Consider the following 53379-nt stretch of genomic DNA (forward strand, 5'->3'; position numbering starts at 1 on the left):
GAACATCGACAATTGCGAGCGTAGCGAAGCAATCCAGGATCTTTCCGCCGAGGCAGTCTGGATTGCTTCGTCGCAAGGGCTCCTCGCAATGACGGAGGTTGTGGTTGGCAGCTTGCGACGTAGCTACTGCACGTCCATCTGCAAACCTTCCTTCTGGATGATGCCGGCGAACTTCTTGGTCTCGGCATCGACGAAGTCGGAAAACTGCTGCGGCGTGCCGTAGTCGGCGCGGGCGCCCATCGAGGCGATGTTCTTCTTGATGTCGTCGCGTTCGAGCAGCGCCTTGACCTGGAGATTGAGCGCCTCGACCACGGGCGGCGGTGCGCTCTTCGGCAGGAAGACGCCGAACCAGGACGAGACGTCGAAATTCGCAAGCTCCGGCGCGCTCTCGCGCATGGTCGGCAGGTTCGGCGCGGACGAGCTGCGCTCGGTCGTGGTGACGCAGAGGCCGTTGAGCGTGCCGCTCTGCACCTGCGGCAGGCTCGGAAACAGATTGTCGAACAGGATCTGGATGTCGCCGGCGAGCGCGGCCTGCAGCGCCGGGCCTGCACCGCGGAACGGAATATGCGTCATCTTCAACCCGGTGAGCTGGAGGAACCAGGCGCCGGTGAGGTGAGGGCTCTGGCCGACGCCGGAAGAGGCGTAGCTGAGCTTGTCCGGGTTGGCCTTGAGGAAGGCGACCAACTCCGGGATCGACTTGATGCCCGTGCTCGGATGCGCCGAGACGATGTTCGGGATCCGGATCATGTTGGAGACCGGCTGGAGCTGATCCGCCTTGTAGCTGAGGTTCTTGAAGATGCTGTAGGCGATCGCGTTCGGCCCGGGATTGCCGATCAGGATGGTGTGGCCGTCGCCCTTGGCGCGGATCGCTTCCGACGTGCCGATCGTGCCGCCGCCGCCCGAGCGGTTTTCGACGACCGCGGACTGGCCCCAGGCCGTCTGCAGATGCGCTGCGAGCAGGCGCCCCATGACGTCGGTCGAGCCGCCGGCCGCCGCGGGAACGATGAGACGCACGTTCTCGGTGGGTTTCCAGTCCGCGAGACTCGATCGGGGCAGGATGGCTGCCGTCGTTAAAGTCGCGGCACCTGCCAGCACGCGGCGGCGGGAAAACAAAGTTTTGGTCACGAATCTACTCCCTGCTTCTTGTTTTGCCGGGAGCGTAGGGAACTGCGCGCGTGGGGGCAAGCCACCCGCGACGGCAGTTGCCGCGCGCAGGGCGGCACGACGCCGCAGGGTAAGATCAGTTGAAGCTGAGCAGCTTGAACAACGGCGTGAGGTAGCTGAGCTCCTGGCCCGACGTCGGCGTGGTGCGGCTGACGAAGTCGAAGATCCGGCCGTCCTGCAAGCCGTAATTCGCAAGACGCCGGACGCGGCGGTTCTTGTCGAAATAGATCGCGATTACGCGCTGGTCGACGACCTGCTGATTCATAAAGGCGACTTTGCGCTCGGCGCGCTGCGAGATGTAGTAGAAGACTTCACCGTCCAGCGTCGCGACCGTCGAGGGCGTGCCCATCACGATCAGCACCTGGTCCTGGCTGGCGCCGATCGGAATCTGCTCCAGCGCGCCCGGCGGCAGGATGTAGCCCTTCTGGAATTGCTCGCCAGTGCAGGCGGCGAGCGCCACGCTGACCAAGGCGGCGGCCGCAACGGCGCGCAAGGTGCGCCAGCGCGCGTGAAGGCCGCGCGGTCTGGCTCCGCCGAGGCTGGTCTGGCTCAAATCGGTCATTCTCGGAACTATCCCGTCCCCTTGCGTCGCGCGAGGCGCTGAAGTACCGGGCAGCCACGGCGAACGCAACACGCGTGCGCCCGCTTGCGGAACCCACAATGCTTTGGCCATTCAGTCAGTTCAGGAAACCCCGGCAAGCCCCGCGCGGCACCATTGAAGCCATCTATGGCATGATCGTGACGCAGGCGCGAGAACCCATATTTTACCGGGACTTGGCCGTGTCCGATACGGTTAACGGCCGATTCGACCTGCTTCTCCTGCATTTGTGGCTCCTGCTCCGCCGGCTGCGGACCGTGGCCAAGGGTCCCGAATTGTCGCAGGCCCTGTTCGATCGCTTCTGCGAGGACATGGACGACAATCTGCGCGAGATGGGCATCGGCGATCAGGTTGTCCCGAAGCGGATGCAGGCCTTTGGTGAGGCATTTTACGGCCGGACCAAGGCCTATGACGGGGCGCTCGAGGAGGGCGGCGAGGCGCTGGCGCTGGCCATCTGCAAGAATATCTTGAACGGGGCCCACATCGCCCAGGCGCAGCGGCTTGCGGCCTATGCCCGGGCCGTCGAAGCTGCTTTGGGCCACGCCGGCGAGGCGACGCTGCTCGATGCCTCCTTCGTGTTTCCGTCCCCGATTCGGGAGGAGATGACGCCATGACCCGGCCCAACGCCACCTCCGCCGCCGATCCCTGGCGTTCACCCGTCGTCGTCGCCCAGATCCCCGACACCGGCGTGCATCGCGAGCTCGAGGCCTCGGCCCGCGAGCGGGAAGCGATCGCGGCGGATGCGGGCCTGCGCGAGGTGCTGTCGGCTCACGCCTCCTTCGATGTCACGCCCAGGAGCGGCGGCCGCGTCCATGTCGCAGGCCGCGTTCAGGCCAGGGTCGGCCAGACCTGCGTGGTGACGCTCGACCCCATCGAGAGCGACATCGACGAGGAGATCGACCTGATGTTCGCCCCCGAGGAGGAGGCCCGGAAGCTGGCCGACCTCATCGCGGAGGGGCAGGACAGCGACGTCGCACCTGAGGTGCCGGACCCGCCGGAGGCGATCAAGGGCGGCATCATCGACCTTGGCCGCCTCGCCACCGACGCGCTCTATCTCGCCATCGATCCCTATCCCCGTAAGCCAGGCGTGGTGTTCGAGTCCGAAGTGGAAGCCCTTGGTCCCGAGGATCACCCGTTTGCGGCCCTGAAAGCGCTTCAGGACAAGCCAAAAGGCAAGTGACGGCCGGCCTTTGTGCCGGGACGACTGGCAATGTGCATGAGCCGGTTGCCGTGCCGGATCGAAAATCCGGTATATCTACTTGATTGAGCGCCATTTTCATTGCTGGTAGGAATTCCGGCGGGAGACGCCGCGGATGCAAAAGGCTGGGGTCAAGAGGTTGTGTCGGGGCGGGGAGACGCTATTGTCGCGGCCCGGTCCGGGTGCCGCGTGGCGTCTGGCCGATCGCCGCTGAGCATGGCGACTTCATTTTCGCGGGCCCCTAGCTCCAGACCGCACGAGACCAGGTTTCCGGGACGTTTATGCCTCAAAAGGTAAGAATCGCGCTTGACGCCATGGGAGGCGACGTCGGCGCCCCCGTCGTCATTCCCGGCGCCGCCATCTCGCTCGCCCGCCACCGCGACACCGAGTTTTTGCTGGTCGGGGACCGAGCCCGGATCGAGCCCGAGCTCGACAAGCATCCGAAGCTGAAGGCCGTCTCCAGGATCATCCATACCGACGTTGCCGTCAGCGGCTCGGACAAGCCGAGCCAGGCGCTGCGGCGCGGCCGCAAGACCTCCTCGATGTGGCTCGCCATCGACGCCGTGAAGAAGGGCGAGGCTGACGTCGCGGTCTCCGCCGGCAATACCGGCGCGCTGATGGCGATGGCGCGGTTCCATCTACGCACGCTTCGCGGCATCGACCGCCCGGCCATCAGTGCAATATGGCCGACCCAGCGCGGCCAGTCTGTCGTGCTCGATCTCGGCGCCACGATCGGCGGCGATGCGCGCCATCTGGTGGCGCTCGCAGTGATGGGCGCGGCCATGGTCAGCGTGGTGTTCGACAAGAAGCGCCCGACAGTCGGCCTGCTCAACATCGGCACCGAGGAGATCAAGGGGCACGAGGAGATCCGCGAGGCCGGCGAGCTCCTGCGTGGGATGAACCTGCCGGAGCTCGACTATATCGGCTTCGTCGAGGGTGACGGCATCGGCAAGGGGCTGGCCGATGTGATCGTGACCGAGGGCTACAGCGGTAACATTGCGCTCAAGGCTGCCGAGGGAACCGCGCGCCAGATGGCGGACTTACTCCGGAGCGAGATTCAGCGGAGCTGGCTGTCCAGGCTCGGTTACCTCTTTGCCCGCGATGCCTTCCAGGCGCTGCGGGACAAGATGGACCCGAACAAGTCGAACGGTGGCGTGCTGCTCGGGCTGAACGGACTTGTGGTCAAGAGCCATGGCGGAATCAACGCCGAAGGCTTTGCCTATGCGATCGATGTTGGCTATGAGATGGCTCACTACGATCTCCTGAACAAGATCAATCAGATGCTCAACCGCGACGGTGGCGCGCTCAAATCCGTGCCGACCGCGCAGGAGGCTGTTTCGTGACCAAGATTCGTTCGGTCGTGCTGGGCTGCGGCAGCTATCTGCCTGAGCAGGTCGTGACCAATGCCCAGTTGGCTGCGCGCATCGACACATCAGACGAGTGGATCGTGCAGCGGACGGGGATTCGCGAGCGGCATGTTGCCGCCGAGGGCGAGTTCACCTCGCATCTCGCGATCAAGGCGGCGCAGGCGGCACTCTCCAACGCCGGCATCGATGCCCAGTCGATCGAGCTGATCGTGCTGGCGACCTCGACGCCCGACAACACCTTCCCGGCATCCGCGGTCGCCGTGCAGCACGGGCTCGGCATCAACCACGGCGCGGCGTTCGATCTCCAGGCGGTGTGCTCCGGCTTCGTGTTTGCGCTTGCGACCGCCGACAACTTTTTGCGCACCGGCGCCTACAAGCGCGCGCTGGTGATCGGCGCCGAGACGTTTTCGCGCATCCTCGACTGGAACGACCGCGGCACCTGCGTGCTGTTCGGCGACGGCGCCGGCGCGGTCGTGCTGGAAGCACAGGAGCAGCCGGGCAATGCCGCGACCGATCGCGGCGTGGTGACCACGCATCTGCGCTCGGACGGCCGGCACAAGTCAAAGCTGTTTGTCGATGGCGGACCTTCGTCGACCCAGACCGTCGGCCACCTGCGCATGGAGGGCCGCGAGGTCTTCAAGCACGCGGTCGGCATGATCACGGACGTCATCGTGGATGCCTTCAACGCCACCGGCCTCAATGCCGAAAGCATCGACTGGTTCGTGCCGCACCAGGCCAACAAGCGAATCATCGACGCATCCGCACACAAGCTGCATATCGCGCCGCAGAAGGTGGTGCTGACGGTCGATCGGCACGGCAACACGTCGGCAGCCTCGATCCCGTTGGCGCTTTCGGTAGCCGTGAAGGACGGCCGCATCAAGCGTGGCGACCTCGTACTGCTGGAAGCGATGGGCGGCGGCTTCACCTGGGGCTCGGCCCTCGTGCGCTGGTAGTGCGCCCGCTAAAATTTTGCCCGCATTGCAAGCAATATTCGATGCCGCTGCATTGATGAGCGCTGTTGACCATCGTCGCGTAACCTCATAATTTTAGACAACAATTGTTCGCCGTCGGGTGGGGCAGGGCGATGACCGATCAAAGTAAAACCGTAACGCGTGTTGATCTCTGCGAAGCCGTCTACCAAAAGGTGGGCCTGTCGCGGACCGAGTCGTCCGCGTTCGTGGAACTGGTGCTGAAGGAAATCACCGACTGCCTCGAGCGGGGCGAGACGGTGAAACTGTCGTCGTTCGGCTCCTTCATGGTACGCAAGAAGGGCCAGCGTATCGGCCGCAATCCGAAGACCGGCACCGAGGTGCCGATCTCGCCGCGCCGGGTGATGGTGTTCAAGCCGTCGGCCATCCTCAAGCAGCGGATCAACGCCCAGCACAGGGGCAATGGCGACGGCAGCGAGCAACCGGAGGCGTAATCGCCCTCCCTAAGGAGCCGGCTTTTGGACAAGTCGCCGGACGCATTCCGCACCATCAGCGAGGTCGCGCAGGACCTCGACATTCCCCAACACGTGCTGCGCTTCTGGGAGACCCGCTTCTCCCAGATCAAGCCCATGAAGCGGAGCGGCGGCCGCCGCTATTACCGCCCTGACGACGTCGACCTGCTCAAGGGCATCCGCCGTCTCCTCTACAGCGAGGGCTACACCATCCGCGGCGTGCAGCGGATCCTGAAAGAGCACGGCATCAAGTCCGTCCAGGGACTCGCCGATTCGTCGGCCGCGGTCTCCTTCGGCGCAATCGAGGACGCGATCGGGCGCAGCCTGATGGAGGAGGGCGACGAGGTTATCGCCGCGCCCCGCGGCGGCGTCGACAGCGACGACGACGACTTCCAGGGCGAGGAGGAGGAAGGCATCGACTTCCGCTTTGCCGAGATCGACGACGAGGAGGTGCTCACCACCTTCCGCAAGGGCGGCACCGCAGCGCCGGCCGGCCCCAGCGCCGCCGACCGCGAGCGGCTGGGACGGGTGCTGGCCGATCTGGTGGCCTGCCGCGAAATGCTCGACCAGGCGCTGAAGGACGGCTGATCGTCTCTGGAGCCGAGGAGGCTGTTCCCGCCTCAAAACGGGCTGCTCCTGCGCCTTGCGCAACGGCCTGATCGCGGCTAAGGGAACGGCATTCGGAGCGTGGCGCAGCCCGGTTAGCGCACTAGTCTGGGAGACTAGGGGTCGGAGGTTCAAATCCTCTCGCTCCGACCAAAATTTCCAACCATTTCAATGTCGTTTTCGGGCGGTCGGTTGCCGGCGGACCGCCCGTGGCGGTTGGCTGGAAAAAGGGTCGAAAATAACCCCATGCACAGTAGGAGGCGCGGGGCGGGCTCGTCTCTGCGATTTTTCCGAAATTCTCCTTGACCCGTCGGGCAAATCAGTGGCATGTCGTCACGGTCGCAAGAGCCGGGCGCTCGTGAGGCGAGTTGCGCGGTAGTGCCTTCAATGAAGTGAAAAAGGCTTACGGCGAAATTTGGTGCGTCATGATCATGACCGCGTCGACCGCCACGATGACCAGCACCGCGAAGAAGATCGTCCGCATGTCGCGCACGTAAAGCCGATGATGTTCTTGCTGGATGTCATGGTCTGGCGTCATGGCTGGCTCCAACAGCATCCATTCCCGGACAGTTCCGGCAATAGGGCGACTGAATTGGAACGCGGGGCGTGGTGCTGCCGTTCCTTCCGCATGCAGAGGAGAAACGGATATGGCTGACGAACGCTTCGCTAGTCTGTTGGGTCGCGCGGCGATGGACGTGTGGGGCGATATGCCACGCGACGTTCAGGAGGCGCTGTTCGAGACGGCGATGAAGGGGCGCGACGAAGATCGGGAGCAGCTTGCACGCTTGCTGCACGACCGGCATCCGCGCACGTCTCACCCGGCAAAGCCGCCCAGGCGCTGAGGTAGGCCTTGAAACGCAACAAGGAGGTTCAGTTGCAGACCTCTACGTTCGACCCTTTGATAAACTCCAGCCGGCAGCCGGCGCGAACCGGGCGACACCCAACTGTGGCGGCGCAAAAGATTTGCCCGCTGGTCTGCGGCTTCGCCGGTTTGGATTCGGTCTGCTTGCGCTCGGCATCCCGTCTGTTGGCGTCGTCGCGGGTCGCCACCGGCTTCTTGTCCTGAATCCTCTCGCATTCATTGTCGTCATTGACGCGGAAGCCGGCGCGGCACGTGATCTTGACGCAGGCATCGCCGTCGGCCTTGAAGCCGCGATCGCAGATCAGGGGACAGACGCGGCCTTGTTTGGCCTTGATCGCATCGAACGTATCGACGCTCGCAAGCTTGGTGTCGAGCTTCATGCCGGCATATTTGTTGAACAGCGTCAGCGAGCGTTGCGACGACGCGTTCCAGTCGCCGTCGGCCGGCGTCGTCAGGCAGCCAACGCGGCGCAACTCCGATTGCACGAGCTTCGTCGTCTCCTGCGGTGAGAGGCCCGGCTGCAATGGAGTCGGGGCGAGGACGGCGATCTTCTGTTCGCCGTCAGGCTGCGCTTTTTGCTCGGCGGGTTGTTTGGCAGTCGCTTCCGCGGCCGCCTTCTCCTTCACGAGCTTGTCGGCCAATGCCTTCTCGGCGGCCTGCTTGTCGGCCTGCGCCTTTGCCGCTGCGGCCTCGGCGTCCTTACGGCGTTGCTCGGCGGCGGCTGCCTTGGCTTCTTCGGCCTGCTTGGCCTTCTCGGCGGCGAGCCGTGCATCTTCAGCCGCCTTTGCGGCCGCGGCGGCCTTCTCCTGGTCGGCCTTCCTGGCCCGGTCGGCCACAAGCCGTGCTTTCTCGTCCTCGGCCTGACGAGCCTTCTCCGCGGCGGCCGCACGTGTTTCTTCGGCGGCGATCCGGTTCAACTGACCTTTGGCAAGGCTCGCGTAGAAGCCATCGGGATATTGCTCGAGGAAGGCCGTCCAGACCTCCCGGGAGCCGATCTGGAGCGCCAGCTCATAGTCCCGGCGTATCGCGTCCTGAGGGTTAGCCTGCGGCCCAGTCGCAGTCGCGACCGGCTTCAACGGAACCAGCGGAACGTCGTCGCCACCGAGGGAGCCATAAACATAGGGCTCCTGCTTGTAGGCGGTGGCCTTGAGGACGTCGTCGCGCACGAAGCCAAAGGCCTTGCGCAGGTCGAGCCCCGGCGTTGGGAGGCGGTCAGCGAGAGCGACGGCAAACGGACTGTTCTTGCTGTCGCCGTCGGATGCGGTCGAGCCGGCTTTTGCCGCAAACGCGATCATGGTGTTCGGGCTCGTCGGCTCGACCTTTGCGAGACCGCGACCGATGGCACGAGAGGCCATCGTCCGTCGCATCGTCTTGGAAAAGGGATTGTCGCGACAGGCATCGAGGATGATGAGCCGAAGTTGCTTCGCAGGCTCCACGGCATAGAGGGCGCGATCCAGCGCGATGGTCTCGTCGAGCACGTCACCGTCCGACTCCAGGGACGCGTCGGTCGGGATCAGGTAATTCGTTCCGTCGAGTTCGATGCCGTGCCCTGCATAATAGATCACGGCGACGTCCGCATCGCGCGTTCGGTTGCCGAACTCGCGGAACGCGCGTCGCATCTCGGATGCATTGACGTCCAGTTTGATCTCGACCAGGTCGAACCCGGCCTTCTTGAACATGCCCCCGATCAAGGTCGCGTCGTTGGTCGGATTCGAGAGTTTTGCCACGGTCTTGTAGGCGGAATTGCCGATCACCAAAGCGACCCGTTTTTCGGCGTGGGCCGAACCGCCGCTTAACCACAGAGCAATCAGAAAAGGAGCGAAAAACCGAAGTGCGCCCATCAAGGCCTCAAATCACAATTCGCTGAGAGTATTGGGATATTCATCGATGGCAAAGACGCATTTTGCCCCATCGGCATAGCTAAAAGTCTCGCGGAGGTCATCCGACAGGGGGCCGGATCCTTAACGTCGAGATGAAGGGCTTCCCATCGATCGGGAACAAGTGGCAATCGGCGCCGTTTTGGCTTTGCTGGGGCTCTGCCCCAGAGTGTCTGCCACTTGCGGTCCCGGCCATCCGGCTGGGGCCGCACTTTTGGATTGGCTGGCGAGCTGGTTGCGCAAGGACCCCACCACCATCCGCGTGCTCACGCGGTCAGCACGGGCGATCAGGGCACCGCGAGGGAACAGTCTTGTCACGGCCGCGCGTCCAGGCGGCGAGGGTGAGCCGGGGCTGGCTCATGGCGTCCACGATGGAGGCCTGCGTGGTCGCGACGCGTTTGGCGAGCCTGCCGGGGTTCAGGTCCACGACCGCATCGAGCGCCAGGACGGAGATTGAGAGCAGTGCAACCGACCCGGCGACAGCCATTCTCTTCCAGTCAGCTGAGTGCATCAATTAACTTTCTCAGGTAGTTCGTCGTGCTTGTGGGGATAGGTGGGGCTTCCATGCCCGGTTCAACACCCCACGCACGCGTTCGTGAAGTGCGACGGATCAGTCGCGGGGGGCGCTGGTTACTCGGCTATGGACCGATTGTCCAGCGTCGAGTTCTCGAACAACGAACTGCCAACGCGCTACTTCAAAAACCCCACCACCATCCGCGTCGTCTCGTCGACCAGCGTTTTCATCATCTTCTCCGACGGCATCTCGGCCCGGTTCAGCACCGTGTTGTGCGCGATCGCCTCGATGGTGCTGACGCAGACGAAGGCGGCCAGATCCAGATCGATCTTGCGCAGCTCCTCGGCGTGGCTTGCGAGATAGGCGCGGACGAGAGCATGGACCTCGCGGCTGGAGGCTTCGACATCGAGCTTACCGGCGCGCGGGATCTGCTCGTCGAGCACGCGGTGCAGTTTTGGATTGATGTGGTGGGACTCGATCGCGACCGTGACCAGCCGGTGCACCGCCGCCTCGATCGGCATGTCTGCGACCTCGACAAACGCGGCACGGACGATCTTCATGATCTCGTCATTGTGACGATCGATCACGGCAGCGACCAGCGCCTCCTTGCCGGGAAAGTACTGGTAGAGCGAGCCGACGCTGACGCCCGCGACCTCGGCGATCCGGTTGGTCGAGGCCTTCTCAAAGCCTTCGCGGACCAGAATGCGAGCGGTCGCCTCGACCAAGGCGTCGACGGTCGCGCGCGATCGCGCCTGCGAAGCGTTTTTCCGCGGTTTTGTCGGCGGCTTGCGTGCCAGGGTCGGCGCTCCCGAATGCGAGTGGAAAAAGCGAGTGATCGCTCGCATTATATCGGTGCGTTGCGGCGCCTCGGCAAGTCCTCCTCGTCGCCGCGTCGATGTCGATGCCTAACGGGATCGTGATCATGAGCGTTGCAAAGATCGTCTCGTCCCTGCAGTTCTGCCCGGCCGTGCGCGCGGGGGCGCCGTCACCGCGCGATCCGGCGCCGAGCCTGCAGAGCCGCTGCTTCAACCTTCTGCTGCGGCGGATGCCTTTCAAGGCTCAGCTTGCCTCCGCCGAGGCCGTTCAGGCGCATGTGCAGAAGCTCGCCTTGCAGCCGGCGTCGTTTGAGCCGCCGAATCTCGGGCGCGGCGTCGAGGTGACGTTGACGAAGATGGGGGGATGGCCGGTCTACTACACGGCGCCGTCGTCAGGCCACGAGGGCCGCAACTACGTCATGTTCCTGCATGGCGGCGGCTATATCAACGAGATCGTGCCGGCACATTGGCGCTTCGTCGGTCGGATGACGCGGAAAGCGCGCGTCGTTTGTGTCGTGCCGATCTATCCGCTGGCGCCGCGGGTCACCGCGAGGGACACCGTGCCTGCGACGGCCGAGCTGTTGCGCATGCTGCTGGAGGACGCCGGGTCGGCGAAGGTGACCATTGTCGGCAATTCGGCCGGCGCGGGCCTGGCGCTCGCCGCCTGCCAATGGCTCAGGGATCGCGGGCATCGGCAACCGGACAGGATGGTTTTGATCTCGCCCGCAGCCGATGCTTCGGTCAGCCGTCCCGAGCAAATGGCGATCGCGGCACGCGATCCGGTCCAGGACATTCCCGGCATCGTCGAGGCGGGGCGTCTCTATGCCGGCGAGCTCGAAGTCGGCCATCCCTTCGTCAGCCCGTTGAATGGTGCTTTCCGCTCGCTCGCACCGATGCTGATCTTCGCAGGGACGCGCGATCTGCTGTACCCCGACAGTGTCGATCTGGCCGCGCGGGCGCGGGCGATCGGCGTGCCGGTCGAACTTCATCTGCGCCGCGAGCAGCCGCACAATTACGCACTGATGCCGACGCCGGAGGGGCGGGAGGCGCGGAGGATCATTTTGAAGGCAGTGGCCTGAGGGGTTGACGCTGTCGATCGCGAACGCCCTCCTGATACCATCCCAGTGGAGCGGCACGGCTTGTCCGCTCCACTGTCGACAAAAAGCAGGGGAGAGCTGATGGACGATGTGAATTTCCCGTCATCGTCCGACTTGACCGTAGCGTGCGGCTCGTAAAAGCTACAACCAGAGCATCTGCCGGCCTATTGATTTCATTCCGAGCACGGAAGCACGCGGCTTGAGACGCATTGACCGTCTCCAGCAGGCCGCTTGCACAAAAGCGCGAAAGTACCCGATCCAATGATTGACGACGTTTCTTTCAGTCATCGACTTCTACCGGGATCGCTTTGGCTGCAAACCGCGATCTTGGCTGCCCTGCTGCTCCTCGGCTCTTCGGTCGTCGAGAGTGCCGCCAAGACGCGTCGAGTAAAGGACCAGACGACGGAGACGTGGGCATGGAGCCAGATCAAGTCGGGAAATGCGGTCGATTTCAACAGTCGTTGCCGAACGCCCAATCTCGAGTCTCACTCCCGCGACGAGGCAAACGATACCCTTTGGAAGAACGAGTGCCGGACCATTCGCGCTAGCTTTCTGGTCGACCTGCTGACGCGAGCTCAATATGCGAACGGGATGAAGCCTCGCGGAGTCGAGCTGATTGGTGCGCGCATCGTCGGCGATGTCGGCCTTCAGAGCGCAAGGATAAAGCAGGCCGTCCTCGTTCGAGGCGGTCGGGTTGAAGGTGACGTGGACTTAACGGGCGCTCGCATTGAAAGTCTTTTCGGGGTGACGGAGTCGCGCATCACTGGCAGTTTTTTCGGAAGCAATCTTGAAAGTACCGCGTCGCTGGCGCTTGGAGACAACGACTTTGAAAAGTCGGTCTTGCTCGATAGCGCCAAGGTCGCCGCAAACGTCGATCTGAGCGGCGCGATCGTGGCCGAGGTGCTGAACGCAGATACAATCCAGGTTGGGTCACACTTCGTCCTGAGTGGCAGCGAGCTCAGGCGAGCCAAATTCAATTATGTAAATTTGGCGGGGGCCAGGATCAATGGCAACATCAGGTGTGAAGGCACGACCGTGACCGGCGAGTTCGATGCCAACTCTGCTCAGGTTGGCGCCAGCTTGATCATGGGTTCCCCGGATAATCTGCAAACGCAGTTTGAAACGATCAGAATCGACGGCGCGAGGATCGCCGGGCACGTGCTGCTGAGCGGCGCAACGATCAATGGAACCCTGAATGCCGAGGTGATCCAGGTCGGCGGAGATTTCCTGCTCGGAGCTACGAATACACGCGGAGCGGAATTTCGTGACGTGGTCCTCAGGTCGGGCAGGATTGCCGGCGGCTTGGTGTTTGCAGGGACGCCCACTGATGCGACGCTTTACGCCGATCATATGCAGATCGGCGCGGATATGTCGATCATCAGTCCTCCGTGGGCGCCGCCGGTGCGCTTTAAAGCGGTGAACTTGAGATCCGCAAGAATTGCAGCAGAAATCGTGTTGAACGCGATCCAGGTTGACGAAACCTTTGATGCCAGTTCGATGCAACTCGGCTCCCATCTCATCGTGGGGCCGGGGAGCGTTCTCGCGCAGTTGGAGCTCAATAGCTCGAAGATCGGAGGTAACCTCGAGTTTTCGGGTGTCACGCTGAGTGGCAGCCTAAACGCGGACGCGATCGAGGTTGGAGCTCACGTTCGCATGGTATCCAACGCGCTCAGGCAGACGACTCTAAAGCGGGCGAATCTGGCTCTGGCGAAGGTTGTCGGCGACCTTGATGCTCGTGGCACAACGTTCCAATCCCTGGACGTTTCTGGCGCCACGATCTCCGGGAACGTTATCCTGGAAAGCGCGAACTTCGAGGAAGACGTCATCGCGGACTCCGCTCAAATCGGGGCGCGTTTTTTGATGAGCTCCGACAAGAGCCGCGAGACGAGCGTGAGAAGCATATCGCTGACCAATGCTCGGGTCGCAGGATATGTTGATTTAAGCGGTGTGGGGCTCCGAGGAGACATTGACCTGACGTTGATTCAAGCCGGTTCTCACCTGGCGCTGAATTCAACGCACGTTCCAATATTGAACAGCACTTTTTTGGGAGGCGCCAAGATAGCTGGCAACCTCAACATCGCCAACTCGGCGTCGATTGGCTCATTGCTTGCGGCTTCGATGCAGGTGGGCGGAGATGTTCTGATACTGGGTTCTCAGGTCGCGGATCTGAATGTGACTGGCGCGAAAGTCGCCGGTCAGCTTGCAATGGATAACTCTACGTTGCGTGGCCGAATGGCTGCCAACACTGTTGATGTTGGCGGGTCAGTTAGCTTACGCGGGATCAAAAGCAGGCTGTCGATTGGCCTGATATCATCTCGGATTGCCAGCAATCTTGATGTGAAACGCGCCAAGCTCGCGCGGTTGGACCTTTCGGGTACGACGATAGGTGGAGACTTCCGGCTCGGGGGAAACCAGGACTCGGTGATTTGGGAGGATCCCTACTCCGACTCCGGGGACCTGGTGCTGCGGGATACAAGGGTCACAAATCTGGTGGATGCGCGCGATGCCTGGCCCAAGACCAAGCATTTGCACTTGGACGGATTTTCCTTTTCCCACTTGGGAGGCTTCGGAGCGAGCGGAAGCTCGACGAACGAGGAGAAGCGCGACTCGAAATGGTGGGACGAGTGGGCGAAACGCGATCCGAACTATAGCACCATGCCGTACGAGCAACTCGCGTTGGCAATGTCGGCCGCGGGGGATCGCGGTGCTGCCGACGACATGAGGTTTTTTAACCGACGGCGACAACACGAGACGGAAAAGAGCTGGTGGCCGTGGATCGGCTCCGGATTTGTCCAATATACGACCGGCTACGGCATTGGGGACTATACGTGGCGCGTCCTCTTCTGTGTGGCGTTCATCTCAGCGATTGGCGCAACGTATCTTCGTCTCTATGTCCCGAATGCACGGAGCCACGGTCTGACATGGTGCGTCTTTGCGACCGTCTCCCGATTGCTCCCGATCATCGAGATCAACAAGGAGTTTACGGAATTCTTTGAGGATCCCCATCGGAAGAATCTGACCCGCCGGGAGATGTTTGCGTTCTCGCTGATCGGCATTGCCGGCTGGTTGCTAGGAGCCATGCTGATTGCCGCGGTGTCAGGATTGACGCAAAAGGGTGGCTGACGGCAGCAGTCCGTTGAACGCTCGCTTATGCGGGCGAATGTGACGGAAGTGACGCACCCGTTGACGAATTTGGCAGCCGCTGACCCCTCGCGGAAAACGGACCGCTGTCACCTGGTTTCGGGCAAAGGAAAGCGGCCTTTGCGCATGCCGAAACCGGATCGCGATCGGCGAAACGAGTTGCCGGGGGTAGGGGGCTCCTTGGGCGTTGCCGCCCCCTTAGGCGTGACCCTTGACCCGTGCATGTCGCGGAATAGCCGCGGCGGCATGCCGAACCTTCGCTCGAATGCATTGTTGAGGCGGATCGGCGACAGGCCGACCTTGGCGGCAATCTGCTTTAGCGGGAGCCGCTCGTCGATGAGGATGCGCGCCTGCTCCAGCCGCAGAGCCTCGACGAAATGCGCCGGCGATCGTCCGGTCGCCGACAGGAAGCGGCGATGGAAGGTCCGCTCGGTCAGACCGGCGCGCTCGGCCAGTGTCGGCACGTCGAGCGGGGCATCGAGGTTGCCCTGCATCCAGGCGATCAAATCCGAGAACGGGCTCTTGGCCTCGATCTGCGCGTTGAGCAGCGGGCTGAATTGCGATTGATAGCCCGGCCGTCGTGCGTAGAGCACGAGGCGACGCGCGATGGCATTGGCGAGATCGGGGCCAAAATCTTCCTCCACCATGGCTAGCGCCATGTCGATGCCGGTCGTGACGCCCGCCGAGGTCCAGACCTTTCCGTCCGTGACGTAGAGCGCCTCGGGATCGACGGTGATTCCGGGATAGCGCGCCGCGAGCGACGCGCAGGCTTCCCAATGCGTGGCCACGCGGCGCCCCTCGATGAGGCCGAGCGCGGCGAGGACGAAGGTGCCCGAGCACACCGATCCGAAGCGCCGTACCTTGCTGGCGCAGAGCGGGACCCAGCGGCGAAGCGCGGGATCCGATATCGCGCGTCGCAGCGCCGGCTCCTCGGCACCTGCGATCAGGAGCGTGTCGATGCGACCGGCCGGCAGGCGCGACAGCGCACGCGTCGAGAGGGCGACGCCGCTGTCGCTCGCCGTCTCGCCGCCGGCAGGTGACAGCACGGCCACCTCATAGGCCTTGCGTGCGAGCGCGCGGCTCGCCGCGGCGAACACCGCGGCGGGCCCGGTGACGTCGAGAAGCTGAAAGCCGTCATAGGCGAGCAGCGCGATGGTGCGGGTTTTGGCCATGTGGCAGAAAATAGCAGTTCTTTGTCATTACTGACAAGGCGAGGAGCGGTTTAGGGTGTCGCCACCAGCCACCATCAATCCGGAGACCAACACCCCATGCGGCTTTCTATTGTGATCTTCGACGGACTGACCACGCTTGACGCTATCGGCGGCTATGAGGTGTTGGCGCGCCTTCCCGGCGTGGAAGCGGAGTTCGTGGCGGCCTCGCGCGGCATCGTCGCTGCCGACACAAGGCGGCTCGGGCTGGTCGCCTGGCGGGGCTTCGACGAGGTCGCGGCCACCGATATCCTCTACGTGCCCGGCGGTCCCGGCGCCTTCGCGCTGGAGAAGGACGAAGGCTTTCTGGAAAAGCTTCGTCAGCTCGACAACAGCTCGACCTGGACGGTGGGCATCTGCAACGGTGTCGGCCTGCTTGGCGCGGCCGGGATGCTGAGGGGCCGCAGCGTGACCACCAACTGGTTCTATCAGGATCGCCTTGCGGCATTCGGCGCGAGCTTCAACGGCGAGCGCTACAGCCGCGACGGCAAATACGTGACGGGCGCCGGCGTTTCCGCGAGCATCGACACTGGCCTGTTCCTGGCGTCCCTGATCGCAGGCGAACGGGTGGCGAAGGCGCTGCAACTCGGCATCGAATATTACCCCGCGCCGCCGTTTCCCGAACGCGGTCCCAACGACGTGCCGCAGGAGTTGATGGAGCGTGTGCGCAAGGCGGATGGCAGCACCGAGAGCTTGCGCCTGCAGGCGCCGTTCCACGGCATGTTCGTGCCGGCGGGTACGACATGATCCCGTCACACTCGGCCGCGGTCCTCGCCGCTACCGCGTTCGCGCTTTTCCTGAAGGGGTTCGTCTTGTCCTACATCCAGGTGGTGTCGCGCTATCGTGCGCGGAGCTTCAACCGGCCGGAAGACGCGCAGCTATTGGGTCTCAAACCCGGAGAGGAGCCCGACATCGCGGTCCGGGCCGCTGGCGCGTTGCGCAATGAAGCGGAAAACAGCCCGTTCTTCCTTGCCCTGGCCGCGGCCTACGCGTTGCTCGGCGGCGCGCCGCTGCCGCTCGCCGTCGTATCGTCGCTCTACGTGGCGGCGCGAATGCTCCAGGGTTACGCGCAGGTGAGGGCGCTGCAGCCGCAGCGAATGATCTTCTACCTGTCCGGGGTGGCTGCGACGCTCGCGCTCGCCGGGCTGATTGCCGCGCGGGTCTGAATGCGATTCGGATGCTCGCGGGCAAGGGCGCCTGCCCAGGCGGAGCACTTTGCAGGCCCGTCGGGAGGACAGGGGCGGCCTCCGGGGCGTTTCCTCGATGTTGGGTCTTGCCGCCCCCTCAGGCGTGACCCTTGATCTCGTAATGGCCCGGCACGCATTTGTAGCGGTCGATGCGCCAGTTGGTGCGGTAGATCGGGTGTTCGCCCATCCATTTCGCCACCGGCGCCTGAGCCCCGATTGCACACTGCATCATCGAGATTTCGGGTGTCATGTTGCTATCGGTCACGATCTCCTCGACACAACTGCCAGTGGCAGCGGTGCCCAGTCGGCAGAGTACGGCAACGACGGTCACAAACATTCTGTTCACCTCTTCGGCTGCTTCACACCACGAGGAGGATGCAAGGGGAATGCCACACCACGGTCGAACCCCACCCGACCAACGGCATACACGACCTGCTTCCCAGCCCCATTTGACGAATCTAAGTGTAAAAAATTCCCCCTCGGAGCGGAGCCGGACAACTACGGGCGTACTGCTACGGCCTGCCATGCCAGGTGCTGACTGCGTGCTGACTGCCATGCCGTGTCCTCAGGGCAGCCGCGCCAAGGCGCCGCTTTGACCCGGGAGCCGCAATCGTTAGGCTTCACGCCCACGGATACTCGCCGCGAGAGCGAGGCCGATCGGGGTTTTGGGAAACGCGAGGGCAAAGCCATGAAAGTGCGTCCGACCGGCGTGATACCGCCGATGACCACGCCGTTCCGCAAAGATGGCGAGATCGACTACAAGCTCGTGGCGCCCCAGGTCGACTGGATGATCGGTGCCGGTGCGCATGGCGTCGCGGCCGGCGGCTCGACGGGCGAGGGCCACACGCTCGACCACGAGGAGTATCGCGACCTCTTGGCGGCGACCGTCGAGGCCGCGAAGGGCCGCATTCCCGTGATCGCCGGCATCATCGTGGACTCCACGCGCGATGCGATCCGCCGCGGCAAGCTCGTGCGCGACATGAACGTCGCCGCACTCCAGGTGACGCCGGTGCATTATCTGTTCAAGCCGGACGAGGAGGCGATGGTCTCGCATTTCCGCGCCATGGCGGACGAGACCGGCATGCCCATCATCATCTACAACGTGGTGCCGTGGTCGTACCTGTCGCCCGCGCTGCTGACGCGCATCATGACCGAGGTGCCGCTGGTGGTCGGAGTCAAGCAGAGCGCCGGCGATCTCAAGCTGTTCGCCGACCTCATGATGATGGCGCCGGACAAGCTGATCTACAGCGCCGTCGATGCGCTGATGTATCCCTCCTACACGCTGGGCGCTCACGGCTCGATCGCGGCGATCCTCACCGCGGCTCCGCATGCCTCCGTTGCATTGTGGGATGCGGTGAAGGCGAACGATCATCCGCGCGCGCTCGACTTGCACAAGAAGCTGCTGACGTTGTGGAACGCCGTGATCGCCGACAATTTGCCGGCCTGCACGCGCTATGCCCAGACGCTTCAGGGCCTGCCAAAAACCTATCCGCGCGCGCCGATGCCGGAAGCGTCGCCTGCGCAGCAGGCCGCGATCCGCAGGGCGCTCGAAGGGCTCGGCATATCCAGCGCACAGCACTCGCAGGCGGCGGAATAGTCCGTCAGCCGAAATAACCTGACTTGTCGTGAGGCAGCGCCGATCCGCTTTCACCGCGGATACGGCGCTGCTACATTTTGCGCGTGGTCCGGCATGTCGCGTGCGGACGAACAACACGAAGAAACAGACCGACGAGGGGAGGGACACAAGTCCCATGAAAGACTTTTCTGGCAAGATCGCAGTCATCACGGGTGGCGGCACGGGCATGGGGCGGGAGCTGGCGCGCCAGCTCGTCGCCGAAGGCTGTCACGTCGCGATGTGCGACGTTTCGGAAGCCGCGATGGCCGAAACCAAACGTTTGTGCGAGATCGAGAAGCCGCAAGGGTTGCGCGTCACGACGCATGTCGCCGACGTCTCGATCGAGGATCATCTGAAGCGCTTCCGCGACGAACTCGTCGAGCAGCAGCAGACCGACAAGATCCACCTGCTGTTCAACAATGCCGGCATCGGCGGTGGCGGCAGCCTGTTCACCAACACGCGCGAACAGTGGGAGCGCACCTTCAACATCTGCTGGGGCGGCGTTTATCTCGGCGTCCGCACCTTCCTGCCGATGCTGGTGAAGGCGGACGAGGCCCACATCGTCAACACATCGAGCGTCAACGGGTTCTGGGCCTCGATCGGCATGGGCCAGGCCCACACCGCCTACAGCTCGGCAAAATTTGCGGTGAAGGGATTTTCGGAGGCGCTGATCAACGATCTCCGCCTGCACGCGCCGCACGTCAAATGCTCGGTCGTGATGCCCGGCCATATCGGCACCTCGATCGTCACCAACTCGCGCAAGGTGCAGAGCGGCGACGGCTCCGTGCGGCTCAATCCGGACGAGGTTGCGCTGACGCGCAAGCGCATGGTCGCGAACGGTGTGCCCGATGCGGAGAAGATGTCGGACGAGGATATCCAGGCCGCGTTTGCCGAGCGCGCCCGCAGCTTCCTCGAGGATGCCCCAACGACGGCCGCGCAGGCCGCAAAGATCATCCTCGACGGCGTCAAGGCCGAGCGCTGGCGCATCCTGGTCGGCGAGGACGCCAAGCGTCTCGACGAGCGCGTGCGGCAAAACCCTGAAAAGGCCTATGAGCGCGAGTTCTACGAGAGCTTTACGCAGGAGGTCGGCTGGCGGCTGGGATGAGCGGCGCTGTTGCAGGAAATAATCCTGTTGCGCGGGTGCCTAAAAAGGAAACGTCATGTCACGCGCACGACATCGTGCGCGTGTTCAAGCGATGGTGATCGTAAGCAGCCGCCGTTTGATCGTCGCCTCGCTTGGTCATCGAACCAGAATAAGTTATTCGGTCAACTGTCGATGTCAGCAATGAAGCGTCGCAGATGATACCCGCATGCCTCTCGGACGAATGGGCGTTCTGGCCCGAGAGAGAGGATCTTTCCGCCGAATTCACCAGGCTCCTGACTGCTGCCCAGGAAGGCGGCGCGACGATCGCCGAATGCCTGCTGATGGCGCGCCGGATCAGGCGCGGCGACGAACTGTCCTGGCATCGGGAGTGGAAGAGCCTCGCGGAGGCAAATCGCGAGCGCGGGGATACGGCGTTCGCGGCCGGTCATCTCGCAACGGCCCGCCGCAACTGGCTTCGCGCCATCAACTATTACAACGCGGCCGCGCTGCCGCTTGACGTATCCGACAAGGAGCGGGGCGCACTGGTCGTCGCGATGAAAGGCTGCGCGCGCAGCGTACTGCGGACCAGCAGCCCCGTTGCCGAGGTCGTGACCTTGCCCTGGCTGAGCGGTCATGCCTTGCAGGGCTATTTCGTGCCGGCGCCGATGACGGGCGGGCCCGCGCCGACCGTGATCTGCATCGGCGAGCCCGGCCATCGCAAGGAGGAGTTTCTGTTCAAGCTCGCGCCTTATGCGCGCGAGCGCGGCCTGTCGATGCTGGCGGTCGACCTCCTGGGCGATCGCGGCGACGATGTTCTCGATGAGATCGTCAGGCGGCGGGACATCGAGACATCGGTGACGACAATCATGGACTATCTGTCGGCGCGTACGGATGTCGATTTCGGCCGTGTCGCGATCCTGGCCGACGGATGGAGCTCGTCCTTCGTGGCGCGCGCGGTGGTGCAGGAGCCCAGGCTTGCAGCGGCGGTCTGCGATGGCGGCCTGTGGGACCTGCACGAGCGCAGCTTCATGGCCAACCGGATCATGCTGCACGATGCGGGGCTGGCACCGGGACCGGAGGCGAGCTTGCTCGCCCGCGACATCGGTTGTCCGGTGCTGATCACGCTCGGCGACGACGGCTGGCTGAAGCCGGATCGCGCTAGGCGCATGGTTCAGCAGGTGACGAGCCACCGGCCCGGCGTGACGCTCAAGGTGTTCACCGCGGCGGAAACCGGGGCAGCCCAGGGGCATGCCGACAATCCGAGCCTTGCCAACGAGTACATCTTTGACTGGCTGGCCTCGCAGCTCGGCGCCCAGCCCGCGAGGTACGCCTAGGTCAGAGATCCAGCGCGACGCGCTGGCAGGCTTTCTCGAGCCGGTTCTTCAGCGTGGCGAGGCGCGCGGTAAACTCGGTCAACTCCCGCTCGCCGAATTCCTCGAACACGTATTCCCGGATCGCCTTGTACTGCTCGTGGAGGCTCGCGACGTGCTTCTGCGTCTTGTCGGTGAGCGACATCCGCACCACGCGCGCGTCGGTCGGAGAGGGCTTGCGGCGGAGCAGGCCCTTCTTCTCCAGGAGCTTCGACTGCGTGGTGACGAAGGACGGGTCGACGTGAAGCAGCTTCGAGACCACGTTGACGGGGACGCCGTCGTCCTTGTCGAGGTCCGAGATCGCCATCAGGATCATCCATTGCGGGCCGCTGATGCCGAGCGTGCGGGCCCAGAGCTGGCGCAGCTCCTCCAGGTAGATGTTGATCGAGGAGATTTCCCAGGTGAAGCGCTTGATGATGTCCAGATTGCCGGTGGGTCGCGCACGCGCTCCCTCCTTCCTCGACATGGACATTGCTTCACTCCCGGTTTGACGTTCGCAAATGACGCTTTGGTGATCCATTGTTCACGCAAGTCTGCCCTGACGCAAGTGCAGAGCAAGGTAATTATGTCAGCCATTTTACAAATATGAGCCGATCAGCATTTTGATCTGCGGCGACTACGGTGTGGCCGGCGCGACACAATGTGACCGCAATCGAATAGCTGATCTAATAAACTATTTTAATTAGGAAAGTCGTGCATGCATAGTGGAACCGGCGAGAGGGAGAATCCCGATCGTCCCGTTTGCAGGTGGTTGGCATCGAGTCCCCGTATAGATGCGGGCGTCCGAAGGCGCGAAGCCCCCGAGAAGCGGTTTTGAAAGCGAAGGAGCGCACGGGCCGTGGATGGCCCGGCTCCCTTGCAAATGAGCAACTTGGAGGTTGACTATGAAATTCGTAAAGAGCCTTTTGCTCGGCTCGGCGGCGGGTCTGATCGCCGTCGGCGGAGCGCAGGCGGCCGATCTTCCCGTGAAGGCCAAGGCGGTCGAATACGTGAAGATCTGCTCGCTGTACGGTGCCGGATTCTACTACATGCCGGGTACTGACACCTGCATCAAGTTCGGCGGCTATCTGCGCGCCGACACCATTCTTGGTGGCGCCGGCGACTATAATTTCCAGCAGGGTGCGAATGCCGGGTCGAACAATCGTCTGACCAACTACTATTTCAGCCGCGCTCGCTTCGACTTCAACGTCGATACGCGCACGGCGACCGAATACGGCGTGGTGCGCACCTACGCCGATATGATCTTCTCCTGGGATACGCAGTCGGTGACCGGCAGCAACCCGTCCGCCAATCCGAACGTGCTCGGTGGTTCGGCCACGCTTGGCCTCTACCACGCGTTCATCCAGTTCGCCGGCTTCACCTTCGGCCGGACGGTTTCGATCTTCGACGCTCCCTGGCAGAGCTATCCGGCTGGCGGTCCCGACACCCTTCCGGGCGGCTCCAACCACGTCAACGGCGTGAACCAGGTTGCCTACACGGCCGACTTCGGCCAGGGCATCACCGCTTCGGTGGCGTTGCAGGATGAAACCTCGGCGAACGGCGGTCAGTCGAACCTCTGGAACGTGTCGTCGGGTACGGCCGCTGGGTTCGTGACGGGCGTGTACGGTGCCAACGATTGGGGTGCAACGCGCTCGCCCGACATCATCGGCCAGGTTCGCGTCGACCAGGCCTGGGGCCTCGCCCAGTTGTCGGTTGCCGGACATGAACTCCATTCCGCCTATTACGGTGCGACGGAAGTCACCGGTCATCCCTCCGACAAGTGGGGCTTCGCGGTCGCGGGTGCCTTGACGATCAAGAACATCCCGACGGGTGCCGGCGACGTCATCAACCTGCAGGCCGTCTACACCGACGGTGCGACGCGCTACAACTTCCAGAGCCTGTTCCCGCAGAGCTTCTTCATGTTCAGCGGCACGGGCGTGGCTGGTGCCTACCAGAGCGTTGGTATCGCCGGTCTCTCCGACGGCGTCTTCGGTGCTGCTACCGGCATCGACACCGTCAAGACCTGGGGCTTCCGCGGCGGCTACACCCACAACTGGTCGCCGAACTGGGCGAGCAGCCTGTACGGTGCTTATGCCCAGTTGAAATACGGCGATACGGGCAAGGCCCTGATCTGTGCCAACTTCGTCGCGCTGCTCGCCCCGTCGGCCGGTGCGGCTGGTTGCAACCCGAACTTCAACTTCGGGGTCATCGGCGGCAACGTGGTCTGGACTCCGGTCAAGGGCCTGGCCTTCACGGCCGACCTGAGCTGGTCGCATCTGGACCAGAAGTACTCGGGCACGATCGCGAGCCCGGGCATTGCCACCGCTGCAAAGCCGGCGGCCGTGTACGAGCTGAAGGACCAGAACTCGGTCAGCATGATGCTGCGCGCGCAGCGCAACTTCTGAGATCGACGAAACCCCGGCAGGCAACTGCCGGGGTTTTGTTTGAAGCCGGTGTCGCGGTTTGGGACATGACGCTTCGGTGCAGAAGAGCCATGCACCGCCTGCGGAACCGATTAATTTACTTACCTGAGCTACTCAGCTATATAGATCGGGCCGACGATGAAGGTCGGCGGCTCCTGGCTTCATGCTAGGCCTCCAAGACCTCCGGCAATGCCCCTGCCGGAGGTTTTTCATTTCTGAGGGGCGGAGAGGCTAGACGCCCACCACACGCGCGCGCGAGTTCGGCCGGTAAGCGAGGCGGCTGTGGCCCTGGCAATAGGGCTGACCGTCGGGCGAGGCGTTGCCGCAGAAGCAGAAATCATCGGCTCCCGGCGTCGAGATCGGCCAGCGGCAGCGGTTCTCGGTGAGATCCAGCAGCGAGCAGCGGTTGGCATCGTCGATTGGCTCATAAGAGAGCCGCGTATCCTGTTCGCCATAGATCGTCGCCAGCATTTCATATTGCAGCCGCGGCACCGCCTTGACGATGCGCGCGCCGCCGTTGCGCTGGGTATCGTTGCGCCGCTCCTCGCGCTTGGGGCCGCGGGTGAGGTTGAGGCGGGAGAGCTTTCCGATGACGGCGTTGCGGCTGACGCCGATGTCGGCGGCGATCTCGCGGCAGGAGAGGCCGGCGTCAAAATGGCTTTTCAAAAGCGCGATGCGTTCGTCGGTCCAGGTCGGGGAAATGGTCGGCGAGGTCGATGGCATGTGACGGTCCCAGGTTGCAGTGTTGTCCGGCCGCCGGGCCAAGAACCGTCCGCAAGGGCGTCAGCGCATTGTCACGTCCTGCCGTTGTCGCGAATCGACAGCAGGCCATCCTTGATCGCGAGGCGGATGCCTTCCTCGATCAAGGTTCGTGCAACGCCTGGAACGCTGGTGCCGTGGGTGCCCTGTCTCACCAGTTTTTCGAGATAGGTGATGGTCGAGAGCGCCAAGGTTACGGGAATGCGGTCAGTCTCGGCTTTTTCGGTGGCCATGACCCAAACGCTAGCCTCTTACTCGGGTACATAAAAGTAACGATTAAGACTCTATTTAGGTTTGGGGCCGGAAGTCAATTCGGCTGCGAGCGGGCCCGTGAGATGATTGGAATCGCTGAATAAAATGCGCGAGCATGTTCGCGCGCGGCAAGACCGCGCGCGTTCTGCTGACGGGCAAGCTAAGGAAAGGGCCGCTCCGGCCTTAGCCGTGCACGACCGATTTCGCGATCATGCAGTGGATGCCCTTGGAGCCGTTGACGGTCTGCGTGACCCGCAAATCGGCGGCCAGGCTGCAAAGCGTGTAGGCGTCTTCGCGCGACAGGTTTCGTTTCTCGCCCAAGAGTACGATCATGTCGCGCAGCGCCCGCACCACGCATTGGTCGAGATCGGGATCCATCGCCATGGTCATGTAGTGCGATGCCGTTTCCGCGCGGGGATAGGTGAGACGAAGATCCTTGCGCAGCGTGAAGCGGAAGCGGCCCTGCAGCGCGGTTTCGATCGCGGTGACGCAGACCTCGCCGTCGCCCTGCACGCCGTGGCCGTCGCCGCAGGAGAACAGCGCGCCCGGCACGAACACCGGCAGATAGAGCTTTGCGCCGGCACCGAGCTCCTTGTTGTCGAGATTGCCGCCCATCGCGCGCGGGATCAGCGAAGTGATGCGGCCCCAGGCCGGCGGCGGCGCGGTGCCCATCACGCCGAAGAACGGCTTGAGGGGCAGGTCGAGCCCCCAGGGCAGCCGGCCGACCATGCGCTTGAGATCCAGCGGGATGTTGAGGATGCGCATCTCGTGAAAATCGTCGGGCAGGGTGCCCGACAGCGGCTTGATCAGGTTGTAGCCCCAGTCCTGCCGCAGGGAGACGTCGAGGATGTCGACCTCGAGCACGTCGCCGGGCTCCGCGCCCTTGATCGCAATCGGGCCGGTGAGGATGTGGCCGGGCAGCATCCGCTCATTGGTCGCGTGCACCTCGAACAATTCAGGGGGAACGTGAAACCGGTTGCGATCCGGCACCACGTCCGGCCCGCCGCTGATCGTGTCGATCGTCACCTCGTCGCCGCTGTCGATCGCGAGCACCGGCGTGAGTTTGGCTTCAAAAAAGCCCCAATGGCAGGTTTTTGGGCTGGAATGCAGGTGATGATGGGCCATTTGGCGACCTCTGAATGCACGTGGAATGCACGTGAAATGCTCTTGTAATTCTCTTGGGCTCGCGGCGGAGACAGCGTATGAGGCTGTACCAAAATTTCCACGAGGCTTCCCCTGTTTTTCGTGCTCTCCAAAACCCTCGGCATCGCCTTCATGCCGATCAATCTCCTGATCGAGCTCGGCGTCCTGGGGATCCTGCTGCTCGCCACGCGCTTTGCTTCGCTCGGCCGCAAGTTGCTCGTCGTGACAATGGCGCTGATCGCGCTGTGCGGCTTTTCGCCGTTCGGCAACATTCTGATCTATCCGCTGGAACAGCGCTTTCCGGCGTGGGACGCCTCGCGCGGCGCGCCTGACGGCATCATCGTGCTGGGCGGGCCGATCGACCCTGATCTCTCGCAGGCGCGCAACACGCCTGTCGTGCGCAACGCCGCCGACCGGCTGTTCGCCACCGCCGCACTCGCGCGGCGCTATCCCAATGCGCGCGTCGTCTTCACCGGCGGCAGCGCCAACCTGGTCGCGATCGAGGCCAAGGAAGGCGACTATGCCGCGACCATCCTCGAAGAGCTCGGCGTGCCCAAGGAGCGGCTGATCATCGAGCGGCAGTCGCGCAACACCCAGGAGAACGCGACCTTCACCAAGGCGATGGTCAATCCGAAGCCGGGCGAGCGCTGGCTGCTGGTGACGTCGGCCTATCACATGCCGCGCTCGATGGGCCTGTTTCGCAAGGCGGGATTTCCGGTCGAGGCCTATCCGGTGGATTGGCGCGTCGGCGGCAACGGCGATCTCTTCACCTTCAACAAGATGTCGACCGACGGTCTTGCGCGCACCGAGACCGCCGCGCGCGAATGGCTCGGGCTCCTGGCATATCGCGTGACCGGGCGGATCGACGAGTTGCTTCCGGGCCCGGGCAAGGACTAGATAAGGGTTAGAACAGAACAACAGCCCTGATCGGGAGGACAGCATGCAACAAGCGGTCAACGAGGCGATCGACCTCGCCGCCATCGTCGCCGATCTCAACACGCTGTTGCGGCTGAAGACGAGCGTGATCGGCATGAAGCTGTTCGCGCGCGTCGAGGACATGGAGGCGATCCCGAAAATACGCCGGCCGAATGCGGTCCACACCACCGACCAGATCGTCAGCATGGCCTCACGCCTGGGGTGGACCGTCGGCATCACGGGCGACGATCTCGTCGGCGCGCAGTGCCGCGCCGTGATCGGGCTCGCGCCGCAGGACGACAAATGGCTCTCCGGCGAGAATTATGTCGGCGTCTGGCACGGCACGGCGGAGGACGCGCGCAAGCGCCAGGAGGCGCTCGACGTCGTGCCGTTCGGCCAATACAAGGCGCTCGCTGTGAGCCCGCTTGCGAGCGGCCGCCTCAATCCTCCGGACATTTGCCTCGTCTATGCGACGCCGGGGCAGATGATCATCCTGATCAACGGGCTGCAATATACCGGCTACAAGAAGTTCGAGTGGGGCGTGGTCGGCGAGACCGCGTGCGCGGATTCCTGGGGGCGGGCGCTCAAGACCGGCGAGCCCAGTCTGTCCTTGCCATGCTATGCCGAGCGGCGCTATGGCGGCGTGCCGGACGAAGAGATGCTGATGGCGTTGAAGCCCGAGCATCTCGCCAAGGCGATCGTGGGCATGAAGGCGCTGGCCAAGAATGGACTGCGCTATCCGATCCCGCCTTACGGGATCCAGAGCGATGTCCGCGCGGGCATGGGCGTGAGTTACGGAAAGAAGTAGAGGTTTTGGACCATGAGCTCCAAGAACAGCTCCAAGCAGTTCGACATCGTCGTCTATGGCGCGACCGGTTTTACCGGTCAGCTCGTCGCCGAATATCTCGCCGCGCATTACAAGGGCGACAGGGATTTGAAATGGGCGATGGCGGGGCGCAGCCTCGACAAGCTGAAATCGGTGCGCGACGCGATCGGCGCGCCCGCCGAGACGCCCTTGATCGTTGCAGATGCCTCCGATGCGGCGTCGCTGAAGGCGATGGTGGACCAGACCAGGTCTGTCATCACGACCGTTGGTCCCTATCAATGGTACGGCGAGGACCTGCTGGCGGCCTGCGTCGCCGGCGGCGTCGATTATTTCGATCTCTGCGGCGAGCCGGTGTGGATGCGGCAGATGATCGACAAGTATGAGGCGGCAGCCAAGGCGAGCGGCGCGCGCATCGTGTTCTCCTGCGGCTTCGACTCGGTGCCGTTCGAGCTCGGTGCGTTCTTCGTGCAGGAGGAAGCCAAGCGGGTGTTCGGTGCCGCGGCAGCGCGCGTCAAGGGCCGCGTGCGCGACATGCGCGGCACGCTCTCCGGCGGTACGGCTGCGAGCGCGAAGGCGACCTTCGATGCGGTGGCCAAGGACATCAGCCTGGTCGCGATCCTCAACGACGCTTTTGCGCTGACGCCCGGCTTCACCGGCCCGAAGCAGCCGCGCGGCAACAGGGCGGCCTATGAGGAAGACCTGGGCTCCTGGGCAGCGCCGTTCATGATGGCGCTGATCAATACGCGCAACGTCCACCGCTCCAACATGCTGATGGGTTTTCCCTACGGCAAGGAGTTCGTCTACGACGAGATGGTGCTGACCGGTCCGGGCGAGAAGGGCGAGGCCAACGCCAAGAAGGTGATGGCTGTCAATTCCGAGAAGACCGGCCCCAACGCGCCGAAGCCGGGCGAGGGCCCTTCGAAAGAAGAGCGCGAGAACGGCCGCTACGATCTGCTCTATGTCGCGATCGCGCCCGACGGACGGCAAGTGCGCGCCGGCGTGACCGGCGACCGCGATCCCGGCTACGGCTCGACCTCGAAGATGATCTCGGAATGCGCGATCTGCATGCTGCGCGACACGAAGGACGTGGCAGCCGGCTTCTGGACGCCGGGCGCGGCGATGCAGAACAGCCTGATCAAGCGGTTGCAGGATCATGCCGGGCTGACGTTCCGGGTCGAGAGCTAGCCGTATTCTTCGCCTCTCCCCGCGTGCGGGGAGAGGCCGGATTGCGAAGCAATCCGGGTGAGGGGGGCTCTCCGCGAGTCCAAGTGTTACCGTGGTTGCGGCAGAAGCCCCTCACCTCACCCCAACCCTCTCCCCGTAAGAACGGGGAGAGGGAGTAGAGAGGCGCGATCGCGCGGCGGGCGGAAACTAGTTCCTGACGAAGTACCAGCGCTCGCCGTAGCGGATCGCCTCTCGCGGGGGCGCGTCGTCGAACTCGAAGAACTTTGCGGGATCGCCACCTGCGGGCACATGCAGGAAGCCGGAGAAGGTGTGGCGGAAGCCGCGTGACGTCAGGAACAGCACGTAAGCGCCGTCGTCGTCCTCATCTACAACGATCTCGCCGCCGGCCGATACGTCTGCAGCATCGGGCTTGAGCGCGATCAGCCGCCCATTGTGCGCGACGTTGGGAATGAGCTCGCCGGCTTCGACCCTCGCTACGATCTGCTCGCGCACCGCACGGTGCCACCAGAAATTCGTGTTCAGCCAGATTGGCGTGAACGGCACATAAGCGAGTGCGGTAAGCGTCGCCACGCAGACGACGAAGGGCAGGGCGAATTTGGCGCCGCCCGTGCGGATGCGCGTCAGCAGAAACAGCGACCACAAACCGCAGACGGGAAACGCCACCGCGAGCAGCGGCAGCACCGTGAACTCGAGGCCCGAGGGAAAGTCCGACATCGGCATCACGAACCCGGCGAGTGCGAGCGCCAGCGCTGATGTGGCGAGGCAGGCCAGGAGCGGAATGCGGACCGATACCGTGCGCGCGGTTGCTATCATGCGGCTTGGTCGCAGGCCCCATGCCGCGCGTTCGAGCCGCCGCCTCGTGCCATTTAACGGCACATTAACCATGGCGATCCCAGAATCCCCTTTGAGGCCGCCGATCAGGACCAGAGGGGTTGCGCGATGGACTACGATTTTCTCAGCACCAAGACGCCCGCAACGCTCGACGAAATCCGCGTTCGCGTGGCGCATGCACTCGCCCGCCATCCGCTGTGCCGCAAGGTGCGCTTCGACATCGTCAGCGTCCCCCGCACCCGCAGGGGCGGCAACTGGACCGTCACCCTGCAATCGGTCGAGCCGCGCGCGGTCTGGGAAGCCTCCGAGATCGTCGCCGACATCCAGGACGCCTACGACCTCGCTGCAGCAGCCTGATTTCATTGAACTTTTAGACCGATGTCGCCGCAATCCCGCCGGATGTCGCCTCGCACGCAGGGGCGTGCCTTAATTCCCGCTCAGTTTCCGGGCACGTCTAACAGGAACGTGAAGAGCGGGCCTGCGGAGAGACGTTTGTCGAAAGCCATCACCATCGTCGTCCTGACCTGCATCCTCGTCCTCGGCGCCGCCACCACCGCCATTCTCGGCCGCGACAGCGTGCCTGAAGTGACCGCCGAAATGGTGGCCGCCCAGCCCGCACCGAAGCCGCTGGCGACCAACCGCGCCGCCAAGGCCGACCGGCTCAACATTCCGACCCTTGCTCTCGCCTCGGCCGCGATCGAGCCCATCCAGACCCAGTCCCAGCCGCTCTTCACCGACCCGCTGCGCCAGGCCTTTGCCGCCGCCACGCCGTCCGATTTCCCGATGCCGAAGGCGAGCGCATCCGAGGCGCCGGCCCAGGCTGCCGAGGCACAAGCCAGGCCGAAGCCGGTTGCAAAACCGCAGCCGCAGAAGGCCTACTCGCTGCTGTCGGACGTGCAGATCGCCGGTATCAAGGACCGTCTGAAGCTGTCCTCGTCGCAGGAATATTACTGGCCATCCGTCGAAACCGCGCTGCGCAACGTCGCGCGAAAAATCCAGGCGAACAAGCTCAGCAATCCGCAGGCGCAGGGCGTGCCGATCGATGCGGACAGCCAGGAAGTGCAGCAGTTGAAGTCGGCCGCGATGCCGCTGCTGTTTCAGTTGCGTGAGGACCAGAAGGAAGAGGTCCGCAAGCTCGCCCGCATCATCGGGCTCGAGAAGGTCGCGCAGCAGATCTGACACCGCGCTTTTGTTCCGCGCGCGGTTCGCGACGGAACTGCCGGTTTTTCCCGAACAAATATCCCGTCCAGGGAACGTCAAATTGCGCCATGCGTTGCCCGCTCCAAAGAGGGAGTGGATCAATGCGCGCCTCGACAGCCTATTTCGTTGGCGCCGGAACGATCGTCGCGGCCATTGCCATTGGTCTTGGCGGCGGCCTCATCGCCGGCAACATCATGCATCCCGTTACGCCCAAGCAGGGACCCGACACCGCCAAATATGAGCGACGCACGGAACCGGCTGGAGTCGAAGCTGCGGCGAGCGCGCCGTCCGAACGCGTGCAGTATCTGACTGGCACGCAAGCCTTCGGTGCGGTGGTTGCTCCACCCGCGCAAGCCGAGCCGCAGACCAGGACCGCGAGCACCGAGCCGCCGGCGCCTGCACAAGCGATCAACGACTCCAATAAGGACACCACCAAAGACACCAAGACGGCCAACGCCGCCGCAGCGGTACCTGCAGCTCCGGTAGCGGCAAGACCCGCCGAGCAGCAGGCTGCTCGCGAGACGTCGTCCGCGCCTGAAAATGCCAACGCCAGGGCAAGCGACGCCGATGTCAAGCGTAGCGCGGCTGATCGCCGCCGCGCCGAGCGGCGGCAGCATTGGTCGGAGCGGCGCCGTCAGGAGATGCGTGAGCCGCGCGACCGGACCGATTGGGACGACATCGCGCGCAGTGTGCGCGAGGATTCGCGAGATCGCGAATTCATCGCCACCCGCCGTTCCGGTTTCCCGCAAATCAGGCTGTTCGGATCTGATGACGACGATTAGTGCTTGAGGTGCGCGCTTCCCCTCTCCCCTTGTGGGAGAGGGTGGCTCGCCGCGATAGCGGCGAGACGGGTGAGGGGTCTCTATCCACGTGTGAATCTCCTGCAGTTTAGACCGCAGAAGCAACCCCTCATCCGGCGCCATAGCCGATGCAAAGCATCGGCGTTCTAAGTGAACGGCGGCCGGAGGCCGCCTACGCCACCTTCTCCCACAAGGGGAGAAGGAAGAAAGAAGATCAGCCGCCGTGGGACTCGATGACCTTGCGGCATGAGTCCGACAGCTTTGTCTTGTTCTCGCGCAGGCAGGCGTTCATCTGCGGCGGCCTGCCGATATGGTCCGCGCAGAATTTGCTGGCATCGCCGCGGCAGGCCATCTGCTCCTGCGGCGTAGGACCGGATTGCGCCGACGCGGGCAGGATGGTCGATGCAAGCAGCAGCGCGGCGATGACTGAGATCTTCATGATGGGCCTCGTTGAAGGTTCGTTGTCCGGCTTGAAATCAAGCGGTCGGACTTTTCGCACGCGTCTCCTTCAGGTCCATGCCATGTTCATGGCATCGCGAAAGCGCTTCTCAATCCGCGCACGCGTCGCACCCCATCTTCATGGCATGTATCTGCGCGCCGTCTTTTGGCATCTCACCTGCACGTCGGCTGCGGGAACCGTTGGTTCGCATCGCAAGCCGCACGCCAATAAGGAGCGGAGAGATGCTGAAAAAAGGACAGGCGCTGAGCGCTGGGCTGATGGTTGCGGCGCTGGTGACGTTGGCGAGCGCGCCGGCGCAGGCGGTGGTCTATTGCAAGACGGTCGGCGTGCCCAAGGGTTGCGTGGTGCGGCCGACTGCGGCCGTGGTGGTGGCGCCGGTCGCGCCGGTTGCCGCGGCGGCTGTCGTCACGCCGGGTGTCGGCGCACCCGGCGTCGGCGTTCGCGCCGGCACGCCGATGAATCGCGGCGGCCCGGTAAACCGCGTCGGCGTGCGCTGAGCGTCGTTCCTTTCGGGTGAAGGGATCGCCTGCGATCGACCCCCGTCCCTCCGCAGGACCGCACATCCCGCCCCGACCTCTCTCCGTGCGTCCCACACGCGCGGGGAGAGGATCTTTTTGTTAGCGCGACGCCGCATCCGTATCGGGAAAGCGCTGTGGCAATTGCAGCCGCACCCGCGTGCCGGTCGTCCCGGAGCCGATGTCGAGCACGGCGCCGCAGCGCGCGGCGCGGCTCTTCATGTTGCGCAAGCCGCGTGCGGCCTGGCCGGACGCGGGCGCTTCGGCATTGTCCGCGAGCGCAAAACCCTTGCCGTCGTCTTCGATGCGGATGACGCCGTGCTGGCCGTCGGCGCCATCGAGCGTCTCGATCGTCACGCTGACATGGCGGGCGGCGGCATGCTTGACCGCGTTGGTCACGGCTTCGTCGAGAATGCGTATGATCTGGATGACGTGCCAGGGCCGCAGCTCCGGGTGCAGCGGCAGGCCCTGCTGCGAGGTGATACGCCAGTCGAGCGCGATGTCGTGCGGCCGGAGTTGCGCGGCTGCGCGCTCGCGCCAGGAGCCGAGCGCCAGCATCAGATCGCCGCCGATATCGTCCATGGAATCGATGACCAGCCGCAAATCCTTCAGCGCGGCCCGCGCCGCGTCGGTGATGGTGGCGCCGGTATTGCCGCGCTCCGACAGCGCGACGATGCTGATGAGCTGGCCGCCGAGGCCGTCATGCAGGTCGCGCATCAGCCTGGTGCGCTCGTCGGCGAGTGCGGCGGCGCGTGCGCGCGCTTCCTCGCGGACGAAGCTCGCCTTCAGCCGCTCCTCGGCTTCGCGGACGCGCGCCACGAGCTGGCCGGCAAAGCTGTCGACCTGGTTCAGCGCCCGCGCAAAGCGCCAGGTGAGGCCGGCGCCGATCGCGACCAGCATCGCCGAATAGGACAGGCGGGAGACGAAGGTGCGCTCGTTCGGCATGATCTCGAACACCGAGAGCATGTCGTGGCCCCAGCAGGTCAGCACGATGGTCACGGCGCAGCCCAGCGTAAAGCTCGCCGCGTCTTGCCGCCGCACCACCGCTGTTGCCGTGATGCAGGCCATCAGCAGCAGGCACAGGCCGACGGTGGGAATGCCGAGCGCGAGAAACAGGATGCGCGGCAGCGGCGGGCCCGCGACCAGGCCGGCCACGAAGACGATCACGCCAGGCGCGAACAGCAGCAGGCCGTAACGCGGCCAGCGCCAGCCGAAGAACAGCACGGCGAACACCACGATCAGCGCGCTCTCGATCGGTGCGGATGCCAGCAGCACGGCGGCCAGCCGCGAATAGGACAGCGGCGGCACCGGCGGCGGCAGGAAGGCCTGGATCACGCCGAGCACCATGGCGACGGCCAGCACGCCATAGACCGGCTCGTGCCGCCGCATCAGCCACATGATCGCGAGGATCACGGCCAGGATCGCCTGCCAGGCGGAGAACACCACCGGCAGCGTGACGAACAGTAGCGCACGCCGCTCATAGGCGGGCCGCAGCGCCTCGTCCGGCCCGACATAGACGGTGTCGAGAAAGCCCTTCAGGGGACCCCAGACGAACAGCCGCACCGTGATCCCGTTGGTCCCCTCGCGCAGCAGCGAGGACGGGATCAGCGCGATCTGCGGCGTGTTGCGGTCGGGCCGGTTCGCGGCGTCGTCGCGCCGGCTGTCGAGAATCACGACGCCATTGACCGCGACCTCGACCGCATTGCTGAAACGCGGCAGGAACACCGACCATGCCGATTTGGCGTCGGCGCCGGTGAGCATGAAGCTGCCGCTATAGAGAGGCGGATCGTCGAGCGAATAGCGCGACGAGGTGAAGTGTGGCAACGCCACCGTTTTGGTTGCGCCGTTCTCCTGCTGCGTGAACTCGGAGACCGCGTAATCCTCGGGGTCGCTGGGCTGCAGCAGCCGCAGCACGAGCAGGCTGGCGATCACGATCAGCGCCTGGAGCAGCAGATAGGGCACGAGCCGCGACAGCCGCAGCCGCCGTCGCGTCCAGCTTGAGACGATCGGCTTCGCCGCGACTTCGCTCACAGCTTGATCAGGCCCTGCTGCACCGCCTCGAACACGGCTTCGCTGCGCGTGTGCACCTCGAGCTTGCGGTAGATGTTCTTGATGTGCCCGGGCACGGTCTGGCGCGACAGGCCGAGATGGCCTGCGATCTCGGCGTAGCTGAAGCCTTTGGCGATACCCCAGAGGATGTCGATCTCGCGCGGGGTCAGCTTTGCCGTGTTGAGCGCGGGCCCGGGGGGCGGCTCGACGGAAGTTTGGGTTCGCCGCACGATGAAGCGCGCGATCGAGGCCGAGATCGGCGAATGCCCGGCGACGAGGTCGCGCACGGTGGTGGCGATGTCGGTCGGGAAGGCGTCCTTGAGGAGATAGCCGGTGGCGCCCACGGTGATCGCGGAGATCACGCTCTCCTCGTCGCCGAGCGCCGAGATCACCATGATCTCGGTCTCAGGGAAGCGCCGCCGGGTCTCGCGGATCAACTCGATGCCGTGCCCGTCGGGCAGCCGCAGATCGGTCAGCAGCACGCGGGGAGCGGCGTCATTGAGGGCGCTGCGGGCCTCGCCAAGCGTGCCGGCGGTCCGCACCTCGTAACCCGCCTTCACCAGCGCATCCTGCAGCCGCCAGCAGGTCGGTGCATCGTCCTCGACCAGCAGGATGGTGATGGTGCCCGCCGTCTCGCCCTGATCCGTCATCGCAAAAACCCCGGCCGCGCGTCCCTCGCGGCGTGCGATGCCAAGCTTAGCCGCGCGGCTCGGGTTGCAACACCCATAATCATGGGATCATGGGGCGGGATGCTCTGTCGATACGGACGGTCTTGCGGGGTTGGCACCCTACAGGAGCCCTTCCTACTTCCCATTCCCCTTGCAGGCGCCGCCGGGGCCGATGTGATAGCCGCGCGGGCAGGCATGGGCCGCGGGGTTGGCGTAGTTCTTCAGGCATCCGCCATAGGGGCCGCGGTGCCAGCCTTTGCCGCAGCCGCCGGCCACCGCAATGACATCGCCATTCGCCGGGCTATAGGGCGCGACGGGCATCGCCTGCACCGAGCCGGCGAGCGTGCCGAGCAGGAAGGCCGTCGCAAGGATATTTCGCATCATCGCTCGCTCCAGGCTCTAATGCGTGGCCGCGAAGGCGATGCCGGCGCGCACTTCCGCGATCGCCTGGTCGATCAGGCCGAGCGCCTTCTCGCGATGGCCGCCCTTGTTGGGCGTCGCCTGGGCGAGTTCGGTGCGGGCCGATTGCAGCAGCCCGATTGATGCGTCCATGTGTGGCTGCGCACCGAGCGCGTAGCCGATGCAAAGGCAGCCGGCGAGGGCGCCGCCGAGCAGAACGCTGCGGGTCAGAGAGGTCGTCATGTCCTGGTCCTCCAGCGGGCGTTCGAGGTCTTGGCCGCCCGATTGCCGCGATGCGCCGTAAATCGCAACAAGCGCATCCGTCGTCTGAATAAAGCGGGCGGGTGCGCGCCGTCTTGGACTGTCCGGCGTCGGGCAAATCCGCGCTTGGACTGATCGGCGCTGTTTAAATCACCTTGCGGTGTTGCTAGCCTCTGTTGCCGCGCAATGTGTCCTTGCCAGAATTTCCCGGTTCATCCCGCCTCGATGCCCGTCGTCCGGAAAACGCTCTCGACCGACATGCTGCCGCCGGGTCTCTCGGAGCGGCAGCGCTTCATGCGCTTTGCGGAATTGTTCGAGCATTTTTCCAACACCGGCGAGCTCGATCCTGCCTCCGACGTCCCGTTCCAGGCCGCGATGAATTCGATCCATATCGGCACCACCATGCTCGGGCGCTGCGACGGCAGCTTTGTCACGGTGCGGCGCGAGAAGCGCCAGGTGATCGAGACCGGCGACGACCGCTATTGCCTGGCGCGAAACACCGGCGACCGTCCGTCGCGCGTCATCCATCGCGGCCGCGAATTCACCATGCGGCCGGGTGCGATGGTGCTGCTCAAGCTCGACGAGCCGTTCTTTGTGGCCGACGGCGCCAGCCACAAGCGCTTCACCAATGTGCACCTGCCGATCGCCACGCTGCGCGCGATGGTCGCCGATGTCGACCAGCTCGTCGGCCGCGAGCTCGAGCCCGGCGGCGCGCTGTCGCTCGCGATGGACTACAGCGACCTGCTCTTGCGCCATCCGACCGCAGTGGACGAGGCCGGGATGGCGATCGCGGCCCATCTGCTCGACCTCGCCGCACTCGGTCTTGGCGCCCGAAGTGATGTCGTGCTCGCTGCTAAACGTGGTGGCCTCCGCGCGGTGCGCCTGCAAGCGGTGCTAGCCATTCTCGAGCAGCGCTATCACGAGCCGGATTTTTCCGCGCATAAGCTCGCGAGTGCCGCTGGTCTCTCCGAGCGCTACGTCAACGAGCTTCTGTTCGAGGCCGGCGCCAGCTTCACCACGCGCCTGACCGAGCTGCGGCTGCGCAAGGCGGCCGACATGCTCGCCCGCGCTGACGGCCGCATCAGCGACATCGCGTTCGCCTGCGGCTTCAACGATCTTTCCTATTTCAATCGCTGTTTCCGCAGGCGGTTCGGCATGACGCCGACCGTGGCCCGGGGGAGGTGAACGCGTATGGCCGAGCATGGCAGGTTGGCGACCGGACCCCTGGAGGCCGATCGTGGAGATTAGGCGGGCATTTCCTCACCCCGAACTCCGCACCATCGTTCGCTCCTTCGAGGAAAGACGCGTGAACCTCGGGAGCGGATCCCTGTATTGGCCCGTTGCTCCGCGGCCCGACCAGATTATCGACATTTATCTTTGCGAACCATTCAGGGTTCGGGCGGGCGATGGTGACTTCAAGGCGCTGCCGGAGATCGTCGTGGTTGGACCGCAAACCCACTGCCACGCCGAAGTGTGTCTGTCGGGCGAAATTCATGTCTTCAATATTCTCTTTCAACCCGCCGGCTTCAGTCGCTTGACGGGAATGGACATGACATCGCTGGTCAACAGAGATCCGTCGGCAGCCGACATACTTGGCAGGCAGGCTCATGTCCTCAACCATTCCGTGCGCGTGGCTGGAGATTTTTTCGGGCGAGTTGCGGCGGCGGAACGCTGGTTTGACCGGATGCTGGAAGGGCGTCGTCCGGCGGGATCGTTCGACTACGCATCCTGTCATATGATGGATGTCGGTGGTCGGGTCAGGGTCGATGCCCTTGCCAGAAGATCCGACCTCAGCCCCCGCCAGTTTCAGCGCTGCTTCACGACGCGGGTCGGCATGACACCAAAGGCCTATGCTCGAACAATTCGGTTTGATCAGGCGATCCGCGCCCACAACGAAGCGCCGTCGAGGCCCTGGACCGACATTGTCCATGACGCCGGATATTTCGATCAGGCCCATTTCATCCGGGAGTGCCACACGTTGGTCGGCATTCCGCCAAGCCGCTTCGGCGAGGACTGGAGGAGCATCTTCTTTCCGGCGCGTGGCTGAAATATACAATCGCAGGCGAACGGTCTGTTGCGAGCATCCACCCCGCCAATCCGAGGTGTGATGATGCGGCACGACGACGATAGCAACTCGCCAGCGTATTTGAGCGTGCGCGAGCTGAGGGCCCTTCTCAAAGGTGGAGAATTGTCTGCGGTTGAGCTCCTCGAGAGTCTGATTTGCCGCATCGAGGAGCTGGACGGGCCGATCAACGCTGTGGTGGTGCGCGACTTCGAACGGGCTCGGACAGCCGCGCGCCTCGCGGATGATATGCGCAGACGCGGTGACGATCGTCCGCTGCTGGGAATTCCGATGACGGTGAAGGAGTCCTTCAATGTTGCCGGGCTACCGACGACTTGGGGCTTTCCCGCAGCCAGGGACTTCGTGGCCGACGATGATGCCGCCGCCGTTGAGCGCCTCAAGGGCGCCGGCGCGATCATCATCGGCAAGACGAATATTCCGGTCGCCATATCGGACTGGCAGAGCTTCAATCCGATTTACGGCACGACCAATAATCCTTGGGACCTGTCGCGATCTCCGGGTGGTTCGTCCGGTGGCTCGGCGGCGGCGCTGGCCGCTGGCTTTGTGCCGCTCGAGCTGGGGAGCGATCTGAGGGGCTCGCTAAGGGTCCCCGCCCATTACTGCGGCGTGTACGGCCACAAGCCAACTCACGGCATCATCCCGTTACGCGGTCACGTTCCTCCCGGGGCTGAAGCGTTGCCGACAACCCGCGATCTGGCTGTCGCCGGGCCGTTGGCCCGCTGTGCGGAAGACCTGGGTTCAGCCCTCGAGGTGTTGGCAGGGCCGGATGATCCGGAACGCGAGGGATTCAGTCTGAATTTGCCTGCCGCACGGCACAAAAGGCTGCGGGACTTTCGCATCCTCGTCTTGAAGACGCATCCATTGATAGCGACCTCGACAGCGACGGTCGGCGCGTTAACCCGGTTTGTCGATCAGCTCATGCATGCGGGGGTATCAGTATCGGACGATCACACGCTTGTCCCCGATTTGGAGCGAACGGCAGTTGTTTACACAAAGCTCTTCATGTCGTTGATCGCGGCTTATTGGCCAGCCGAGGTGTACGACCGGATCAAGACGACGATAGCCGCCGCCCCTGCGCATATCGATGGGGCACGGATCAGAAGGGGGCGCGCCGCTGTACTCAGCCACCGTGACTGGATTCTCGCAGATCAGGTGAGAGCGAGCTTGCGAAAGAGCTGGCACGCCGTCTTTCGGCAATTCGATGTCGTGCTCTGTCCAACCATGCCGACGCCCGCACTTGCACACGACCATCTGCCGGACCAGGAGGAGCGCCGGATTTCAATTGATGGCGTGGAGATGAGCTATGAGGATCAGGATCCCTGGCTGTCCATCGCAAGCTTGTCCGGCCTGCCATCGACCGTTGCTCCCATCGGACGGTCAAGCTCGGGGCTTCCGATCGGAGTGCAAATCATCGGTCCATATCTTGGGGATCGAACCACGATCGCTTTTGCCGATCTGATCGAACGCGAATTCGGTGGCTTCTCGCCGCCGCGACTCGGCAGCCGATCGACGGCGTAAGAAAGCGACTGCGGCAGTGAAATCGGTTGTCGTTGACATCGGGAAGGGGAGGCACAATAGTTCCTAAAGTACGAACGAGTGTTCAATAGGCGAACAAGACTAAGAATGGTTGTGCGCGCCCTGTGCTTCAAAACGGAAGAGGCGATGTGAGCGAAAGACTAGGGTTCGACCATGTGACGAAGGTCTTCGAAGGCCAGCGAGGTGAGGCGGACTTCGTCGCGTTCGACGACGTCACGCTGCAAGCCGGTCCTTCCGAGTTTCTCGCCGTCGTCGGCCCATCGGGGTGCGGGAAATCGACTTTGTTGCGAATGGCGGCCGGGCTTGTCAGCCCTACGGCGGGCAAGGTCCTGCTCGGCGATCAGCCGGTTCAGGAGCCGCCGCCCGGAGTGATCTATCTCTTCCAGCAATATGCGAAATCTCTCTTTGCCTGGCGCAACGTCATCGACAATGTCATGTTTCCGCTGGAGAGTGCGCCTCGCGCTCGCCGTGGCGAATTGCGACGACAGTGCCAGGATTATCTGCGGCAAGTCGGGCTCGCGGGTTTCGAGGAAAAGTATCCCTGGCAGTTGTCGGGCGGAATGCAGCAACGCGTTGCCATCGCGCGGGCGTTGGCAGCAAACCCGCGTGTTCTGCTTCTCGACGAGCCATTCAGCGCCGTCGATGCGCTCACGCGCATGGAGTTGCAATCCCTGCTGCTCCAGCTATGGGAGCGTCGAAGGTTCACTGCGATCCTCGTGACGCATGACGTCGAGGAGGCGATTTTCCTTGCCGATCGCGTTGCCGTGCTCAGCGCCAGGCCGACGGCGCTGAAGGAGATCATCGACGTCGACCTTCCGCGACCGCGCGACCAACTCGCAACCCGTGAACATCCGCGCTTCCTCAGCCTTCGCCATCACATCACCGCGTCCCTGCTCGGTCCGAACGAGAAGACCAACGAACATGCCGCGCTCGTCTGAGCCAGACGGAATCGGATATTGGGCCGGCGTTTCGCCGGCGATCGTTCTGTGCATCTGGGAACTTGCGGGACGACTTGGCTGGACCAACCCGATTCTACTGCCCAACCCAACACAGATCGTGGCGGCGCTGGCCGCGCTCGTGGCCTCCGGCGGCATTCTCACGCCGCTCGTGCATACGGTTGGGCTCTTTGTCGTCGGCTTCACGCTGGCCGCTGTTATCGGAACCGGTATCGGGATTGCGATGGCGACAAGCCGGAGGCTCTACGGACTCCTCGAGCCCCTGGTTGAAATGCTGCGGCCGATCCCGAAGCCCGCGCTCGTCCCGGTCCTGTTCCTGTTCCTCGGTATCGGAAAAGCGACGATGATCGCACTTGTCGTCCTCGCCGGCATGTTTCCCGTCCTGATCTCGACGTACCAGGGCGTCAGAGGACTCGATCCCGTTCTTTTGGAGACGGCGCGAACGTTCCAGATATCGCGCTCGCGTATGATCGCGTCGATCATTCTTCCGGCATCGCTTCCGATGATCCTCGCCGGGATGCGGGTCGCGCTCGGCCTTGGGCTCGTGCTCGTCATCCTCGCAGAGATGCTCGCCGCTCAGGAAGGCATTGGTTTTCGCATTCTTGACCTCGAGCGGTCATTCCAGATCCGCGACATGTTCGCGTGGATCGTCGTCCTGGTTCTGCTCGGGGCTGCGATGATGAAAGTTTTTGACGTCGCCGAACGAAACCTTGTGCCTTGGCGGGGCAGAAGCTGAAAAGGATGAAACATGCGCAGGAGCTTGTTGTCGATTGGACTGGCCATGATCTGGCTTCTCGCGGTGCCGGTGTCGCGAACGCAAGCAGCCGATCTCGAAAAGATCCGCGTCAGCATCATTCCGATCGGTGATGTGGCGCCGCTCTTTGCGGCCATTCAAAACGGCTATTTCCGCGAGCTGGGGCTGGAGATCGACACCACCCCGTCGGCCGGCGGCGCTGCCGGAATTCCGGGCCTCGTCGGCGGCAGCTTCGATATCGCCTACGGCAACGTCGTATCGGCCCTTTTGGCCGCCCAGCAAGGACTCGACGTCAAGGTCATCGCGGCGGGGACGAACGTCACCGATCCGAAGCTCGACGCCACGGGAATTTTCGTCAAGAGTGACGGCGGCATCAAGAGCGGCAAGGATCTCGAAGGCAAGAGCATCGGCGTCAACACCCGAAACAACGTGATCTGGCTCTACGCGCGCGCCTGGGTCAAGGCGACGGGTGGCGATCCCGAGCGGGTCACGTTCAAGGAGGTGCCCTTTCCGCAAATGGAAGATGCGCTCCGCCAACAGCGCGTCGACGCAGCTTTCATGGTTCCTCCCTTCTCCGCGGTCGCCGAGCAGAAGGGCGGATTGAGCAAGGTCGGGTCTCCCTATTCGGACATTCAGCCCGGCGTCGACGTCGGGCAATACATCACGACCGGAAAGGTGCTCGCGGCAAAGCCGGAGGCGGTCCGGAAATTCGTCACGGGTCTGCGCAAGGGCGTCGAATGGTACAATGCCAACCTGACGAACGAAGCCCTGTTGACCCTGATCAGCGGCTACACCAAGGCGGACGTCGCGCTGCTCAAGCTGGTCCCCGTCCCCACGGCACCGCTCCGTACAGACGTCTCGCAGGTCAGGAAGACGATGGACATGATGATCGACAGCAAGCTGCTGCCGGCGCCGCTCGATCTCGACAAGATCATCGATTCCCAGGCTCTCTGAACGGCGGTTGGAGGGGCAGTGTCGGCGGTTGACCGTCTGAACGTTTCCGATCGCGAGCGGAGCGAACCTCGTTCCTCTCGCGAATGGCTTGGCGGCCGCGCATCCGGCGTCCTCTTGATCGTCGCCCTGCTGTCGCTTTGGGAACTGTCTTCGCGGCTGGGCTGGGTCGTCAGCGCCTACTGGCCGCCCGTTTCGCAAATCCTGGCGGCGGCGTTCGCGCAATTGATGGGCGGGGAGATCCTGCTTTCGCTGGCTGCCACGATGCGAAGGGCTGCGATCGGTTACGCTGCCGCCTCGGCGGCGGGGATCGTGCTCGGGATTGTTCTGGCCAGAAGTCGGCTGCTACGCTGCGGCCTCCTCCCGCTTATCGAGATCGTCCGGCCGATGCCGACGCCGGCCATCATCCCGCCGCTGATCCTGTTTCTCGGGGTCGATGATGCGCTCAAGATATTTATCGTGGCGCTCGCGAGCTTTTTCCCCATTTTCACCACCACATACGCAGGGGTTGCGGCTGTCGACGACACGCTGATCCAAACCGCTCGGACGTTCCGAACGTCGTGGGCGCGGACACTCTACGCCGTGGTCCTGCCTGCCGTCGTGCCTGCGATTGCGGCGGGGCTGCGGACCGCCACCGGCCTTTGTATCGTGGTCGCGGTGCTGTCGGAGATGATCGCCGGCTCAAGCGGTATCGGGTATTATTTGATCGAGACGCAGTATGCGATGCGGCCTGACCTGATGTATGCCGCCGTCCTCTATCTCGCCTTGACGGGCTATGCCCTGAACAGGGTTTTCCTCGCAATTGAAATGCGGGCAATCCCCTGGATGGGGAAGTCGTGATACTTTTCGACGGCGTCTCCGTGGCGGAGATCGCCAACATTGGCTAACTGCCGTTCTCCACCCGCGGCGGCGGATAGCGCCGCGCCAGCATCGACAGCGCAAGATGCCGTTCGTCCTGCGGCAGCTCCAGATAGGCCAGCACCTGCGACCGCTTCCAGCCGTCGACGCCAAAATCCAGCGACGCCCATTTCTGTGGCTCAGGCCCGTCGAGCCCGCGCACCCACACGAAGTAGCGGGGCAGGTTGTCCGGCGTCTCGGTCGCGCGTCGTTTCGCCATGCGGGCAGCGTAACCCGCCGGCGCCCGAACGCAAAATCAGTGCGACGTGGCGACGGCGCTCAACGCCAGAGATCGCAGGTCGCCACCCGATTGATGTCGGCGAGCCGGCGATCGGCGTTGCCACTGATGTCGAGGCTGCCGACGAGAGCGAGCAGGCGGCGATGGGCGGCGTCGGCCACCGCGACCGGCAGCGGCGCCTCGTCATAGGCCTCGATGTAGCGGCCGACGAGACCAGAGAGCAGACGGCAAAGACCCCGCTGCTCGGGATCGTCAGCGCTCAGCGCATCGAGTTTTTGCTGGAAGGTTTTGTAGGTCCGCAGGCCGTGATGCTGCTGCGATAGCCAGTCGTGCAGGTCGTTCATGTCAGCTCCTTCAGTGATGAGAAGAAGCTGCCGGTTTATACAGTGGAACGATGATAGATGGTAGCGCGGGACGTGCAGAGCGTCCATGCGGAGCGGGTCTGCCTTCGCCGCTACTTCATCTCCGTTGTTGCTGCAAACCAGCTACTGAGTGCAATACGCAATGAGCGTCTTGAGCACCTCGGGTGCGCGCTCTCCAGGGATCGAATACTGCGCCCTCGGCGCATCGCTTTGATCTCTGCGCGTTCCGGGTTCTGCGACCGGCCATTCGGCGACGGTCACGGCGGATGCGCCGAGCAACGTCCAGGCCATCCCGAGTGTGGCTGACCGCTGTCGAATTTCGAACAGATCGTTCTTGTGCCACGCCAGGAACGAATTGGCAGGCGTCAATGTCACACCGATCTTGCCGGCGCTCACGCGCAGCTCATTAGCCGGCCGGTCGGACGAACTGGCGACCTGTTGCAGTGCAGACAGCGTGAAATTGCCGCGCTGGCGGCTGCCACAGGAGAGGATTAATACAATGCGCTTCGCAGCAGTTCCGCCGTTGGCCTCGATTCTGAGAACCGCGGAGGCCGCGTTGCCGACCGCCGGAATCGGCTGATAACCGAAGTGCCACCCGGCTCCGACGGGCTCACGGCGGTCGATTCCGAGATCGAACATCTCCGCGCGGGTGAGGAAATATGCGTGCTCGAATTTGGTTTGCAGAGAAAGGTCAAGCAGCGCGCGGTCAATCTTCATTTCCGCGAGATACGCCAGGATATGGCGCTGGAATCCCTTTTCGGCAGCTCTTGCGAACAGATCGCGTTGCCGCTGGCTGGTCGATTGGCCCAATGCCGAATCGTCAAAATGCGGCGCGTGCACGCCGATAAGTGCAGTCGGCGCGATCTCTCGCTTGACCGCGCCCAGAATGGCGTAGGCACATGCGGAGTTGCAGCCCACGTCTTTCGTCCACAGCGTGGCCTCGTTGTCGGGTTTCTCGCGCAGCTCTTTGCCGCAGTCGCTGAGTGATTTTGCCGGCATGCAGTTGGCAAGGACCGCACGTCCGATGCCGGCCGTCATTCTACGCTGCCGCAGCATCCTGCCGATCTCCAGGCCTTCGTTTGTCTTGCCGCCCGGCGAGGCGAAAAAGATCGGCAGGTTGCGCTTGCCTAGCTTATCGAGCACCGCGCGGAGGCGAGCCGGGGTGCCGGGCACGATGCGGCCTTCCGCAGCGATCCAACTGTCGCAGCCGGTGCCGCAAGCGTCCGGTGCGCCCTTGGCGATCATGAACTCCATCGGTGGGATCTTGTTGAGTGCGGCCAGCGCCAGCTCGGCTTCGGAGGCGGCCCATGCAGACGCCGCCGAACCTACGAGGAATACGGCGGCTGTGCGCCCAATCGAGTTGACCGCTCGTGCCAGACACACTCGGTGAAGCTCCCCCGCAAACCCACCCATTCTTGCCACGACGCCGAAACCGCGCGCAACCTGAAGTTGGGAATTTGTCGCACGACCGATACGCAAGCAGCTTCGACCGGAGTAGACAGGGGAGACTGGCCTGCCAAGCCGTAGCTCGCAAAGCGAGCGAAGGCTGGTGCCCCTGGCCGGAATCGAACCAGCACTCCTTGCGGAACTCGATTTTGAGTCGAGCGCGTCTACCAGTTCCGCCACAGGGGCCCTCGGGACGGCCCTGAGACCGGGCGTCGCGAAGCCGGCGGACTATAGCCATGGAAAGAGCGGGGTCAACCCGCGCCAAAGTGATCCGGTGCGTTCTCGACAGGGGCGTGGACCGGGGCTAGAGGCTTGTCACCGTCTCGTTCGAAGAGGTCGTCGTGACCGCCGATAGTGCCGCGATACCAGTGCTAAAACCCGCAACCGCCAGTCCCGCGCTGACCGCGTCGCTGGCGGTGAGCCTGATCGCGGCGGCGACGATCGCAGGCGCCTGGTTCTTCCAGCTCGTGCTGGAAATCCTGCCCTGTCCGCTCTGCCTGGAGCAGCGCTACGCCTACTATCTCGCGATCCCGCTCGGTGCGGTCACGGCGCTGGCCGCCAGAGGCGAGGCGCCGCGGCCGTTGCTGCTCGCCGGGCTTGCTATTCTCGCGCTGGCCACGCTCGCCAATGCCGGCCTCGGCGCCTACCACTCCGGCGTCGAATGGGGCTTTTGGAAAGGCCCGACCGATTGCTCGGGACCGGTAGTCAATCTCGGCAGTGCCAAGGATCTGTTGTCGCGGCTCGACACGACGAAAGTGGTCCGCTGCGACGAGGTGCAGTGGCGCTTCCTCGGCCTTTCGCTTGCCGGCTACAACGTGCTGATCTCGCTCCTGATGGCGGCCATCGCGGCCTGGGGATTTGCGGCGACGGCGAAGCGAGCGTAGCTGCCGTAGGGTGGGCAAAGGCGCTCTTGCGCCGTGCCCACCATCTTTCCACGCTTGTGACAGAAGTGGTGGGCACGCTTTCGCTTTGCCCACCCTACGGCAGCTCGCTACGGCAGCTCGCTAGGGCAGCTCGTGATTGGTTAGTCGTCCACGTCGTCCTGCGGGCGTCCGAACAGGTGCACGATGCCGGGGGTCGCGATGGTCACGAACACGAAGCGCGACAGATGATGCGCGCCGACGAAGATCGGATCGATGTGCAAGGTGAGCGCCAGCGCCAGCATGGCGTCCATCGCGCCCGGTGCAAAGGCGACGACCACGTCGGAAAACTTCACCTGCGTCGTCGCGACCACGATGCCGACGAAGATCGCCGAGACCAGGATCGCCACGGCGAATGAGCCGAGTGCGGCGTTGATGTGGCCGGCGAGCGTCTTCACCTTCATCCGCGCAAAGCGGCTGCCGATCAGGGCGCCGATGCCGATCAGCGCGACGCCGCGCACCCAGTTCGGCAGGCCGCCTTCGATCCAGCCGCCGCCATGCAGCACGCTGGAGGCGATCATCGCACCGAACATCCAGCTCGCCGGAAATTTGATCAGCCGCAGCACCAGCGAGAGTGCCAGCGATGCGATCACGAGGACGAATAGTTCTGATGGCGAGGCGATCGTCGTCGTCATCGACGGGGCGGCCGAGGGCGCAACGCCGGCCAGCGCCAGCACCAGCGGCAGCGCCGCGGTGAGGATGATGACGCGCATGGTCTGCACCACGGCGATGCCCGGCAGATCCGCGCCGCGCTCGACCGCCAGAATCGTGATCTGCGACAGCGCGCCGGGGCTGCCGGCGAGGAGCGCCGAGGTACGGTCCCAACCATGGACGCGCTGCAGATAATAGCTCGAGCCGAAGGTCGCGCAGAACGTGGCGGCGGCGAGTAGCGCAATGGTGAAGGGATAGGCGCTGACCTGCTGTATCAGGTGCTTTGACACCACCGAGCCGATCGAGATGCCGAGCAGAACCAGCACGGTCTGGGTCAGGATCGCCGGCATGGCGAGCTGGCGGCCGGCAATCGCCGCGATCCCGACCGCGATCATCGCCCCCGAAATCAGCCCGCCCGGCAGGTTGGCGAACAGGAACACGAGGCCGCCAATCGTGCCGATGACGAGCGTCTCGACCGCGCTGCGGATCGCGGCACGGGAGGGCAGCTCAAAGGGCAGGGAGGCGGTGATTTGCTTCACGCCGCCTTATGGCAAATCGCACCCGCGCGCACAATTGCGGCCAGCGAATGCCGCAAATGCGCAGCCCTCCCCGCAGCGCGAGGGCGGGGAATTGCAATGGGATTACTTCGCCTTGTCGGCGGGAGCAGCGGTGCCAGCCGTCGCGGTCTTGATGCATTCGGAGCGGAATTTCTTGCGCTCCTTGCCATGCAGGCCCTTGGCATCCGCCTGCTTGGAGCATTCGAGCGACTCGGCCGAGCGCTCCTTCGCCGGCTTCTTCTCGGTGGTGGCCGCCGTGGCGGTGGTCTTTGTATCAGTCTTGGCGGCCGGCGCGGCGGTCTGGGCGAATGCGGTGCCGGTGGCAAGGAGCGAAGCGAGGGCGACGGCGGCGAGGCGCGAAGTGAAGGTCATGGCGTTGAACTCTTTTTCTTCGGAATAACGAGGCGCGCGAGGCTCGGCCCGCGATGCTGAACGCCACATGAATGATCGACGCCGCGCGATCACTAAATTTTGGTACCGAAAAGCATCGCTTCCTTGTCGGGAGCCGCCGACACGCTAGGATAGTGATCTCAATTTGCTTCCCTTTGGGGGAGCCAAGGAGGAGACCAGGGATGACCATTCAAGCAAAGTTGTTGTGCGCGGTTGCGGTGTCGGGTTTTGCGGCGTTGATCGTCACGGCCCCGGCGCAGGCGCTGACCTCGCAGGAATGCAGTGCGAAGTACCAGGCGGCCAAGAAGGACGGCACGCTCGGCACCATGAAGTGGAATGACTTCCGCAAGGCCCAGTGCGGCGCGGATGCGACGGCTGCTACGCCAGCCGCCGCCCCGGCTGCGCCCGCGGCTCCCGCCGAGCCGAAGCAGGCCAAGAAGGAAGCGGCGCCGGCTGCGGCTCCCGCGCCGACGCTGCCGGCCGGCCCCGCGATCTATCCGAACGCGGTCGATCCGAAATACGCCAAGGAGACCGCCGGCAAGGCCCGCCTCCACACCTGCGTCGACCAGTACAATGCCAACAAGGCGACCAACGGCAATGGTGGCATGAAGTGGATCGAGAAGGGCGGCGGCTACTATTCGGAATGCAACAAGAAGCTCAAGGGCTCTGCTTAAGCCCTGACGTGGTCCAGTGATGCAATGGCCGGAGCAACGCTCCGGCCATTCGTTTTAGTCCAACAGCTTCTCGGCAGACTTCGCCACGAGCTGCGCGCGCTTGCGCGGGCTGCGCTCGAACAAGAGGCCTTGGCCGAAGATGAAGCAGTAGAACAGGAACGCCTGCGCATCGGCTTCCTCGGGTGCGAGCCCGGTGGCGCGATAGAGCTCGGCGACGTTCTTCAGGCGCGCCGCGTCCACGCTCGCGACCGCTGCCGCGGCATTGTCGTCCGAGCGCGCCCATTGCCGGATCGCGAGCTCGATCGCCATGCCTTCCGGGTTCATCCGTTCCGAGTAGAGTTGGATCAGCGCCTTCAGCCGGTCGCGAGCGGTTTGACCCTCGAGGCTCGTCTGCTGCGCGATCGCGGCCGTTCGTCCCTCCCGCCAGCGCTCCAGCATTGCCGCGAGCAGCGCCGCACGGTCGGCGAAACGGCGGTAGAAGCCACCCTTGGTGACGCCGAGATTCTTGGCGAGCACCTCGACCCGCACCCCCTCGACGCCTGACGCCGCGAGCTCCCTGAAGCCGGCCTCGACCCAGACATCGCCCCTGCCGTCGCTCATGAAGCCTCACCGATTCTTGATACGGTACCGTATTGCTAACGCGCCGGACGCTTGATACGCTACCGTATCAACAGTGATAAGGGCGGGAATTGCGATGCGGGAGGAGGCGACCTATCGCGGCACGGTCTATCCGTGGCAGTGCGATCACGTCGGCCACATGAACATCATGTGGTATGTCGGCAAATTCGACGAGGCGAACTGGAATCTGTTCGCGCGCCTCGGCCTGACACCAAGTTATTTGCGCACGTCCGGCCGCGGCATGGCGGCGGTGCAGCAGAACATCAGCTACAAGCGCGAGCTGCTCGCCGGTGACATTGTCGAGGTCAGAAGCGTGCTTCTCGAGGTCCGCGAAAAACTGATCCGCTTCCGGCACGACATGAGCAATGTCGAAACCAGCGAGATCGCCGCGAGCTGCGAGATCACCGCCGTCCACATGGACCGTGCCGCGCGCAAATCGGCGCCGTTTGAAGCCTTCATCAGCGAGACCGCGCTCGGGCTGCTCGCCGAACCCGCCATGGCGTAAGCGATGGCCGCGTTCGAGCCGAAGAACCCGGATTACCGCACCGCCGCGGCCACGCTGTTCGCGGCGCAGCCGGCGATGAACACGCTCGGCATTTCGCTCACAAAGCTTGCACCGGGCGAAGCGGAGCTGGCGATGAGCCATTCGCCGGCTTTCACCCAGCAGAACGGCTTTATCCATGCCGGTATCGTGACGGCGGCGCTCGACAATGCCTGCGGTGTCGCCGCCTTCACGCTGATGCCGCGCGAGGCCGACATCCTCACCGTCGAGTTCAAGACCAATCTGCTCGCACCGGCGCGCGGCAGCCGCTTCATCTTCAGGGCCGAGGTGGTCAAGCCCGGCCGCACGCTCACCTTTTGCGAGGCAAAAGCCTTCGCCGAGCGGGACGGCGCGGCGACGCTGATCGCCACCATGACGGGCACGCTGATGGCGCTGTTGCCACGGACGCCGGGCGCGGCCGCGGCATAGGCGGTCCAATCTCATCCCGCGCGCGATGACATCGCACCTTTGACCCTCTATATGAGGCGTAACAATTCGCAGGCCGGAGCCGTATCAGGCGATGATGGGACCGAAACGGGACGAGATATGACCAAATTCAGGAACGACGGCGGCCGGACGCCGACGCGACGCGGAGCCCTGACGCTGATCGGCGCGAGCGCGCTCCTTGCAGGCCTGTCCGCCCGGCCGGGGCTTGCGGCGACCAGCGACGATGACGAGGTGCTGACCGAAGCAAAAGTGCTGCGCGATCCTGATGTGCCGGTGGCCGGCAATGCCGACGGCGACATCACCATCGTCGAGTGGTCGGACTACAATTGTCCCTATTGCCGGAAGCTCGAGCCCGAGCTGCGCCAGGTCATCCAGGACGACGGCAAGGTGCGGCTGGTGATGAAGGACTGGCCGATCCTCGGTCCGGTCTCGGTGACGGCGGCGCGGATGGCGCTCGCCGCGAAATTCCAGGACAAGTACAATCAGGCGCATGACGCCATGATCGGCGTCAGCTCGCGACTGACCGAGGCGCGCATCAACGAGCTTTTGGCAGGCGCGGGCGTCGACATGGACCGCCTCAAGCGCGACCTCCCGGCGCGCGCCAAGGACATCGACGCGATCCTCAAGCGCAACAACGATCAGGCCGAGGCCTTTGGCTTCCGCGGCACGCCCTCGTTCATCGTCGGAAAATTCCGCGTCCCGGGCGTGCTCTCGATGGCGGATTTCGAGCATGCGATCGCCGACGCGCGCAAGGCGAAGGCGACCAAGAGCAACTGAGCTCGACGAGACATGACAGAGGCGCCGTCGCTCATCACGACGGCGCCTCTTTCATTTGCGACAGCGACTTACTTCGACGAAATCCTCACCCAGTCCTTGTGCGCGCGATCACGCAGCGCATCGAAATCGGCCTTGGCGACGTCCCAGTTGACGATGGTGCGATTGCTGGTCGCGACCTGGCCATTGGCGACCGACGAGGTCTGCATGGAATCGTAGATATAGACGCCGACGCCAAGCAGCAGGGCGCCAAGGATCATTCCAAGAAACATTCTCATAGCAAGCCTCCGGTGACCGGCAACAACGCCGGCCCTCAGCGATGGTTCCCACGGCACTGCGGCGAGTATGAGGTGAACCCGTTCATCCGCCATTCAACCATTGCAGCAACTCCGCATTGATCTCGCGCGGATAGCAATGGCGCGCTGCCGATGTCGGCAAATTCAAGTCAAGGCAGCCGGCAATCGTGGCTAAAGCGGTGCACATCGGCTATAATCATGGGGATGACCAACGATGCTTCCAAGAACCTGATCGACAGCCTCGGTCGCAAATATCTGTGGTGGCGTCCGGTGGACGGCCAGGCGTTTCCCGACGATCGCATTATTGCGCAGGTCATGAACCTCGGCACATATGACGACATTCTCGCGCTCGAGACGGCATTCGGCCAGGCACGCCTCGCTGCCATCATGGTTCATGCGGGGCCAGGTTGGTTCAACGACCGCTCCTGGGAATTTTGGCGTGGGCGACTGACGTTTGCGATTGGAGCAGCGATTCCCGCCAGAGCGCCGCGAAGGGCGTTTGATGCAGCAACGTCTTGAACCGAATTTTGCCGTTTTGCCGGCGGCACAGCGCGAACTCTGGCCGTTGCTTGCCCCGTCGCCCGGATTCAACTTCGTCCTCTACGGCGGAACGGCGGTTGCGCTTCAGCTCGGCCATCGCGAATCGCTCGACTTCGACTTCTTTCGCTCCGGTCCGCTGGACAAGGATGAAATCCGTGCGCAATTCGGTTTCGTGAGCGGAGCAGCCATCCTTCAGGATGCTCCAAACACATTGGTTGTTCTTGCGCAGATGCCGTCCGGGTCGGTGAAGGTTTCTTTCTTCGGAAGCATCAGGTTTGGCCGCATCAACAACCCGCTGCAAAGTGCTGACGGGACGTTGTTAGTGGCCTCGCTTGAGGATCTCCTGGCGACGAAGTTGAAAGCAACGCTCGATCGGGCGGAGGCCAAAGACTACCGGGACATTGCCGAGATGATTTCCGCCGGGGTGTCGCTGCCGCGTGCGCTCTCCGCATTCTCCCAGATGTTCGCAGGTGAGCCGGCGCAAGTGTTGCGAGCGATCGGTTTTTTCGAGGACGGCGATCTGAGCAGTCTGAATGACGTCGATCGGAAGACCTTGCGGGATGCCAGAGATCGCGTCGGCCAGTTACCCGAGGTGCTCATCAAGAAAGGGCTCCGATAACGACGATCAGGTCCCGTTCAACCATTGCAGCAACTCCGGATTGATCTCGCGCGGATAGCAATGGCTGAGATCGTCGATCTCGCGGTAGCTGACTTTGGCGCCGGCGGCGGACAGCGCGCTCTGCGTCTGGCGTGCGACCTGCACCGGAAACATCCAGTCGAGCTTGCCGTGGGTGATGAAGACCGGCAGGCCCTGCAGCCGCGAGGCGTCTGCCATTTCAGCCATCAGCGGATGAAAGGTCGCCGAGACAGGTGCGAGATGCGTGAAGGGCGAGGCGGCATCGAGCCCGCTGACATAGCAGAAGGTGCCGCCGTCGCTCATGCCTGACATCAGCATCCTCGCGGGATCCACGTTGTAGCGGCTGCGGACGTTTTCGAGGATTCGTGTCAGATTGGGCGTATCGGTGTCGTCGCCCATCAGCGCCCAGGTCGGCCCTGTCGCGGTGGGTGCGACCAGGATCGTGCCAAAACTGCGGGCGTCGCGCAGCCAGCTCCACAGAAAGCCGCGGCCATTGCCGCTGCCGCCATGCAGCGCCATCACCAGCGGCCAGGCGCGATCGTCGCTGTAGTACTCCGGCACGTAAAGCGAAAACCCGCCGCGGCTGCCGGGCTCGTTGGCATCGTGGAAAATGCCGGCCTGCTCGCCGGCTGTCTCCGCAAGCCGTGTCAGCAATGCTTCGTCGTCGCGTGTCGCGGCATTGAGGAAGAAGCTGCTGATCGGCGGGAATTTTTGCGCGAGCGGATAGAGCGCCTCCTGCGCGCGGGGGACATGGCGCAACGCGCGGAACACCGCGACGAGGTCGCCCTGGCCGCGCTGGACCGTGCGCAGCCCGGCGAAGGCCGCGAGCGTCTCGTCGCAGGCCCGATCGATCCGGCCGCGCATCTCCGCAAAGGCCGGCGGCCATTCGCCGAGGCGCGAACGCGCCGCTTGCAGCGCGTCGTCAGGCGCTTCGATCGCCTGCATGACGGAGTCGAACGCCGGCGGATGCAAATTGCGCGCGACGAAGCCGAGCCCTTCCAGCGCGTTGAGCAAAGGCGGCAGGATGGCCACGATGTCGTCAACCACGGCCTCGCTCATGACGGCTCCTCCGCGGTTCGGCCGTGACCGGCGCTCTGGCGATTCAATGCAGTTTCGGCTGCTTCAGCAGCTTGAAGCGGTCGGTCGACGTCACTGTCACGTCGAAGGTGACACCTTCATGATGGACGGTGAGCGGCACATCGACGCCGGCGTCGCCGAGCGACCACATCCTGCGATAAAAGTCCGTCTGGCTCGTCACCTTCTCGCCGTCGACGGCCAGGATCACGTCGCCGGTCTTGAGCT

The 53379-nt window shown here is 63.9% G+C and carries 62 protein-coding genes and 2 tRNA genes (1 of these 64 only partly in view); 37 read left to right on the top strand and 27 right to left on the bottom strand.

Annotated features, from left to right (window positions below):
* Positions 1-123 precede the first annotated feature (123 nt).
* Entirely contained in the window at positions 124-1125 is a 1002-nt protein-coding gene (locus C2U70_RS21720; RefSeq protein ID WP_140980459.1) for a Bug family tripartite tricarboxylate transporter substrate binding protein, read from the bottom strand.
* A gap of 115 nt (positions 1126-1240) precedes the next feature.
* The gene (locus C2U70_RS21725) at positions 1241-1726 is read right to left on the bottom strand and encodes an outer membrane protein assembly factor BamE (RefSeq protein WP_186294400.1); all 486 of its coding nucleotides are present in this window, start codon (positions 1724-1726) and stop codon (positions 1241-1243) included.
* A 98-nt stretch (positions 1727-1824) separates the two neighbouring features.
* Here C2U70_RS21725 and C2U70_RS21730 point away from each other — a divergent pair, with 98 nt between their 5' ends.
* The 7 genes from C2U70_RS21730 (at position 1825) to C2U70_RS21760 (ending at position 6527) form a co-directional block, all read left to right on the top strand.
* Positions 1825-2376, top strand: coding sequence for a ubiquinol-cytochrome C chaperone family protein (locus C2U70_RS21730; protein WP_140980461.1), 552 nt, complete (start codon positions 1825-1827; stop codon positions 2374-2376).
* Positions 2373-2942: a YceD family protein gene (locus tag C2U70_RS21735; RefSeq protein ID WP_140980462.1), complete on the top strand. Its 570-nt coding sequence runs from the start codon at positions 2373-2375 to the stop codon at positions 2940-2942. Before C2U70_RS21730 ends, C2U70_RS21735 begins: the two co-directional genes overlap by 4 nt.
* Positions 2943-3241: 299 nt before the next feature.
* Positions 3242-4303 carry a phosphate acyltransferase PlsX gene (plsX, locus tag C2U70_RS21740; RefSeq protein WP_140980463.1) on the top strand — a complete coding sequence of 354 codons (1062 nt, stop codon included), beginning with the start codon at positions 3242-3244 and terminating at the stop codon, positions 4301-4303.
* Positions 4300-5280 carry a beta-ketoacyl-ACP synthase III gene (locus C2U70_RS21745; protein ID WP_140980464.1) on the top strand — a complete coding sequence of 327 codons (981 nt, stop codon included), beginning with the start codon at positions 4300-4302 and terminating at the stop codon, positions 5278-5280. The genes plsX and C2U70_RS21745 overlap by 4 nt, the downstream gene beginning before the upstream one ends.
* A gap of 131 nt (positions 5281-5411) precedes the next feature.
* A complete protein-coding gene (locus C2U70_RS21750; RefSeq protein ID WP_140980465.1) occupies positions 5412-5750 on the top strand; it encodes an integration host factor subunit alpha in 339 nt (112 codons plus the stop codon).
* Between the two features lie 24 nt (positions 5751-5774).
* Complete coding sequence (locus tag C2U70_RS21755; RefSeq protein ID WP_140980466.1) at positions 5775-6356, top strand: MerR family transcriptional regulator; 582 nt, start codon at positions 5775-5777, stop codon at positions 6354-6356.
* A 93-nt stretch (positions 6357-6449) separates the two neighbouring features.
* Positions 6450-6527, top strand: a tRNA-Pro gene (locus tag C2U70_RS21760).
* 250 nt (positions 6528-6777) lie between these two features.
* On the opposite strand, the gene C2U70_RS33740 is transcribed toward C2U70_RS21760, so the two are convergent.
* A complete protein-coding gene (locus tag C2U70_RS33740; protein WP_283810398.1) occupies positions 6778-6912 on the bottom strand; it encodes a hypothetical protein in 135 nt (44 codons plus the stop codon).
* A gap of 109 nt (positions 6913-7021) precedes the next feature.
* Here C2U70_RS33740 and C2U70_RS21765 point away from each other — a divergent pair, with 109 nt between their 5' ends.
* Complete coding sequence (locus C2U70_RS21765; protein ID WP_140980467.1) at positions 7022-7216, top strand: hypothetical protein; 195 nt, start codon at positions 7022-7024, stop codon at positions 7214-7216.
* Positions 7217-7244: 28 nt separating this feature from the next.
* On the opposite strand, the gene C2U70_RS21770 is transcribed toward C2U70_RS21765, so the two are convergent.
* Together C2U70_RS21770 and C2U70_RS21775 are read right to left on the bottom strand one after the other, a co-directional pair.
* Positions 7245-9077, bottom strand: coding sequence for a caspase family protein (locus C2U70_RS21770; RefSeq protein ID WP_140980468.1), 1833 nt, complete (start codon positions 9075-9077; stop codon positions 7245-7247).
* Between the two features lie 726 nt (positions 9078-9803).
* A complete protein-coding gene (locus C2U70_RS21775) occupies positions 9804-10472 on the bottom strand; it encodes a TetR/AcrR family transcriptional regulator (RefSeq protein WP_140980469.1) in 669 nt (222 codons plus the stop codon).
* A 77-nt stretch (positions 10473-10549) separates the two neighbouring features.
* Between C2U70_RS21775 and C2U70_RS21780 the strand changes: the two genes are divergently transcribed.
* Together C2U70_RS21780 and C2U70_RS21785 are read left to right on the top strand one after the other, a co-directional pair.
* Positions 10550-11521, top strand: a complete 972-nt coding sequence (locus C2U70_RS21780) for an alpha/beta fold hydrolase (protein WP_186294401.1) — start codon at positions 10550-10552, stop codon at positions 11519-11521.
* Between the two features lie 279 nt (positions 11522-11800).
* On the top strand, positions 11801-14662 hold the full coding sequence (locus C2U70_RS21785; RefSeq protein WP_140980471.1) for a hypothetical protein: 2862 nt from the start codon (positions 11801-11803) through the stop codon (positions 14660-14662).
* A gap of 107 nt (positions 14663-14769) precedes the next feature.
* On the opposite strand, the gene C2U70_RS21790 is transcribed toward C2U70_RS21785, so the two are convergent.
* Positions 14770-15852 carry a GlxA family transcriptional regulator gene (locus C2U70_RS21790; protein ID WP_140980472.1) on the bottom strand — a complete coding sequence of 361 codons (1083 nt, stop codon included), beginning with the start codon at positions 15850-15852 and terminating at the stop codon, positions 14770-14772.
* A 96-nt stretch (positions 15853-15948) separates the two neighbouring features.
* On the opposite strand from C2U70_RS21790, the gene C2U70_RS21795 reads away from it, so the two are divergent.
* Complete coding sequence (locus C2U70_RS21795) at positions 15949-16635, top strand: DJ-1/PfpI family protein (RefSeq protein WP_140980473.1); 687 nt, start codon at positions 15949-15951, stop codon at positions 16633-16635.
* A complete protein-coding gene (locus C2U70_RS21800; protein WP_140980474.1) occupies positions 16632-17054 on the top strand; it encodes an MAPEG family protein in 423 nt (140 codons plus the stop codon). The genes C2U70_RS21795 and C2U70_RS21800 overlap by 4 nt, the downstream gene beginning before the upstream one ends.
* A gap of 118 nt (positions 17055-17172) precedes the next feature.
* On the opposite strand, the gene C2U70_RS21805 is transcribed toward C2U70_RS21800, so the two are convergent.
* Positions 17173-17340, bottom strand: coding sequence for a hypothetical protein (locus C2U70_RS21805; protein WP_246666819.1), 168 nt, complete (start codon positions 17338-17340; stop codon positions 17173-17175).
* Between the two features lie 423 nt (positions 17341-17763).
* Here C2U70_RS21805 and C2U70_RS21810 point away from each other — a divergent pair, with 423 nt between their 5' ends.
* The 3 genes from C2U70_RS21810 (at position 17764) to C2U70_RS21820 (ending at position 21108) form a co-directional block, all read left to right on the top strand.
* A complete protein-coding gene (locus C2U70_RS21810) occupies positions 17764-18672 on the top strand; it encodes a dihydrodipicolinate synthase family protein (RefSeq protein WP_140980476.1) in 909 nt (302 codons plus the stop codon).
* 154 nt (positions 18673-18826) lie between these two features.
* Entirely contained in the window at positions 18827-19795 is a 969-nt protein-coding gene (locus C2U70_RS21815; RefSeq protein WP_140980477.1) for an SDR family NAD(P)-dependent oxidoreductase, read from the top strand.
* Between the two features lie 194 nt (positions 19796-19989).
* Positions 19990-21108 carry an alpha/beta hydrolase family protein gene (locus tag C2U70_RS21820; RefSeq protein ID WP_140980478.1) on the top strand — a complete coding sequence of 373 codons (1119 nt, stop codon included), beginning with the start codon at positions 19990-19992 and terminating at the stop codon, positions 21106-21108.
* Position 21109: 1 nt separating this feature from the next.
* Here the strand turns inward: C2U70_RS21820 and C2U70_RS21825 are convergent, their stop codons facing one another.
* A complete protein-coding gene (locus C2U70_RS21825; protein WP_140980479.1) occupies positions 21110-21616 on the bottom strand; it encodes a MarR family winged helix-turn-helix transcriptional regulator in 507 nt (168 codons plus the stop codon).
* A 412-nt stretch (positions 21617-22028) separates the two neighbouring features.
* Between C2U70_RS21825 and C2U70_RS21830 the strand changes: the two genes are divergently transcribed.
* The gene (locus tag C2U70_RS21830) at positions 22029-23528 is read left to right on the top strand and encodes a porin (protein WP_140980480.1); all 1500 of its coding nucleotides are present in this window, start codon (positions 22029-22031) and stop codon (positions 23526-23528) included.
* Between the two features lie 249 nt (positions 23529-23777).
* Here the strand turns inward: C2U70_RS21830 and C2U70_RS21835 are convergent, their stop codons facing one another.
* From C2U70_RS21835 to C2U70_RS21845, 3 genes are all read right to left on the bottom strand, one after another.
* Positions 23778-24269 carry a GcrA family cell cycle regulator gene (locus C2U70_RS21835; protein ID WP_140980481.1) on the bottom strand — a complete coding sequence of 164 codons (492 nt, stop codon included), beginning with the start codon at positions 24267-24269 and terminating at the stop codon, positions 23778-23780.
* Positions 24270-24340: 71 nt separating this feature from the next.
* The gene (locus tag C2U70_RS21840) at positions 24341-24538 is read right to left on the bottom strand and encodes a hypothetical protein (RefSeq protein WP_007603456.1); all 198 of its coding nucleotides are present in this window, start codon (positions 24536-24538) and stop codon (positions 24341-24343) included.
* Positions 24539-24740: 202 nt separating this feature from the next.
* Positions 24741-25682 (bottom strand): acetamidase/formamidase family protein, encoded by a 942-nt coding sequence (locus C2U70_RS21845; RefSeq protein ID WP_140980482.1) that lies wholly within the window; start codon positions 25680-25682, stop codon positions 24741-24743.
* A 111-nt stretch (positions 25683-25793) separates the two neighbouring features.
* Between C2U70_RS21845 and C2U70_RS21850 the strand changes: the two genes are divergently transcribed.
* From C2U70_RS21850 to C2U70_RS21860, 3 genes are read left to right on the top strand one after another with little or no spacing between them, the layout of a single operon-like run.
* Positions 25794-26597 carry a YdcF family protein gene (locus tag C2U70_RS21850; RefSeq protein ID WP_246666822.1) on the top strand — a complete coding sequence of 268 codons (804 nt, stop codon included), beginning with the start codon at positions 25794-25796 and terminating at the stop codon, positions 26595-26597.
* 43 nt (positions 26598-26640) lie between these two features.
* On the top strand, positions 26641-27423 hold the full coding sequence (locus C2U70_RS21855) for a DUF169 domain-containing protein (protein WP_140980483.1): 783 nt from the start codon (positions 26641-26643) through the stop codon (positions 27421-27423).
* 12 nt (positions 27424-27435) lie between these two features.
* Complete coding sequence (locus C2U70_RS21860) at positions 27436-28626, top strand: saccharopine dehydrogenase family protein (protein WP_140980484.1); 1191 nt, start codon at positions 27436-27438, stop codon at positions 28624-28626.
* A 186-nt stretch (positions 28627-28812) separates the two neighbouring features.
* Here C2U70_RS21860 and C2U70_RS21865 read toward each other — a convergent pair whose 3' ends face one another.
* Positions 28813-29439 (bottom strand): hypothetical protein, encoded by a 627-nt coding sequence (locus C2U70_RS21865; RefSeq protein WP_140980485.1) that lies wholly within the window; start codon positions 29437-29439, stop codon positions 28813-28815.
* Positions 29440-29565: 126 nt separating this feature from the next.
* On the opposite strand from C2U70_RS21865, the gene C2U70_RS21870 reads away from it, so the two are divergent.
* The 3 genes from C2U70_RS21870 to C2U70_RS21880 all read left to right on the top strand — a co-directional run bounded on the left by C2U70_RS21870 (position 29566) and on the right by C2U70_RS21880 (position 31439).
* Complete coding sequence (locus tag C2U70_RS21870) at positions 29566-29814, top strand: hypothetical protein (protein WP_140980486.1); 249 nt, start codon at positions 29566-29568, stop codon at positions 29812-29814.
* 135 nt (positions 29815-29949) lie between these two features.
* Positions 29950-30636 (top strand): hypothetical protein, encoded by a 687-nt coding sequence (locus C2U70_RS21875; protein WP_186294402.1) that lies wholly within the window; start codon positions 29950-29952, stop codon positions 30634-30636.
* A gap of 122 nt (positions 30637-30758) precedes the next feature.
* Positions 30759-31439, top strand: coding sequence for a hypothetical protein (locus C2U70_RS21880; RefSeq protein ID WP_140980487.1), 681 nt, complete (start codon positions 30759-30761; stop codon positions 31437-31439).
* A 232-nt stretch (positions 31440-31671) separates the two neighbouring features.
* Here the strand turns inward: C2U70_RS21880 and C2U70_RS21885 are convergent, their stop codons facing one another.
* A complete protein-coding gene (locus tag C2U70_RS21885) occupies positions 31672-31896 on the bottom strand; it encodes a cysteine rich repeat-containing protein (RefSeq protein ID WP_140980488.1) in 225 nt (74 codons plus the stop codon).
* Positions 31897-32138: 242 nt separating this feature from the next.
* On the opposite strand from C2U70_RS21885, the gene C2U70_RS21890 reads away from it, so the two are divergent.
* Complete coding sequence (locus C2U70_RS21890) at positions 32139-32414, top strand: hypothetical protein (RefSeq protein ID WP_140980489.1); 276 nt, start codon at positions 32139-32141, stop codon at positions 32412-32414.
* A 120-nt stretch (positions 32415-32534) separates the two neighbouring features.
* Here C2U70_RS21890 and C2U70_RS21895 read toward each other — a convergent pair whose 3' ends face one another.
* From C2U70_RS21895 to C2U70_RS21910, 4 genes are all read right to left on the bottom strand, one after another.
* The gene (locus C2U70_RS21895; RefSeq protein WP_140980490.1) at positions 32535-34463 is read right to left on the bottom strand and encodes a sensor histidine kinase; all 1929 of its coding nucleotides are present in this window, start codon (positions 34461-34463) and stop codon (positions 32535-32537) included.
* Entirely contained in the window at positions 34460-35131 is a 672-nt protein-coding gene (locus tag C2U70_RS21900) for a response regulator transcription factor (RefSeq protein WP_140980491.1), read from the bottom strand. Before C2U70_RS21900 ends, C2U70_RS21895 begins: the two co-directional genes overlap by 4 nt.
* A 153-nt stretch (positions 35132-35284) precedes the next feature.
* Positions 35285-35533: a GCG_CRPN prefix-to-repeats domain-containing protein gene (locus tag C2U70_RS21905; RefSeq protein WP_140980492.1), complete on the bottom strand. Its 249-nt coding sequence runs from the start codon at positions 35531-35533 to the stop codon at positions 35285-35287.
* A gap of 15 nt (positions 35534-35548) precedes the next feature.
* Positions 35549-35791: a hypothetical protein gene (locus C2U70_RS21910; protein ID WP_140980493.1), complete on the bottom strand. Its 243-nt coding sequence runs from the start codon at positions 35789-35791 to the stop codon at positions 35549-35551.
* A 243-nt stretch (positions 35792-36034) separates the two neighbouring features.
* Here C2U70_RS21910 and C2U70_RS21915 point away from each other — a divergent pair, with 243 nt between their 5' ends.
* From C2U70_RS21915 to C2U70_RS21945, 7 genes are all read left to right on the top strand, one after another.
* Positions 36035-36994 carry a helix-turn-helix transcriptional regulator gene (locus C2U70_RS21915; protein WP_140980494.1) on the top strand — a complete coding sequence of 320 codons (960 nt, stop codon included), beginning with the start codon at positions 36035-36037 and terminating at the stop codon, positions 36992-36994.
* 121 nt (positions 36995-37115) lie between these two features.
* On the top strand, positions 37116-37856 hold the full coding sequence (locus C2U70_RS21920; protein ID WP_186294403.1) for an AraC family transcriptional regulator: 741 nt from the start codon (positions 37116-37118) through the stop codon (positions 37854-37856).
* 60 nt (positions 37857-37916) lie between these two features.
* Positions 37917-39410: an amidase gene (locus tag C2U70_RS21925; protein ID WP_246666820.1), complete on the top strand. Its 1494-nt coding sequence runs from the start codon at positions 37917-37919 to the stop codon at positions 39408-39410.
* Positions 39411-39556: 146 nt separating this feature from the next.
* Positions 39557-40366 (top strand): ABC transporter ATP-binding protein, encoded by an 810-nt coding sequence (locus tag C2U70_RS21930; RefSeq protein ID WP_246666821.1) that lies wholly within the window; start codon positions 39557-39559, stop codon positions 40364-40366.
* A gap of 118 nt (positions 40367-40484) precedes the next feature.
* Positions 40485-41120, top strand: a complete 636-nt coding sequence (locus C2U70_RS21935) for an ABC transporter permease (RefSeq protein WP_186294404.1) — start codon at positions 40485-40487, stop codon at positions 41118-41120.
* Positions 41121-41165: 45 nt separating this feature from the next.
* On the top strand, positions 41166-42092 hold the full coding sequence (locus tag C2U70_RS21940; protein ID WP_186294405.1) for an ABC transporter substrate-binding protein: 927 nt from the start codon (positions 41166-41168) through the stop codon (positions 42090-42092).
* 18 nt (positions 42093-42110) lie between these two features.
* Complete coding sequence (locus tag C2U70_RS21945) at positions 42111-42929, top strand: ABC transporter permease (protein WP_140980499.1); 819 nt, start codon at positions 42111-42113, stop codon at positions 42927-42929.
* Positions 42930-42972: 43 nt separating this feature from the next.
* Here C2U70_RS21945 and C2U70_RS21950 read toward each other — a convergent pair whose 3' ends face one another.
* From C2U70_RS21950 to C2U70_RS21965, 4 genes are all read right to left on the bottom strand, one after another.
* Entirely contained in the window at positions 42973-43206 is a 234-nt protein-coding gene (locus C2U70_RS21950) for a hypothetical protein (protein WP_140980500.1), read from the bottom strand.
* 59 nt (positions 43207-43265) lie between these two features.
* Entirely contained in the window at positions 43266-43568 is a 303-nt protein-coding gene (locus C2U70_RS21955; RefSeq protein WP_140980501.1) for a hypothetical protein, read from the bottom strand.
* 141 nt (positions 43569-43709) lie between these two features.
* Positions 43710-44840 carry a hypothetical protein gene (locus C2U70_RS21960; RefSeq protein WP_140980502.1) on the bottom strand — a complete coding sequence of 377 codons (1131 nt, stop codon included), beginning with the start codon at positions 44838-44840 and terminating at the stop codon, positions 43710-43712.
* A 293-nt stretch (positions 44841-45133) separates the two neighbouring features.
* Positions 45134-45218, bottom strand: a tRNA-Leu gene (locus tag C2U70_RS21965).
* A 155-nt stretch (positions 45219-45373) separates the two neighbouring features.
* On the opposite strand from C2U70_RS21965, the gene C2U70_RS21970 reads away from it, so the two are divergent.
* The gene (locus C2U70_RS21970; RefSeq protein ID WP_140980503.1) at positions 45374-45916 is read left to right on the top strand and encodes a disulfide bond formation protein B; all 543 of its coding nucleotides are present in this window, start codon (positions 45374-45376) and stop codon (positions 45914-45916) included.
* A 140-nt stretch (positions 45917-46056) separates the two neighbouring features.
* Here C2U70_RS21970 and C2U70_RS21975 read toward each other — a convergent pair whose 3' ends face one another.
* Complete coding sequence (locus tag C2U70_RS21975; RefSeq protein ID WP_140980504.1) at positions 46057-47142, bottom strand: AbrB family transcriptional regulator; 1086 nt, start codon at positions 47140-47142, stop codon at positions 46057-46059.
* Between the two features lie 102 nt (positions 47143-47244).
* Positions 47245-47532 carry a PsiF family protein gene (locus C2U70_RS21980; protein ID WP_140980505.1) on the bottom strand — a complete coding sequence of 96 codons (288 nt, stop codon included), beginning with the start codon at positions 47530-47532 and terminating at the stop codon, positions 47245-47247.
* Positions 47533-47732: 200 nt separating this feature from the next.
* On the opposite strand from C2U70_RS21980, the gene C2U70_RS21985 reads away from it, so the two are divergent.
* Complete coding sequence (locus tag C2U70_RS21985) at positions 47733-48224, top strand: hypothetical protein (RefSeq protein ID WP_140980506.1); 492 nt, start codon at positions 47733-47735, stop codon at positions 48222-48224.
* A 54-nt stretch (positions 48225-48278) separates the two neighbouring features.
* Here the strand turns inward: C2U70_RS21985 and C2U70_RS21990 are convergent, their stop codons facing one another.
* Positions 48279-48824 (bottom strand): TetR/AcrR family transcriptional regulator, encoded by a 546-nt coding sequence (locus tag C2U70_RS21990; protein ID WP_140980507.1) that lies wholly within the window; start codon positions 48822-48824, stop codon positions 48279-48281.
* Between the two features lie 94 nt (positions 48825-48918).
* Between C2U70_RS21990 and C2U70_RS21995 the strand changes: the two genes are divergently transcribed.
* The 3 genes from C2U70_RS21995 to C2U70_RS22005 all read left to right on the top strand — a co-directional run bounded on the left by C2U70_RS21995 (position 48919) and on the right by C2U70_RS22005 (position 50607).
* Positions 48919-49347, top strand: a complete 429-nt coding sequence (locus C2U70_RS21995; RefSeq protein WP_140980508.1) for an acyl-CoA thioesterase — start codon at positions 48919-48921, stop codon at positions 49345-49347.
* Between the two features lie 3 nt (positions 49348-49350).
* Positions 49351-49812 carry a PaaI family thioesterase gene (locus C2U70_RS22000; RefSeq protein WP_140980509.1) on the top strand — a complete coding sequence of 154 codons (462 nt, stop codon included), beginning with the start codon at positions 49351-49353 and terminating at the stop codon, positions 49810-49812.
* Positions 49813-49929: 117 nt separating this feature from the next.
* The gene (locus C2U70_RS22005; RefSeq protein WP_210243914.1) at positions 49930-50607 is read left to right on the top strand and encodes a DsbA family protein; all 678 of its coding nucleotides are present in this window, start codon (positions 49930-49932) and stop codon (positions 50605-50607) included.
* Positions 50608-50675: 68 nt separating this feature from the next.
* Here the strand turns inward: C2U70_RS22005 and C2U70_RS22010 are convergent, their stop codons facing one another.
* Positions 50676-50882: a hypothetical protein gene (locus C2U70_RS22010; protein WP_140980511.1), complete on the bottom strand. Its 207-nt coding sequence runs from the start codon at positions 50880-50882 to the stop codon at positions 50676-50678.
* Positions 50883-51098: 216 nt separating this feature from the next.
* On the opposite strand from C2U70_RS22010, the gene C2U70_RS22015 reads away from it, so the two are divergent.
* Positions 51099-51419: a hypothetical protein gene (locus tag C2U70_RS22015; RefSeq protein ID WP_140980512.1), complete on the top strand. Its 321-nt coding sequence runs from the start codon at positions 51099-51101 to the stop codon at positions 51417-51419.
* The gene (locus C2U70_RS22020; RefSeq protein WP_140980513.1) at positions 51403-52059 is read left to right on the top strand and encodes a nucleotidyl transferase AbiEii/AbiGii toxin family protein; all 657 of its coding nucleotides are present in this window, start codon (positions 51403-51405) and stop codon (positions 52057-52059) included. Before C2U70_RS22015 ends, C2U70_RS22020 begins: the two co-directional genes overlap by 17 nt.
* Before the next feature lie 6 nt (positions 52060-52065).
* On the opposite strand, the gene C2U70_RS22025 is transcribed toward C2U70_RS22020, so the two are convergent.
* Together C2U70_RS22025 and C2U70_RS22030 are read right to left on the bottom strand one after the other, a co-directional pair.
* Positions 52066-53136, bottom strand: coding sequence for a phospholipase (locus C2U70_RS22025; RefSeq protein ID WP_140980514.1), 1071 nt, complete (start codon positions 53134-53136; stop codon positions 52066-52068).
* A 43-nt stretch (positions 53137-53179) separates the two neighbouring features.
* Positions 53180-53379, bottom strand: partial view of a S1C family serine protease gene (locus C2U70_RS22030; RefSeq protein ID WP_140980515.1) — the final stretch only. 772 nt of this gene lie beyond the right edge of the window; 200 of the gene's 972 nt are visible here — the last part of the coding sequence; its start codon lies off the right edge, out of view — the gene reads right to left on this strand; its stop codon occupies positions 53180-53182.

Source organism: Bradyrhizobium guangdongense (assembly GCF_006483445.1).
GTDB classification, from domain to species: Bacteria; Pseudomonadota; Alphaproteobacteria; order Rhizobiales; family Xanthobacteraceae; genus Bradyrhizobium; species Bradyrhizobium guangdongense_A.

Excerpts from the sequence above, each read along its gene's own strand:
- C2U70_RS21725 (WP_186294400.1), bottom strand. The coding sequence starts at position 1,726 with ATGACCGATTTGAGCCAGACCAGCCTCGGCGGAGCCAGACCGCGCGGC.
- C2U70_RS21730 (WP_140980461.1), top strand. The coding sequence starts at position 1,825 with ATGCTTTGGCCATTCAGTCAGTTCAGGAAACCCCGGCAAGCCCCGCGC.
- C2U70_RS21735 (WP_140980462.1), top strand. The coding sequence starts at position 2,373 with ATGACCCGGCCCAACGCCACCTCCGCCGCCGATCCCTGGCGTTCACCC.
- plsX (WP_140980463.1), top strand. The coding sequence starts at position 3,242 with ATGCCTCAAAAGGTAAGAATCGCGCTTGACGCCATGGGAGGCGACGTC.
- C2U70_RS21750 (WP_140980465.1), top strand. The coding sequence starts at position 5,412 with ATGACCGATCAAAGTAAAACCGTAACGCGTGTTGATCTCTGCGAAGCC.
- C2U70_RS33740 (WP_283810398.1), bottom strand. The coding sequence starts at position 6,912 with ATGACGCCAGACCATGACATCCAGCAAGAACATCATCGGCTTTACGTG.
- C2U70_RS21765 (WP_140980467.1), top strand. The coding sequence starts at position 7,022 with ATGGCTGACGAACGCTTCGCTAGTCTGTTGGGTCGCGCGGCGATGGAC.
- C2U70_RS21770 (WP_140980468.1), bottom strand. The coding sequence starts at position 9,077 with ATGGGCGCACTTCGGTTTTTCGCTCCTTTTCTGATTGCTCTGTGGTTA.
- C2U70_RS21775 (WP_140980469.1), bottom strand. The coding sequence starts at position 10,472 with ATGCGAGCGATCACTCGCTTTTTCCACTCGCATTCGGGAGCGCCGACC.
- C2U70_RS21780 (WP_186294401.1), top strand. The coding sequence starts at position 10,550 with ATGAGCGTTGCAAAGATCGTCTCGTCCCTGCAGTTCTGCCCGGCCGTG.
- C2U70_RS21785 (WP_140980471.1), top strand. The coding sequence starts at position 11,801 with ATGATTGACGACGTTTCTTTCAGTCATCGACTTCTACCGGGATCGCTT.
- C2U70_RS21790 (WP_140980472.1), bottom strand. The coding sequence starts at position 15,852 with ATGGCCAAAACCCGCACCATCGCGCTGCTCGCCTATGACGGCTTTCAG.
- C2U70_RS21795 (WP_140980473.1), top strand. The coding sequence starts at position 15,949 with ATGCGGCTTTCTATTGTGATCTTCGACGGACTGACCACGCTTGACGCT.
- C2U70_RS21800 (WP_140980474.1), top strand. The coding sequence starts at position 16,632 with ATGATCCCGTCACACTCGGCCGCGGTCCTCGCCGCTACCGCGTTCGCG.
- C2U70_RS21810 (WP_140980476.1), top strand. The coding sequence starts at position 17,764 with ATGAAAGTGCGTCCGACCGGCGTGATACCGCCGATGACCACGCCGTTC.
- C2U70_RS21815 (WP_140980477.1), top strand. The coding sequence starts at position 18,827 with ATGAAAGACTTTTCTGGCAAGATCGCAGTCATCACGGGTGGCGGCACG.
- C2U70_RS21820 (WP_140980478.1), top strand. The coding sequence starts at position 19,990 with ATGATACCCGCATGCCTCTCGGACGAATGGGCGTTCTGGCCCGAGAGA.
- C2U70_RS21825 (WP_140980479.1), bottom strand. The coding sequence starts at position 21,616 with ATGTCCATGTCGAGGAAGGAGGGAGCGCGTGCGCGACCCACCGGCAAT.
- C2U70_RS21830 (WP_140980480.1), top strand. The coding sequence starts at position 22,029 with ATGAAATTCGTAAAGAGCCTTTTGCTCGGCTCGGCGGCGGGTCTGATC.
- C2U70_RS21835 (WP_140980481.1), bottom strand. The coding sequence starts at position 24,269 with ATGCCATCGACCTCGCCGACCATTTCCCCGACCTGGACCGACGAACGC.
- C2U70_RS21840 (WP_007603456.1), bottom strand. The coding sequence starts at position 24,538 with ATGGCCACCGAAAAAGCCGAGACTGACCGCATTCCCGTAACCTTGGCG.
- C2U70_RS21845 (WP_140980482.1), bottom strand. The coding sequence starts at position 25,682 with ATGGCCCATCATCACCTGCATTCCAGCCCAAAAACCTGCCATTGGGGC.
- C2U70_RS21855 (WP_140980483.1), top strand. The coding sequence starts at position 26,641 with ATGCAACAAGCGGTCAACGAGGCGATCGACCTCGCCGCCATCGTCGCC.
- C2U70_RS21860 (WP_140980484.1), top strand. The coding sequence starts at position 27,436 with ATGAGCTCCAAGAACAGCTCCAAGCAGTTCGACATCGTCGTCTATGGC.
- C2U70_RS21865 (WP_140980485.1), bottom strand. The coding sequence starts at position 29,439 with ATGATAGCAACCGCGCGCACGGTATCGGTCCGCATTCCGCTCCTGGCC.
- C2U70_RS21870 (WP_140980486.1), top strand. The coding sequence starts at position 29,566 with ATGGACTACGATTTTCTCAGCACCAAGACGCCCGCAACGCTCGACGAA.
- C2U70_RS21880 (WP_140980487.1), top strand. The coding sequence starts at position 30,759 with ATGCGCGCCTCGACAGCCTATTTCGTTGGCGCCGGAACGATCGTCGCG.
- C2U70_RS21885 (WP_140980488.1), bottom strand. The coding sequence starts at position 31,896 with ATGAAGATCTCAGTCATCGCCGCGCTGCTGCTTGCATCGACCATCCTG.
- C2U70_RS21890 (WP_140980489.1), top strand. The coding sequence starts at position 32,139 with ATGCTGAAAAAAGGACAGGCGCTGAGCGCTGGGCTGATGGTTGCGGCG.
- C2U70_RS21900 (WP_140980491.1), bottom strand. The coding sequence starts at position 35,131 with ATGACGGATCAGGGCGAGACGGCGGGCACCATCACCATCCTGCTGGTC.
- C2U70_RS21905 (WP_140980492.1), bottom strand. The coding sequence starts at position 35,533 with ATGATGCGAAATATCCTTGCGACGGCCTTCCTGCTCGGCACGCTCGCC.
- C2U70_RS21910 (WP_140980493.1), bottom strand. The coding sequence starts at position 35,791 with ATGACGACCTCTCTGACCCGCAGCGTTCTGCTCGGCGGCGCCCTCGCC.
- C2U70_RS21915 (WP_140980494.1), top strand. The coding sequence starts at position 36,035 with ATGCCCGTCGTCCGGAAAACGCTCTCGACCGACATGCTGCCGCCGGGT.
- C2U70_RS21925 (WP_246666820.1), top strand. The coding sequence starts at position 37,917 with ATGATGCGGCACGACGACGATAGCAACTCGCCAGCGTATTTGAGCGTG.
- C2U70_RS21940 (WP_186294405.1), top strand. The coding sequence starts at position 41,166 with ATGATCTGGCTTCTCGCGGTGCCGGTGTCGCGAACGCAAGCAGCCGAT.
- C2U70_RS21950 (WP_140980500.1), bottom strand. The coding sequence starts at position 43,206 with ATGGCGAAACGACGCGCGACCGAGACGCCGGACAACCTGCCCCGCTAC.
- C2U70_RS21955 (WP_140980501.1), bottom strand. The coding sequence starts at position 43,568 with ATGAACGACCTGCACGACTGGCTATCGCAGCAGCATCACGGCCTGCGG.
- C2U70_RS21960 (WP_140980502.1), bottom strand. The coding sequence starts at position 44,840 with ATGGAGTTCATGATCGCCAAGGGCGCACCGGACGCTTGCGGCACCGGC.
- C2U70_RS21980 (WP_140980505.1), bottom strand. The coding sequence starts at position 47,532 with ATGACCTTCACTTCGCGCCTCGCCGCCGTCGCCCTCGCTTCGCTCCTT.
- C2U70_RS21985 (WP_140980506.1), top strand. The coding sequence starts at position 47,733 with ATGACCATTCAAGCAAAGTTGTTGTGCGCGGTTGCGGTGTCGGGTTTT.
- C2U70_RS21990 (WP_140980507.1), bottom strand. The coding sequence starts at position 48,824 with ATGAGCGACGGCAGGGGCGATGTCTGGGTCGAGGCCGGCTTCAGGGAG.
- C2U70_RS21995 (WP_140980508.1), top strand. The coding sequence starts at position 48,919 with ATGCGGGAGGAGGCGACCTATCGCGGCACGGTCTATCCGTGGCAGTGC.
- C2U70_RS22000 (WP_140980509.1), top strand. The coding sequence starts at position 49,351 with ATGGCCGCGTTCGAGCCGAAGAACCCGGATTACCGCACCGCCGCGGCC.
- C2U70_RS22005 (WP_210243914.1), top strand. The coding sequence starts at position 49,930 with ATGACCAAATTCAGGAACGACGGCGGCCGGACGCCGACGCGACGCGGA.
- C2U70_RS22010 (WP_140980511.1), bottom strand. The coding sequence starts at position 50,882 with ATGAGAATGTTTCTTGGAATGATCCTTGGCGCCCTGCTGCTTGGCGTC.
- C2U70_RS22015 (WP_140980512.1), top strand. The coding sequence starts at position 51,099 with ATGGGGATGACCAACGATGCTTCCAAGAACCTGATCGACAGCCTCGGT.
- C2U70_RS22020 (WP_140980513.1), top strand. The coding sequence starts at position 51,403 with ATGCAGCAACGTCTTGAACCGAATTTTGCCGTTTTGCCGGCGGCACAG.
- C2U70_RS22025 (WP_140980514.1), bottom strand. The coding sequence starts at position 53,136 with ATGAGCGAGGCCGTGGTTGACGACATCGTGGCCATCCTGCCGCCTTTG.